56 protein-coding genes and 2 tRNA genes (1 of these 58 running past the window's edge) are annotated in these 57,671 nt (G+C 26.3%); 34 read left to right on the top strand and 24 right to left on the bottom strand.

The features are described 5' to 3' along the window. The 4 genes in view from PWP28_RS03780 to PWP28_RS03765 are tightly spaced (at most 10 nt apart) and all read left to right on the top strand, a layout consistent with a single transcriptional unit that may run on beyond the window. Positions 1–281, top strand: partial view of a rod shape-determining protein gene (locus PWP28_RS03780; protein ID WP_109606687.1) — the final stretch only. The gene continues 727 nt to the left of window position 1, outside the view; 281 of the gene's 1,008 nt are visible here — the last part of the coding sequence; its start codon lies beyond the left edge, outside the window; the stop codon is at positions 279–281. A 10-nt stretch (positions 282–291) separates the two neighbouring features. Continuing rightward, positions 292–942: a hypothetical protein gene (locus tag PWP28_RS03775; RefSeq protein WP_109606689.1), complete on the top strand. Its 651-nt coding sequence runs from the start codon at positions 292–294 to the stop codon at positions 940–942. A 2-nt stretch (positions 943–944) separates the two neighbouring features. After that, a complete protein-coding gene (locus PWP28_RS03770) occupies positions 945–1,349 on the top strand; it encodes a hypothetical protein (protein WP_109606691.1) in 405 nt (134 codons plus the stop codon). Continuing rightward, complete coding sequence (locus PWP28_RS03765; RefSeq protein WP_308644269.1) at positions 1,339–3,045, top strand: penicillin-binding transpeptidase domain-containing protein; 1,707 nt, start codon at positions 1,339–1,341, stop codon at positions 3,043–3,045. Before PWP28_RS03770 ends, PWP28_RS03765 begins: the two co-directional genes overlap by 11 nt. On the opposite strand, the gene sdaAA is transcribed toward PWP28_RS03765, so the two are convergent. Further along, positions 3,010–3,882: an L-serine ammonia-lyase, iron-sulfur-dependent, subunit alpha gene (gene sdaAA, locus PWP28_RS03760; protein ID WP_308644268.1), complete on the bottom strand. Its 873-nt coding sequence runs from the start codon at positions 3,880–3,882 to the stop codon at positions 3,010–3,012. The two genes, PWP28_RS03765 and sdaAA, sit on opposite strands and share 36 nt — an antisense overlap. A gap of 183 nt (positions 3,883–4,065) precedes the next feature. Between sdaAA and PWP28_RS03755 the strand changes: the two genes are divergently transcribed. Further along, positions 4,066–4,911 (top strand): GNAT family N-acetyltransferase, encoded by an 846-nt coding sequence (locus tag PWP28_RS03755; protein ID WP_308644267.1) that lies wholly within the window; start codon positions 4,066–4,068, stop codon positions 4,909–4,911. A gap of 25 nt (positions 4,912–4,936) precedes the next feature. On the opposite strand, the gene PWP28_RS03750 is transcribed toward PWP28_RS03755, so the two are convergent. Together PWP28_RS03750 and PWP28_RS03745 are read right to left on the bottom strand one after the other, a co-directional pair. After that, positions 4,937–6,565 (bottom strand): radical SAM protein, encoded by a 1,629-nt coding sequence (locus PWP28_RS03750; protein WP_308644266.1) that lies wholly within the window; start codon positions 6,563–6,565, stop codon positions 4,937–4,939. Between the two features lie 29 nt (positions 6,566–6,594). Next, positions 6,595–7,101 carry a hypothetical protein gene (locus PWP28_RS03745; RefSeq protein ID WP_109606702.1) on the bottom strand — a complete coding sequence of 169 codons (507 nt, stop codon included), beginning with the start codon at positions 7,099–7,101 and terminating at the stop codon, positions 6,595–6,597. A gap of 195 nt (positions 7,102–7,296) precedes the next feature. Between PWP28_RS03745 and PWP28_RS03740 the strand changes: the two genes are divergently transcribed. The 6 genes from PWP28_RS03740 (at position 7,297) to PWP28_RS03715 (ending at position 15,138) form a co-directional block, all read left to right on the top strand. Further along, a complete protein-coding gene (locus tag PWP28_RS03740; protein WP_109606483.1) occupies positions 7,297–7,689 on the top strand; it encodes a YbaB/EbfC family nucleoid-associated protein in 393 nt (130 codons plus the stop codon). A 104-nt stretch (positions 7,690–7,793) separates the two neighbouring features. Beyond that, positions 7,794–8,810 (top strand): type I glyceraldehyde-3-phosphate dehydrogenase, encoded by a 1,017-nt coding sequence (gene gap / locus PWP28_RS03735; RefSeq protein WP_109606482.1) that lies wholly within the window; start codon positions 7,794–7,796, stop codon positions 8,808–8,810. Positions 8,811–8,895: 85 nt separating this feature from the next. Beyond that, complete coding sequence (gene tpiA / locus PWP28_RS03730) at positions 8,896–10,863, top strand: triose-phosphate isomerase (protein WP_308644265.1); 1,968 nt, start codon at positions 8,896–8,898, stop codon at positions 10,861–10,863. A gap of 87 nt (positions 10,864–10,950) precedes the next feature. Beyond that, on the top strand, positions 10,951–12,612 hold the full coding sequence (locus PWP28_RS03725) for a hypothetical protein (RefSeq protein ID WP_109606478.1): 1,662 nt from the start codon (positions 10,951–10,953) through the stop codon (positions 12,610–12,612). A gap of 133 nt (positions 12,613–12,745) precedes the next feature. Next, positions 12,746–14,911 (top strand): cation-translocating P-type ATPase, encoded by a 2,166-nt coding sequence (locus tag PWP28_RS03720; protein WP_305081685.1) that lies wholly within the window; start codon positions 12,746–12,748, stop codon positions 14,909–14,911. Between the two features lie 23 nt (positions 14,912–14,934). Next, on the top strand, positions 14,935–15,138 hold the full coding sequence (locus PWP28_RS03715; protein ID WP_109606474.1) for a heavy-metal-associated domain-containing protein: 204 nt from the start codon (positions 14,935–14,937) through the stop codon (positions 15,136–15,138). Between the two features lie 42 nt (positions 15,139–15,180). On the opposite strand, the gene PWP28_RS03710 is transcribed toward PWP28_RS03715, so the two are convergent. From PWP28_RS03710 to PWP28_RS03670, 9 genes are all read right to left on the bottom strand, one after another. Further along, the gene (locus tag PWP28_RS03710; RefSeq protein WP_109606472.1) at positions 15,181–15,606 is read right to left on the bottom strand and encodes a hypothetical protein; all 426 of its coding nucleotides are present in this window, start codon (positions 15,604–15,606) and stop codon (positions 15,181–15,183) included. A gap of 64 nt (positions 15,607–15,670) precedes the next feature. Continuing rightward, positions 15,671–17,407 (bottom strand): NADH-dependent [FeFe] hydrogenase, group A6, encoded by a 1,737-nt coding sequence (locus PWP28_RS03705; RefSeq protein ID WP_109606470.1) that lies wholly within the window; start codon positions 17,405–17,407, stop codon positions 15,671–15,673. An 18-nt stretch (positions 17,408–17,425) separates the two neighbouring features. Then, positions 17,426–19,219: an NADH-ubiquinone oxidoreductase-F iron-sulfur binding region domain-containing protein gene (locus tag PWP28_RS03700; protein ID WP_264150325.1), complete on the bottom strand. Its 1,794-nt coding sequence runs from the start codon at positions 19,217–19,219 to the stop codon at positions 17,426–17,428. 16 nt (positions 19,220–19,235) lie between these two features. Continuing rightward, positions 19,236–19,631, bottom strand: a complete 396-nt coding sequence (locus tag PWP28_RS03695; protein ID WP_109606467.1) for a ferredoxin — start codon at positions 19,629–19,631, stop codon at positions 19,236–19,238. 13 nt (positions 19,632–19,644) lie between these two features. Beyond that, positions 19,645–20,094: an NAD(P)H-dependent oxidoreductase subunit E gene (locus PWP28_RS03690; protein ID WP_369426092.1), complete on the bottom strand. Its 450-nt coding sequence runs from the start codon at positions 20,092–20,094 to the stop codon at positions 19,645–19,647. 461 nt (positions 20,095–20,555) lie between these two features. Continuing rightward, entirely contained in the window at positions 20,556–20,807 is a 252-nt protein-coding gene (locus PWP28_RS03685; protein WP_109606463.1) for a hypothetical protein, read from the bottom strand. Then, positions 20,800–22,218, bottom strand: coding sequence for an exodeoxyribonuclease VII large subunit (gene xseA / locus PWP28_RS03680; RefSeq protein ID WP_305081686.1), 1,419 nt, complete (start codon positions 22,216–22,218; stop codon positions 20,800–20,802). Before xseA ends, PWP28_RS03685 begins: the two co-directional genes overlap by 8 nt. After that, positions 22,199–22,870 (bottom strand): 16S rRNA (cytidine(1402)-2'-O)-methyltransferase, encoded by a 672-nt coding sequence (rsmI, locus tag PWP28_RS03675; protein WP_109606460.1) that lies wholly within the window; start codon positions 22,868–22,870, stop codon positions 22,199–22,201. Before rsmI ends, xseA begins: the two co-directional genes overlap by 20 nt. A 2-nt stretch (positions 22,871–22,872) precedes the next feature. Beyond that, complete coding sequence (locus PWP28_RS03670; protein WP_109606458.1) at positions 22,873–23,412, bottom strand: hypothetical protein; 540 nt, start codon at positions 23,410–23,412, stop codon at positions 22,873–22,875. A 131-nt stretch (positions 23,413–23,543) separates the two neighbouring features. Here PWP28_RS03670 and PWP28_RS03665 point away from each other — a divergent pair, with 131 nt between their 5' ends. From PWP28_RS03665 to PWP28_RS03655, 3 genes are read left to right on the top strand one after another with little or no spacing between them, the layout of a single operon-like run. Then, positions 23,544–24,011 (top strand): chemotaxis protein CheW, encoded by a 468-nt coding sequence (locus tag PWP28_RS03665; RefSeq protein ID WP_109606456.1) that lies wholly within the window; start codon positions 23,544–23,546, stop codon positions 24,009–24,011. A gap of 60 nt (positions 24,012–24,071) precedes the next feature. After that, positions 24,072–25,076: a lysylphosphatidylglycerol synthase transmembrane domain-containing protein gene (locus tag PWP28_RS03660; protein ID WP_109606454.1), complete on the top strand. Its 1,005-nt coding sequence runs from the start codon at positions 24,072–24,074 to the stop codon at positions 25,074–25,076. A 1-nt stretch (position 25,077) separates the two neighbouring features. Then, on the top strand, positions 25,078–25,971 hold the full coding sequence (locus PWP28_RS03655) for a tocopherol cyclase family protein (protein ID WP_109606452.1): 894 nt from the start codon (positions 25,078–25,080) through the stop codon (positions 25,969–25,971). Positions 25,972–26,012: 41 nt separating this feature from the next. Here PWP28_RS03655 and PWP28_RS03650 read toward each other — a convergent pair. The 5 genes from PWP28_RS03650 to PWP28_RS03630 form a co-directional block, all read right to left on the bottom strand. Beyond that, positions 26,013–26,101, bottom strand: a tRNA-Leu gene (locus tag PWP28_RS03650). Positions 26,102–26,154: 53 nt separating this feature from the next. Then, positions 26,155–26,715: a nicotinate (nicotinamide) nucleotide adenylyltransferase gene (nadD, locus tag PWP28_RS03645; protein ID WP_109606450.1), complete on the bottom strand. Its 561-nt coding sequence runs from the start codon at positions 26,713–26,715 to the stop codon at positions 26,155–26,157. Between the two features lie 9 nt (positions 26,716–26,724). Continuing rightward, positions 26,725–28,050, bottom strand: coding sequence for a GTPase ObgE (gene obgE / locus PWP28_RS03640; RefSeq protein WP_109606448.1), 1,326 nt, complete (start codon positions 28,048–28,050; stop codon positions 26,725–26,727). 13 nt (positions 28,051–28,063) lie between these two features. Next, complete coding sequence (locus PWP28_RS03635) at positions 28,064–29,020, bottom strand: cation diffusion facilitator family transporter (RefSeq protein ID WP_109606447.1); 957 nt, start codon at positions 29,018–29,020, stop codon at positions 28,064–28,066. A gap of 23 nt (positions 29,021–29,043) precedes the next feature. After that, complete coding sequence (locus PWP28_RS03630) at positions 29,044–29,370, bottom strand: cytochrome C biogenesis protein (RefSeq protein ID WP_109606445.1); 327 nt, start codon at positions 29,368–29,370, stop codon at positions 29,044–29,046. A gap of 142 nt (positions 29,371–29,512) precedes the next feature. On the opposite strand from PWP28_RS03630, the gene PWP28_RS03625 reads away from it, so the two are divergent. The 16 genes from PWP28_RS03625 to PWP28_RS03550 all read left to right on the top strand — a co-directional run bounded on the left by PWP28_RS03625 (position 29,513) and on the right by PWP28_RS03550 (position 46,352). Beyond that, the gene (locus PWP28_RS03625; protein ID WP_109606443.1) at positions 29,513–29,803 is read left to right on the top strand and encodes an extracellular matrix/biofilm biosynthesis regulator RemA family protein; all 291 of its coding nucleotides are present in this window, start codon (positions 29,513–29,515) and stop codon (positions 29,801–29,803) included. A gap of 19 nt (positions 29,804–29,822) precedes the next feature. After that, complete coding sequence (clpP, locus tag PWP28_RS03620) at positions 29,823–30,422, top strand: ATP-dependent Clp endopeptidase proteolytic subunit ClpP (protein WP_109606442.1); 600 nt, start codon at positions 29,823–29,825, stop codon at positions 30,420–30,422. Positions 30,423–30,476: 54 nt separating this feature from the next. After that, positions 30,477–32,924 carry a DNA mismatch repair protein MutS gene (mutS, locus tag PWP28_RS03615; RefSeq protein WP_308644264.1) on the top strand — a complete coding sequence of 816 codons (2,448 nt, stop codon included), beginning with the start codon at positions 30,477–30,479 and terminating at the stop codon, positions 32,922–32,924. A 47-nt stretch (positions 32,925–32,971) separates the two neighbouring features. Then, entirely contained in the window at positions 32,972–33,361 is a 390-nt protein-coding gene (locus PWP28_RS03610) for an Asp23/Gls24 family envelope stress response protein (RefSeq protein ID WP_158274786.1), read from the top strand. 2 nt (positions 33,362–33,363) lie between these two features. Next, positions 33,364–33,801 (top strand): transcription antitermination factor NusB, encoded by a 438-nt coding sequence (gene nusB / locus PWP28_RS03605; protein ID WP_158274787.1) that lies wholly within the window; start codon positions 33,364–33,366, stop codon positions 33,799–33,801. Next, positions 33,794–35,632 (top strand): 1-deoxy-D-xylulose-5-phosphate synthase, encoded by a 1,839-nt coding sequence (gene dxs, locus PWP28_RS03600; RefSeq protein WP_240597513.1) that lies wholly within the window; start codon positions 33,794–33,796, stop codon positions 35,630–35,632. The genes nusB and dxs overlap by 8 nt, the downstream gene beginning before the upstream one ends. Beyond that, positions 35,632–36,189, top strand: coding sequence for a hypothetical protein (locus PWP28_RS03595; protein WP_109604451.1), 558 nt, complete (start codon positions 35,632–35,634; stop codon positions 36,187–36,189). Before dxs ends, PWP28_RS03595 begins: the two co-directional genes overlap by 1 nt. After that, the gene (locus PWP28_RS03590; protein ID WP_109604452.1) at positions 36,186–38,492 is read left to right on the top strand and encodes a Smr/MutS family protein; all 2,307 of its coding nucleotides are present in this window, start codon (positions 36,186–36,188) and stop codon (positions 38,490–38,492) included. The genes PWP28_RS03595 and PWP28_RS03590 overlap by 4 nt, the downstream gene beginning before the upstream one ends. A gap of 5 nt (positions 38,493–38,497) precedes the next feature. Then, the gene (locus PWP28_RS03585; RefSeq protein ID WP_308644263.1) at positions 38,498–40,561 is read left to right on the top strand and encodes a cell division FtsA domain-containing protein; all 2,064 of its coding nucleotides are present in this window, start codon (positions 38,498–38,500) and stop codon (positions 40,559–40,561) included. Next, entirely contained in the window at positions 40,558–40,905 is a 348-nt protein-coding gene (gene acpS, locus PWP28_RS03580) for a holo-ACP synthase (RefSeq protein ID WP_109604453.1), read from the top strand. Before PWP28_RS03585 ends, acpS begins: the two co-directional genes overlap by 4 nt. An 8-nt stretch (positions 40,906–40,913) precedes the next feature. Beyond that, positions 40,914–42,893 carry an NAD-dependent DNA ligase LigA gene (gene ligA, locus PWP28_RS03575; protein WP_305081689.1) on the top strand — a complete coding sequence of 660 codons (1,980 nt, stop codon included), beginning with the start codon at positions 40,914–40,916 and terminating at the stop codon, positions 42,891–42,893. Between the two features lie 67 nt (positions 42,894–42,960). Continuing rightward, the gene (locus tag PWP28_RS03570; RefSeq protein ID WP_109604455.1) at positions 42,961–43,404 is read left to right on the top strand and encodes a GatB/YqeY domain-containing protein; all 444 of its coding nucleotides are present in this window, start codon (positions 42,961–42,963) and stop codon (positions 43,402–43,404) included. Positions 43,405–43,408: 4 nt separating this feature from the next. Next, positions 43,409–44,629, top strand: coding sequence for a hypothetical protein (locus PWP28_RS03565; protein ID WP_109604456.1), 1,221 nt, complete (start codon positions 43,409–43,411; stop codon positions 44,627–44,629). A gap of 9 nt (positions 44,630–44,638) precedes the next feature. Continuing rightward, positions 44,639–44,727 (top strand) — tRNA-Leu (locus tag PWP28_RS03560). Between the two features lie 63 nt (positions 44,728–44,790). Then, a complete protein-coding gene (locus tag PWP28_RS03555) occupies positions 44,791–45,735 on the top strand; it encodes a GAF domain-containing protein (protein WP_264150313.1) in 945 nt (314 codons plus the stop codon). 8 nt (positions 45,736–45,743) lie between these two features. Then, positions 45,744–46,352 carry a CoA pyrophosphatase gene (locus tag PWP28_RS03550; protein WP_109604458.1) on the top strand — a complete coding sequence of 203 codons (609 nt, stop codon included), beginning with the start codon at positions 45,744–45,746 and terminating at the stop codon, positions 46,350–46,352. A gap of 21 nt (positions 46,353–46,373) precedes the next feature. On the opposite strand, the gene PWP28_RS03545 is transcribed toward PWP28_RS03550, so the two are convergent. Genes PWP28_RS03545 through PWP28_RS03520 form a run of 6 tightly spaced genes read right to left on the bottom strand, consistent with a single transcriptional unit; the run spans position 46,374 to position 51,654 of the window. Beyond that, positions 46,374–47,045, bottom strand: coding sequence for a thymidylate kinase (locus tag PWP28_RS03545; protein WP_109604459.1), 672 nt, complete (start codon positions 47,043–47,045; stop codon positions 46,374–46,376). A gap of 20 nt (positions 47,046–47,065) precedes the next feature. After that, the gene (locus PWP28_RS03540) at positions 47,066–47,728 is read right to left on the bottom strand and encodes a methyltransferase (RefSeq protein ID WP_109604460.1); all 663 of its coding nucleotides are present in this window, start codon (positions 47,726–47,728) and stop codon (positions 47,066–47,068) included. Beyond that, positions 47,718–49,484 (bottom strand): hypothetical protein, encoded by a 1,767-nt coding sequence (locus PWP28_RS03535; RefSeq protein ID WP_308644262.1) that lies wholly within the window; start codon positions 49,482–49,484, stop codon positions 47,718–47,720. Before PWP28_RS03535 ends, PWP28_RS03540 begins: the two co-directional genes overlap by 11 nt. After that, on the bottom strand, positions 49,484–50,344 hold the full coding sequence (gene hflC, locus PWP28_RS03530) for a protease modulator HflC (protein ID WP_264150310.1): 861 nt from the start codon (positions 50,342–50,344) through the stop codon (positions 49,484–49,486). Before hflC ends, PWP28_RS03535 begins: the two co-directional genes overlap by 1 nt. After that, a complete protein-coding gene (hflK, locus tag PWP28_RS03525) occupies positions 50,341–51,330 on the bottom strand; it encodes an FtsH protease activity modulator HflK (protein ID WP_109604463.1) in 990 nt (329 codons plus the stop codon). Before hflK ends, hflC begins: the two co-directional genes overlap by 4 nt. 57 nt (positions 51,331–51,387) lie before the next feature. Further along, on the bottom strand, positions 51,388–51,654 hold the full coding sequence (locus tag PWP28_RS03520) for a co-chaperone YbbN (protein WP_264150309.1): 267 nt from the start codon (positions 51,652–51,654) through the stop codon (positions 51,388–51,390). A gap of 139 nt (positions 51,655–51,793) precedes the next feature. Between PWP28_RS03520 and PWP28_RS03515 the strand changes: the two genes are divergently transcribed. Further along, complete coding sequence (locus PWP28_RS03515) at positions 51,794–53,038, top strand: replication-associated recombination protein A (protein ID WP_109604465.1); 1,245 nt, start codon at positions 51,794–51,796, stop codon at positions 53,036–53,038. A gap of 6 nt (positions 53,039–53,044) precedes the next feature. On the opposite strand, the gene PWP28_RS03510 is transcribed toward PWP28_RS03515, so the two are convergent. Next, positions 53,045–53,272 (bottom strand): S4 domain-containing protein, encoded by a 228-nt coding sequence (locus PWP28_RS03510; protein WP_109604466.1) that lies wholly within the window; start codon positions 53,270–53,272, stop codon positions 53,045–53,047. Positions 53,273–53,468: 196 nt separating this feature from the next. Here PWP28_RS03510 and PWP28_RS03505 point away from each other — a divergent pair, with 196 nt between their 5' ends. From PWP28_RS03505 to PWP28_RS03495, 3 genes are all read left to right on the top strand, one after another. After that, positions 53,469–54,533, top strand: a complete 1,065-nt coding sequence (locus PWP28_RS03505; protein WP_109604467.1) for an ABC transporter ATP-binding protein — start codon at positions 53,469–53,471, stop codon at positions 54,531–54,533. Then, a complete protein-coding gene (locus PWP28_RS03500; RefSeq protein WP_371682080.1) occupies positions 54,530–55,708 on the top strand; it encodes an ABC transporter ATP-binding protein in 1,179 nt (392 codons plus the stop codon). The genes PWP28_RS03505 and PWP28_RS03500 overlap by 4 nt, the downstream gene beginning before the upstream one ends. A gap of 80 nt (positions 55,709–55,788) precedes the next feature. Then, positions 55,789–57,525 (top strand): ABC transporter substrate-binding protein, encoded by a 1,737-nt coding sequence (locus tag PWP28_RS03495; RefSeq protein ID WP_308644261.1) that lies wholly within the window; start codon positions 55,789–55,791, stop codon positions 57,523–57,525. Positions 57,526–57,671 lie beyond the last annotated feature (146 nt).

The following is a 57,671-nucleotide window of genomic DNA, read 5'->3' as shown; positions in this document are numbered from 1 at the left end:
CAGAAATAAGAAAGGCTATAAAAAAACCTGTTTCAAGAATACTTGAAAATATAAAACTTGCTATAGAATCAACTCCTCCTGAACTCCTTTCCGATGTTGTCAGTAAAGGTATATTTTTAGGTGGAGGTGGAGCTATGCTCAAAGGAATGAAAGAATTAATAGAAAAAGAAACTCATATAAGAGTTGTAATTGCGGATGAACCTTTAACTTGTGTTGCAAGAGGTGCTGGGTTAGTTATAGATAAAATAGAAATAATTGAAAATTTAAGTAAAAATAGATAGTGTGATTTAGATGAATAAAAATAGATTATTTTATTTAAATTTCTTTATAATTATTGTAATATTAATAAATATTATAAAGCCCATTGGAGATTTGATGCAATGGGCTTTATTTCCATTTGATTATACTTTTTCAAAGATTCAGCAAGAATTATTAAAAAGAGAAGAAAACTCTAATAATATGGATGATATTATGAAATTAATGAAAGAGAATGAACTAAAAGTTTTAAAAACAGATTTGATAGATTTTGATATACCATATGGATTAATATTGAAAGATTTTCCAGATAAATACATAATTATGTCAACTTCAAAAGTAAAAAAGGATACTATTGTCATAAATACAAATAAAAAACTGTTGGGATATGTCAAAGAAAGTTTTGGAGATAGAATTATTGTCAAAAAAATAGGTTGGAATGAAAAAGATATTTTTGGTGAAGTACAAAATAAAGATGTTTTAATAAAAGAAAAAATGGGTATGATATATATAGAATTACCAGAAGATATAAAAATAGATACAAAAAAAATAAATATAAAATTACCTTATTATTTAGATGATTCTTATGTTGAATTAACAGGAGAAATAATATCAAAATATGCAGATTTTTACATATTTAAACCAAATATGATTGAAAGTTCTGTAGTTTATTTCTTGGAGGAATAAATATGATTTATATTATTTTTATAATATTAGCACTAATAACATCTTCTTGGGATAGATGGCTCGGAGATTATATTTTTTATTCTTTTCCAATAATGATGGTGTATATACAATTTTCTGATTTAAAAGATGAAATAAAATATATAGTTCCATTTGTTTATACATTGTTTTATTTCCAATTTAGATATGATGTAGGATTTGTTGCCATAATCTTTTATATATTGTATGTTTTTTTGAATTGGATATTCAAAAATAAAGAACTAAGTTTTATAACTGTAATTATATATAGTGGAATATTTACTGCATTTTTAGGATATTTAAGTTATTCAATAATTCCATCAATAATAACTATGATTTTAATTATCATGCTTTATTTCCTTAATTTGAGGTTGATAATAAATGGAAAATAAAAGAGTGATATTTTTATTTATTCTTACAATATTGGGATTTTTTTTATTATTTTATAGAGCTTTTCAGATACAAGTTTTAAATTGGAAAGATTATAGACTTGAAGTTCAAGATTTATCTACAAGAATTTATATAAATGAAGCTAAAAGAGGTAATATTTATGATAGAAATGGTGAACTAATTGCATGGAATGAGAAATTATATCAAATTTATAATAATTCAGATGAAATAGTTCAAGAAGATGAAGAAAAAATAAGAAAAATTCTTTCTAAAACTGATTTAGATGTTGATTATGTAATAGATAGACTAAATTTTCAAAAAAATGTGATATTAAAAATTTCTTCTACAACTTCTAAAAAATTATCAGAAATTAAAAATTTTATTATTACTGAAAAATATGTTAGAAAATATGCCGATAATAGTTTATATCATATACTTGGATATGTTGATAATGAAGGTTTAGCAAGGAGTGGACTTGAAAAAGTTTGGAATGATAAATTGATTGGGAAACAAGGTTATAAATTAGTTACAATAACTCCTTCAGGTAAAGTAAAAGCTGTTATAGAAGATACAAAATCTATTGCTGGAAATGATATATATACAACTTTAGATATAAGATTACAAAAAGAAGTATATAATTACTTTGAAAAGCATAATTATAAAGGTTCTGTTATTATATCAGATCCAGAAAATGGAGATATAGTTGCTATGGTTAGTTATCCATCACCAGATCCAAATGCTTTTTCTCAAGGATTAAGTACTTTAGAATTTAGAAAAATTTTAAATGACTCAAAAAAACCATTAATAAATAGAAGTATAGGGGCATCCTATTTTCCGGGATCTCTGATAAAACCATTTATAGCCTATAGTGCTTTAGAATATGGAATATCTCCAGATGCGACAATAAATTCTACTGGAAGATATGATGTTTATAATTCAAAAGGAACAAGAATAGCTTCATTTTATGATTGGAATTATGCAGGACATGGTATAACTGATATGAGAAAATCATTGAGAGTTTCTGCAAATAGTTATTATTATTGGCTTGGAGAAACTATAGAAATAGATTATATGAAAGGTATGGCTAATTATTTTAAATTAGATAAAAAAACAGGTATAGAGATTCCAGGTGAAAAAGAAGGACTTTTTCCAAATCAAGAATGGAAAAAAGAGACATATGATACTATTTGGTATCCAGGAGAGACAATCCTTGCTTATATTGGTCAAGGATATGTTCAGTTAACACCTATAGAATTATTAAGATTTTATAATATATTGGCTGAAAATGGCAAATATTTTAAATTTAATCTTTTAAAAGAAACAAAAAATATATATGGACAAATAGTAGAAAAAAATGAGCCCGTTTTAATAGATGATTATGATCTGAATAAAGAATTTTCGAATGTCATAAAAAAGGGGATGATAGATGTAACTTCTTATCCAGGTGATAGCAGAACAGAAGGTACTGCATACAAAGGATTTAAAGATTTTGATACTACAGTTGCGGGTAAAACTGGAACTGCAGAAGTTGGTGGGAATCAAAAATCTCATGGTTGGTTTGCAGGATACCTTCCAGCTGAAAATCCAAGATATTCTATGATCGTTTTAGTTGAAAATGGTGGGTATGGACCAGATATAGCTGTTCCTTTTGCAAGACATATATCAGATTTTATTACCCATGAACTTGTCCAAAAGTGATTTTGCCGTTTTAGTTGCAGCTATACCACCTTTACCAGTTTCCCTTAAATCTATTGGTAAAGATCTACCAACTTTTCCCATAGCTTGAGATACTTCATCAAAAGGAATAGCACTTTTAATTCCAGAAATGGCTAAATCAGCTGCGGTAAAAGCGATTACAGATCCAGCAGGATTTCTTTTAACACAAGGAACTTCAACAAAACCTCCAACTGGATCGCAAACTAAACCCATTAAAAACTTCATCGAAAGTGCTGCGGCATTGGCAACCTTATCTGGATCTCCGTCAAGTATATAGACTATGGCTCCAGAAGCCATAGCTGTTGCTGAACCAATTTCGGCTTGGCAACCTCCAACTGCGCCAGATAAGCTGCCTTTTCTATTTATGAATTCTCCAATAGCTCCTGAAATCAAAAGACCTTCAGCTAATTTTTCAATGGGAATATTTTTCTCTTCATACAAAGAAACAAGAGTTCCAGGTACAACTCCACTAGATCCAGCAGTAGGACAAGCAACAACTCTACCCATAGATGCATTATTTTCAGAAGTTGCAAGAGCAATTAAAATAGCTTTAGAAATTAAATTATTAAATAAACTATTTTCTTTATATTCATTATATATTTCAGTATTAAATCCAGTCCATCCTGTTAAACTTTTAGAAGGATTATTCAATTTTTCTCTATAAGATTCAATCATTTGATTTATTATTTTTATAGATTCTTCTTTTAATAAAATAGGATCTGTACCATTTTCTAACATTTCCCATTCAATAATTATTTCATGAAGATTTTTATTAGTTTTAATTGATAGATCTATTAAATCTTGAAATTTAGTAAACATTAATTCACCTCTTATATATTTATGATAAAATAATTCAATATATCATAACATATTAAAACTAAGATTCATTATAATTTTTATAAACTTTTAAAAACTTGTTATTAAAAAATCAATTTTGAAATAAAGATAATAAGTAATATAATAGTATTAATAATATACTCTTAATTTTGAGGAGGGATACTAATGTTTGAATATAAAAATGTAACGGATATTCCAACTGTGACACTTATAAATACAGTAAATGAAATATTTAAAGATTATATAGTTCCAGTAAGATGGGATATTAATAGTTTTGAAAAAGATTCTAAAGAGTTTTCTATTTCTTTAGAAGACTCTTTTATAGTATATGAAAATCAAAAACCTATAGGGGTTAGTATTATTTCTTGTAGAAAAGACCTTGGAAGAATTGATTCTTTTGGTGTAAAAGAAGAATACAGAGGAAAAGGTATAGCTTCGGAAATGTTATATAAAACTATTGAAATTCTTAAATGGAAAGGAGTTAAAAAGATAGTTTTAGAAGTAGCTTCTATGGAAGAAAGAGCTATAAAATTTTATGAAAAACATGGATTTAAAATAAAAAGAATATTAGAATCTTTTCATACAGATGTTCCAGATAATATACCGCCAAAAAATACTTACACAATTGAAGATCCAAATTGGCTTAAAGAATCGAGTTTTCTTGCAAAAACAAATTTAAAAAGAATTACTAATTGGCAAAGACATCCACAAACATTATATTTAAGTGATCAAAGGTACAAAATAGAAAAAATAAAATCTTGGGATTATGTTGACGGCTATGTTGTCTGGGGAATAAATGATGATAACACTTATATAGTTGATGCAGCTCCTATATTTGATGTTAGCAAATATGATGAACTCATTTTAGATATAAAAAATAAACTTTCATTCTATAAAAATAAAATAATTGTAGTATCTGTTCCAGAGGATGATCCTTTAAATAAAGCATTAAAAAACAATAATTTTCAAGTTTTTTTACAACAAAAAGAAATGCAAATGAAATTCCATTAATATAAATGCTCTATTAATAGAGCATTTATATTAATTTCAAGTTTTTTAAGGTTTTTATTCTATCATCATCTAAAAAATCAATATTCATATCAAATTTAATTTTATTAGCTGTTTTTTTGCTAAAACCTTTTATAGAAGAAATTTCTTGATTTGAAAGTTCAAATATTTTTTTGTTTTCTGGAATTACAGTTAAACTTCTTGAACCGTGATCAACTACAATTCCATTAAATTTAGAATAAAGATTTTTTTTATCATTGGATCCACAAAGAATAGGATATGTTCCTAAAGGTCTTCCAAAAGAGATATTTCCTTGTTGTTTTTCAACTATTATGTTATTAATTTTTGTTCCTATTGGGAAAACTTTTTCCAACATTGATTTATCGAATTCTTTCATATAATCTTTAAATTTTAAAAAAAGTTTTTTATTTATCTTTTTATTTCCTTTATTATAAAGCATTGTTCCTGGGAAAGCCATGACCTGCCTAACATTAACTCTTCTTAATAATAAATCTTTTTTTAAGATATGATCAAAAGTTTCCATGTTTATTTTATAAGTTTCATCATCTTCATTTAAGAGACCATAAAGGATATTTATTCCAGGCAAAAGCTTTGGTATATTATTTTTATCTCTTACACTTCCAATCTCATTTACAATTTCTATAGCTTTTAAAGCTTTTTTGGGATCATTTATTATATTATTAGCTTTTGAAACTTTAGAATCAAAAGTTTCTACACCAAAAGAAAGAATATCTCCGCTTGAATTATATTTTGTGATTATTTCAAGAATTTTTCTAACTTCTTTTTCATGATCAACTATAAAAAATGGGTTAGCATTATCTGTATGTATTATTTCAAAATCATCTTTTATTGAAGAATAAAGTTGTTCAAATATATTTGAATTGGGTTTAAAATTGTTAAAAGTCATACCATAAGCTAAAAAATTGGCACTTCTACCAAATCTTATATTTTTAACTCCGACATTTGAAATACAATTCAATTCGGTAATTATAGATTTTAAAGTTCTCTCTTTATACTTTCCGCTTATCATAGGCTCTGTACAAAAAGAGCAAAACCCTTCTTTTCTATCACAACCTTTCGAAATTTCTATTTCAGGTATTATGTCAGGATAAAAAGGATGTTTTTTTAGAATTTCTGCACCCAAATTTGAAACTAAGTCTATCAAATCATAATCACTAAAATCTTTTAGAGAGTAATTATCTGAAACGGGGTAATCAAATAAAAATTTTTCAATAGAACCTTCTACTAAAAAATCTACGGTGTTTTCTAATATCTTTTTCAATTCGATTGCAGCTTTCCCGCCAGTTATAGTATATCCTTTAGTTATAGGACCTCCTAATACTCTTAAAGGATTTTTATTTAAAGAAAATATATTTTTAATTTCTTTAATTGAAATAGGAGTGCCTCTAAAATAATGTCCTGGTACAGTTGTACCAGATATAATAATAATGTATTCATAATTATTAAAAGCTTTCCATAAATCAGAATTTCTTATCTGATCTATGGTATAATAATCTACTTCAATTCCATGAAACATTAAAGCACCTGCTGCATACCTAATATATGTAGAGACATAAGGTGGGACACCTAAAACAGCAGGTTCATCAACATAACCATCTATTATAACTGCTTTCAATATTAAAAACCTCCATAAACTAATTTAAATTAAAAATTATAGATAAAACCTAAAGAACCAGTTATAGAAGGGTATAACTCTGGGAAAAATTTTAAAGTTGGACTTAATTCTAAAAAAATGTCTAAAGGAGTATTTGGTATTTTATAATCTATTCCAAGAGGAATTCTTCCACCAAATGAAAGACTACTTACTTCTCCAAAATGAATATTTATAAAACCTCCAAATCCATAATGATAATTCAAAGGAATATTTTTTATGGGAAATATAAAATCAGAATCTGCCGAAAAATTTATAGAATTATTTATAAAAGACCAAGCTGTAGAAGCATCTAAAAATTGGGATTTTTTTGAATAATATCTAAAATAAAGTCCAGAAGGTTCTCCAAGTATTACACCTAATCCCATAGGATTATCTGAATTTAAAAAAATATCTGTTTTTCCATCGGCTTTACCTATAATTATTTTTTCATCAATTCCATTTGAAAACGTTAATAAAGAAATAAAAGTTATTAAAACATATAAAATGAATTTTTTCATATTTTCACCCTCCAAATATATTATTATAGTTTATTATAGCATATAACATATATACAAAATAAAAAAAATATAAAAAATAATTGTAAAAAGTATAAAAATTTGAATGATTGTTTATAAAAAAGATTATATAATTTAATTTTATAATTACTTTAAAAATGATATAATTTATTGAATAGGAAAAAAGGAGGCAACTTAATGGGTAAAAAAATAAAAGGATTTGGTGGAAGGTCTTTTAAAAATTCTTCCAGTAAAAAACCTAATGTAAATCAATTACTTGCAGAGGCTCAAAAAACACAACAGCTTATGGAAGATGAAATGTCTACTTTAGAAGGTGAACTTGCCAATAAAGAAGTAGAAGCTACATCGGGTGGTGGAGTAGTAAAAGTCATTGCAAATGGTAATCTGAGAGTAAAAGATATAATAATTTCTGAAGAACTCGAAGGTGAAGACATGGAAATAATAAAAGACATGATTATTGCAGCGACTAATGAAGCAATTGAAAAAGCAAATCAAATAAAAGAAGAAGAAAATGAAAAAATAAGTCAAAAATACCTTGGCGGATTACAAAATATGGGATTTGGATTATAATAAATTTAACTTTATTTTTTCTTATTGTTATTAATTAAGATATATAATTATATTAGAGAAAAAAATAACTAATGCTCATACACTTTGAGGAGGTGTACATTAATATGGTAAAAGTAGCTATTAATGGTTTTGGTAGAATTGGTAGATTGGCATTTAGATTAATGTTTAATAATCCTGAATTTGATATCGTTGCAATAAACGATTTATCAGATGCAAAGGCTTTAGCTCATTTATTAAAATATGATTCTGCACAAGGAAGATTTGATGCTGAAGTTGAAGTAAAAGAAGGAGCTATGGTAGTTAATGGAAAAGAAATAAAGATAATTGCTGAAAAAGATCCAGCAAAATTACCATGGAAAGAACTAAATGTTGATGTAGTATTAGAATGTACAGGTTTCTTTGTAAAAAAAGAAGCAGCTTCTCTACATTTAGAAGCAGGAGCAAAAAAAGTTGTTATCTCTGCTCCAGCAAAAGGAGATGTACCTACAATAGTTTATAATGTAAACCATGATACATTAACTGGAGAAGAAAATATAATTTCAGGTGCGTCATGTACAACAAACTGTTTAGCTCCAGTTGCAAAAGTATTAGATGATAATTTTGGTATAGTAAAAGGTTTAATGACAACAGTTCATGCATATACACAAGATCAAAATACAGTTGATGGAGTTCATAGAAAAGGTGATTTCAGAAGAGCAAGAGCAGCTGCACAAAACATAGTTCCAACAAGTACAGGAGCGGCTAAAGCTGTTGCAAAAGCATTACCTCAATTAAAAGGAAAATTAGATGGTATGGCTATGAGAGTTCCTACAGTTACAGGATCAGTAGTAGATCTCGTAGTTGAATTAAATAAAGAAGTAACAGTAGAAGAAATCAATGCTGCTATGAAAAAAGCAGCTGAAACAGAACTAAAAGATACATTGGGATATACTGAAGATCCTATAGTATCTTCTGATGTAATAGGATGTCAATACGGTTCATTATTTGATTCAGAATTAACTAAAGTAATAGAAGTAGATGGAAAACAAATGGTAAAAGTTATATCTTGGTATGACAATGAAATGTCATATACAGCTCAATTAGTTAGATTAGTTAAACATTTTGCTACATTAATTAAATAAGAAAAATTAATACATGGGGAGGCATAACAATGTCTCCCTTTTATAAATATTGCATAAATGGCACTATGAATTTGGAGGTGTAATTATGGAAAAAATGACAGTTAAAGATATAGATTTTGAAAATAAAAAAGTTATAATGAGAGTTGATTTTAATGTTCCAATAAAAGAAGGAAAAATAACAGATGAAACAAGAATAAAAGCAGCTTTACCTACAATAAAATATGTTTTAGAACAAAATGCAAAAGTAATACTTTTATCCCATCTTGGAAGACCAAAAGGGGAAAAGAAAATTGAATTTTCTTTAGCTCCAGTTGCAAAAAGATTAAATGAATTGTTAGATAATGAAGTTCTTTTTGTAGATGAAACAAGAGGAGAAAAAGTTGAAACAGCTGTAAATAAATTAAAATCTGGTCAAGTGTTAGTACTTGAAAATACAAGATTTGAAAAAGGCGAAAAGAAAAATGATGCTGAATTGGCAACATATTGGGCATCTCTTGCAGATATTCATGTTAATGATGCTTTTGGAACAGCACACAGAGCACATGCTTCTAATGTTGGAATCGCACAAAATATACCAAGTGTAGCTGGATTTTTAATGGAAAAAGAAATTAAATTTTTAGGTGGAGTAACCACAAATCCAGAAAAACCTTATGCTGTAATACTTGGTGGAGCAAAGGTATCAGATAAAATAGGAGTAATTACTAATCTTCTCGAAAAAGCGGATAAGATATTCATAGGCGGAGCTATGATGTTTACGTTCTTAAAAGCTCAAGGAAAAGAGATTGGATCTTCATTATATGAAGAAGATAAATTAGATCTTGCAAAAGATTTATTGAAAAAAGCTGAAGATAACAATGTTGAATTGATATTGCCTATTGATGCAATAGTAGCTCAAAAGCTTGAAGCAGGACTTGAAAATAGAGTTGTAAAAATGGATGATGGAATAGAAAAAGGTTGGATGGGTTTAGATATAGGTCCTGAAACATTAAAACTTTTTGAAGAAAAACTTTCTGGAGTTAAAACAGTTGTATGGAATGGACCAATGGGTGTTTTTGAAATAGAAGATTTTGAAAAAGGAACAAGAGGAGTAGCAGAATTAATAGTAGAGTTGACAGATGCTGGAAGTGTAAGTGTAATTGGTGGTGGAGACTCAGCAGCAGCAGCTGAAAAATTTGGATTAGCCAAAAAATTCTCTCATGTTTCAACTGGTGGAGGAGCTTCACTTGAACTCTTAGAAGGAAAAGAATTACCTGGAGTTGCATCTATAGCAACAAAAAAAAAATTAACTGAAAAAAAATTTATATTAGCTGGAAACTGGAAAATGAATAAAAATAATTCAGAAGCAGCTGCATTTGTAAATAAGTTAATAGGAAAAATTGGAAATGAAGAAAAAATAGATGTAATATTGGGTGTGCCTTTTACTTCTTTAGAAAAAATTGCAGATATAACTTCTGGAACAAATATAAAAGTAAGTTCACAAAATATGTATTTTGAAGAATCTGGTGCATATACAGGCGAAATATCTCCAGATATGCTAAAAGATATAAATGTTACTCATGTAATACTTGGTCATTCTGAAAGAAGAGATATATTTGGCGAGACAAATGAAATAATAAACAAAAAAATAAAGAAATCGTTAGAAAAAGAATTAACCCCTATTTTTTGTGTTGGAGAACATCTTGAAGAAAGAGAAAAAGGTTTAATATTCAATACAATAGAAAAACAAATAAAAGAAGGATTAAATGAAATAGAAAAAGATGAAATAAATAAAATAATAATAGCTTATGAACCTGTATGGGCCATAGGAACTGGAAAAGTAGCAACTCCAGCACAAGCACAAGAAGTTCATAAATATATTAGAGATCTATTATCTGAAATGTATGGAGAAGAAGTAGCACAAAAAGTTACATTGCTTTATGGTGGAAGTGTTAAACCAAGTAATTATTTTGGACTTTTCATACAAAAGGATATAGATGGAGGACTTGTTGGTGGGGCATCGTTAAAAGAAGATTTTATAGATCTTGCCAATATAATGAATGAATTAATAAAATAAAAAACATAAAAAAGGGGTGCAAAATGCACCCCTTTTTTTAAAGCTATTTTTAATAATTTATGATATAATCAGTAGGAGGTGATAAAGATGAATGAAGATAAAAAAAATAATAATGAATTTGAAGAATTAGTTGAATCAAGTAATTATGATAAAAAAAATAAAGAAAAAATTATTATCTTTTCATCATTAGGGGTTATTTTAATATTTACAGTTATTATTGTATTTTCTGTTTTATTTGTTAATAAAAAGTATAATGTAAACATACAATATACAATAAAAACATCCGAATTTAGAGAACCAATAGAAAAAATAAAAGTTGAACTTTTAGGAGAAAAAACAGTAGAAAAAGAATTTTCTCTTTCGGATAACATAAAAATGGAAAATATAGAAAAAGGTAATTATACTATAAATATTTCAGCTATTGGTCAAAATGATTTGAAATTTTACTATGGAAGTGTTGATTCTTTTATAGATGAAGATAAAAATATCAATCTTGAATTAGATAAATCAACCATAAAATATTCAATAGATACTGAATGGGAAGAAACAAAAGCAATTATAACCCTTCCTGATGGTTATGATGAATATGTTGTGGTAGAAAAAGATCAAGATCAATATAAAATAAAAGATATAATAAGTGAAAATAAATATGAATTAAATTCTGATAATAAAACTCATAATATATTCTTTGCTGCTGTAAAAGATAAAAAAGTTTTTGATTATTCACAAGAAATTATAATAACTAAAAATAATCCACCAAATTCACCAAATATTTTGTACCCAGAAGAAGGACAAAATCATTCACAAAAAGATATAATATTTACTTGGGAAGCTTCTGATCCTGATAAAGATTTATTAACCTATGATATTTATTTATCTGATGGGACAACACAAAAAAACATTGCAAATGGATTGAATAATAATTCTTTTGGATACAATTCTTTAGAACTAAATAAAAATTATACTTTAAAAGTCGTGGCTAAAGACTCTCAAAATGCTAAAAGTGAACAAAGTATTAAATTCACAACGACAAAGTATGAAAAAAGTTATTTATATTCACCAAGTGGAAAGTATGGCGTTACTATTTATGAAGTTTATGATCCTAAGAATCCAAAAGAAATTTCAAACATAAAAACATCTGGAAATGTTACAGATACAGTTCTGATAAATACTTCATTATTCATTTTAAGAATAAATGATGGCATAACAATAGCTGATGTTAAAAATCCTGAAACCCCTATAATAAAAAAGAATCTTGAATTAGATGAAGTAGATGGATTAAAAGCGACAGATAAATATGCTTATATAAGATTTAAAGATGGTAGAGTTAGTGTTTATTCTATAGAAAAAAATCCTTATGATCCTAAATTCTTAGGTTTTACAGATATAAAATATTATGGTTCAAAAAATCCAGAAATAAAATATATACAAAAAAACATTAGAATAGAAGTACCAATAATACAAAATGAGTATGCTCTTAATTATAAATTCAAAAATAAAATATATATTGGAAGTTATATTCTTGTTGTTGGCAGTGAAGAAGCCAGAACAAAAATAAATAATAACCTTACATATGTTTATGATAATTTAAGTTTAATATTTACAAATAGAGAAATAGAAGATTTTAAAGATTATGCGAAAATAGATTCTATAAAAAGTCAATTAAAAAATGCTTTAAATGAGTTTTTGAAGATGTCAGAAGATACAGGTGTGAAAGAAGTAAAATTGAGTATTAATAAAATAAATTAGAGATAATAAAGGTAGACTCTCAATATTTTGAGAGTCTTTTTTTATAATTATTTACATATTCTAAAAAAAAAAGAAATGATTTTATATTATGATATAGATATAAATTACCCACACCTGGGGGGGAGGTTAAAAAATGTCAGAAGATAAATTAAGTTTCAGTGTACAGGGTATGACTTGTGCATCATGCGTTAGGAATGTTGAAAGATCATTAAAAAAAATTGAAGGAGTTAAGTTTGTATCTGTTAATCTTGCTACAGAAAAAGCAGTTATAATAAAAGAAGGTAAAATAAATTTTGACGAAATAGAAAAAAGTGTAAAAAAAGTTGGGTATAAAGCTTCAAAAGAAATGCCTTCTGAAGATATGATAGAAAAAAATTATAAACATGATAAATTCAATCTAATATTTTCATTAATATTAACAATACCAATAAGTATTTTAATGCTTTTTCATATGAGTGGATTAAAGATACCTTATTACAATTATTTAGAGTTAATAATTGGAGCAATAAATATATTTTATTTAGGTCAAAAAACATTAAAAGGTGCATGGATTGCTATTTCTCATTTTCATACAAATATGGATACACTCGTTATAATTGGAGCATTATCATCATATATAACAACAATATTGAATATGACTGGAATGGATGTAATGTCCTTTGGGGCTTTAGCTTCAATGCTAATAACTCTTCATTTACTTGGAAGATTCATAGAAAGCAATTTAAAAAGTAAAGCTTCAAAAGAAATAAAATCTTTAATAAAATTGAAAGTTGAAAATGCAAATGTAATTAATGGAGAAAATGTAGAAAAAGTTCCTTTAGAAACAGTAAAAATAGGAAGTTTGATATTAGTAAAAAAAGGTGAAAAAATACCTTTAGATGGAAAAATTATAGAAGGTAAAGGCCTTGTAGATGAATCAATGATTACTGGAGAACCATTATCAATTAAAAAATCAGAAAATTCAAAAGTTGTTGGTGGAACTATACTTGAAGAAGGATTATTAAAAGTTGAAGTTGAAAATGTAGGTGAAGAAACTTTTTTAAATCAAATGATAAAACTCGTAGAAGAAGCTCAATCAACAAAAGTTCCAATTCAAGCATTTGCCGATAGAATAACTTTGTTTTTTATACCAATAGTATTAAGCCTTGCCATTATAAGTTCTCTTGTATGGTATTTTAACTATGAAAATATGCAAGAATATTTAGTAAATATGTCTAAATATATACCATGGCTTGTTGTAGATGCTGGTGCTGTTTCTACTTCTATTTTTGTTTTTGTTTCTACTTTAGTTATAGCTTGTCCATGTGCTTTGGGTCTTGCAACTCCAATGGCATTGGTAGCAGGAAGTGGAGCAGCTGCGAGAAAAGGTTTAATAATAAAAAATGGAGGAGCTATTCAAGCTGCAAAAGATATAGATACTATACTTTTAGATAAAACAGGAACAATAACTCAAGGAAAACCGACAGTTGTATTTCAAAATATAGATAAATTTTATCATGATATAATTTATACTATAGAAAGTAATTCTAATCATCCATTAGCAAAATCAATATATGAATATTATGAAAATAAGAAAGATAAAAAAATTGATTTAAATAATTTTGAAGAAATAACTGGTAAAGGTGTTCAAGCAAATTATGAAAATAATATATATTTTATAGGAAAACCAAAAAACTATAAAATATATGAAGAATATATGGAAAAAGGTCATACTGTTGTAGAGTTTAGAGAAAATGAAGAAATAAAAGGATTCATATCTATAGCAGATCCTATAAAAGAACAAGCTGAAGATGCGATAAAAGAACTTAAAACTATGGGAATAATGCCTATAATGATAACTGGAGATTCTGAAATTACCGCAAAAGCAGTTGCAAAACAAGTTGGGATAGAAACTATATATTCAGGGGTTAGTCCAAAAGATAAAGTAGATAAAGTCAGAGAATTACAAATTTCTGGGAAAAAAGTAGCTATGGTTGGAGATGGAATTAATGATGCTGCAGCTTTAAAATCTTCTGATATATCTATGGCTATTGGAACAGGTACAGATTTAGCTATAGAAAGTGCAGATATAATATCTGTAAAAGGTGAATTTTCAAAAATAATAGATTCTATAAAAATATCAAAAATAACTTTCTCTAAGATTAGACAAAATTTATTTTGGGCTTTTTTTTACAATGTAATAGCAATTCCACTTGCAATGTCTGGCCTTTTACATCCAGCAATATCAGAAATTGCTATGACTTTTAGTTCTATAAACGTTATATTAAATTCATTGAGAATAAAAAAATTGATAAAATAATCTATATTTTGGAGGTGAAATAAATGAAATATTCTTATGATGTACCAGATATGTCATGTAATCATTGTAAAATGAATATTGAAAATGCTTTGAAAGAAGAAAAAAAGATCAGCAAATTTGAAGTCGATTTACCATCTAAAAAAGTACATGTTGAAACGGAAGAACCTTCAGAACTCGTAGAAAAAATTCTTGAAGAAGCAGGATATCCTGCAAGAATAATAATATAAGAACCATCCCCAAACATTTTAGTATGTTTGGGGATTTTAATATTATGGAAGATCCACCATTGCAATATAAAGAGAATCTTTAAATACTCTACTTTTGAGTTCATTTAAATAACTATAATCATCTATATGATTAAAATCTTCTCCATCAAAAAAAACTATTTTCCATTCTTCTGGGTATTTGTAAGAATGTTTATTAAATCTTATCAGATTTTCTTTCATTTGATTTAGTAAAAAATCATCATCTTTTACTTTATTTTTAAATTTTTCAATTAAATCAAAATTTGATTTTTTCAATGAAATATACATATCTACCATTTGATTAATCATCTTATCTGATATAATTTTTTCATCATTATATTTAACAACAGAAGATATATTATGTTCTCCAAATCTTGAGGCTATTTTAGAAGCTTCCTTATAAATTTCATCTGGAGAATTAGAGTTAAAAAGTAATATATAAGTATTCATAGATATCCCTCCACAGTATTGATATCAAAAAAAATGGGAACCAAAAAGGTTCCCTATTATTTTTTTAAAGCCATTCTCTTTGTAAATAATGTGTATGCAACAAGTGATGTGCTTTTTCAGAACCTGGTTTTTCAAGATATTCTTCATATATTTTTTTAATAGAAGGATTATCATGAGACTTTCTTATTTTAGATGTTCTGTCAACATTATTTAAAGCTTCTATTCTATTTTTAATTATTTCAAAATTTCCATGATGATAAGGTTGACCACCGCCGCCAACACAGCCACCAGGACAAGCCATTACTTCAATTAAATGGACATTTATTTTACCATCTCTTATATCTTCAAGTAATTTTCTAACATTACCAAGCCCGTGAGCAACTGCAATTTTAACAATAGTTCCTTTTATATCAACCTCAGCAATTCTTATAGAATCATAACCATGTAAAGCTTCAAATTCTACTTCTTCAAGTGTATCTTTAGTAACCCACTCATAAGCCGTTCTCAAAGCAGCTTCTGCAACACCACCAGTTCTACCAAAGATTGCAGCAGCACCTGTTGATTCACCTAAAGGATTTTCATAAGACATTTCTGGAATAGAATCGAAATTGAATCCAGCTTCTTTTATCATCTTTGCTAATTCTCTTGTAGTAATAACATAATCTACATCTTTGAATTCGGGACTTGAATTCAATTCTTCTCTGCCAGCTTCATATTTTTTTGCAAGACAAGGCATGATAGAAACAACAGTCATCTTTTTTGGATCTATATTATTCTTTTCAGCATAATAAGATTTTGCGACTGCTCCAAACATCTGTTGAGGTGACTTTGCAGATGAAGGCATTTTTACAAGTCCAGGAAATTGATGTTCTAAGAACTTTACCCAGCCTGGACAACATGATGTTAACATAGGCATATATCCGTCGTTTTGAAGTCTATCTATAAACTCTGTAGCTTCTTCCATTATTGTTAAATCGGCAGCAAAGTTAGTATCAAAAACAGCATCAAAACCCATTAATTTTAAGACACCAGCTAATTTACCAGTAGAAATAGTTCCTGGTTTGTAACCAAATTCTTCAGCAAGAGCAACTCTTACTGCTGGGGCTGTTTGAACAACTACATGTTTATCTGAATTATCTAATTCACTCCAAACTTCATCTATATAAGATCTTTCTGTTAAAGCTGCAGTAGGACAAACTGCGACACATTGACCACAGAAAGTACAATTTGTTTCTTCAAGTGGCCAATCAAATGTAGGTTGTACAACAGCATCAAAACCTCTTTCAACTGCAGATAATACGCCAACAGTTTGAAAAGAATTACATGCAGTTTCACATTTTCTACACATTATACATTTATTTGGATCTCTTATTATTGCTGCAGAAACATCTTTTTTATACAGAGATTTTTTACCCATATAAGGATTGGTTGTTATATTTAATTCAGAAGCTAAATCCTGTAATTCACATTCTCCATTTTTAGGACATTTTAAACAATCTTGAGGATGATCAGATAATAACAGTTGTACAACTGTTCTTCTTGCATTTATAGCTCTTCTTGAATGAGTATTTATTTTCATACCTTCAAATACAGGAGTAGCACAAGCTGGAGCTAAATTTCTTCTTCCCTCAATTTCAACTACACATACTCTACAAGAAGCAGGTTTATTAACAATACCTATATCTTCAAGATTCATATAGCAAAGTGTAGGAACATATCCACCTGCTTTATTAACTGCTTCCAAAACGGTAGCATTATCTGGTACTTCAGTTTCTATATTATTAACAAATACTTTAGGCATTTATTATTTTCCCCCTTCCTATATTTTGCTTATTGCACCGAATCTACAAGTAGCATAACAAGCTCCACATTTTATACATTTTTCTTGATCTATTTCATGAGGTTTCTTTATTTGGCCATTTATAGCTTCAACAGGACAAACTCTCGCACAAGCTGTACATCCAACACATTTTTCTGGATCTATAGTATATTTAACTAAACTCTTACACGCTCCGGCAGGACAGCTTTTATCATAAACATGAGCTTCGTACTCATCTTTAAAATAATGATATGTAGATAGAATAGGATTAGGGGCTGTTTGACCAAGACCACAAAGTGAAGAATCTTTTATTATATTTCCAAGTTCTTGTAATAATTGTAAATCTTTTTCAGAACCTCTTCCACTTGTTAATCTGTCAAGAATTTCTAATAATCTAACATTACCTATTCTACATGGAGTACATTTTCCACAAGATTCTTCAACTGTGAATTCAAGATAAAACTTTGAAACATCAACCATACAAGTAGTTTCATCCATTACGATCATTCCACCTGAACCCATCATAGAACCTAAAGCAGAAAGATTATCAAAATCAATAGGAGTATCAAGATATTCAGCTGGAATACATCCACCAGATGGACCACCTGTTTGAACAGCTTTATATCTTTTGTTTTCTCTTATGCCTCCGCCAATTTCGAATACTATTTCTCTTAAAGTAGTTCCCATAGGAACTTCAACAAGTCCTACATTATTGATAGCACCAGCAAGTGCAAAGACTTTAGTTCCAGGAGATTTTTCTGTACCAAAACTTCTGAACCAGTCGGCACCTTTTAAAGTTATGATAGATATATTTGCAAGAGTTTCTACATTATTTATTAAAGTTGGTTTTTCCCATAATCCACTGTTTGCTGGGAAAGGTGGTTTTGTAGTTGGTTCTCCTCTATAACCTTCTATAGAATGGATCAAAGCAGTTTCTTCACCACAAACAAAAGCTCCAGCTCCTAATCTTATATCGATATCAAATGAAAAATCTGAGCCGAAAATATTTTCTCCTAAGAAACCCATTTCTCTCGCTTGATTTAGAGCTGTTTTTAATCTATTAACAGCAAGAGGATATTCTGCTCTTATATAAACTATTCCTTGATTCGCACCAATTGCATAGCCTGCAATAGCCATACCTTCAATTACTGTATGAGGATCTCCTTCAAGTACAGATCTATCCATGAATGCACCAGGGTCACCTTCATCAGCATTACATACTACATATTTTTGATCACTGTTAGCTTTTTTAGCAAATTGCCATTTTAATCCTGTAGGGAAACCACCGCCTCCTCTACCTCTCAAGCCTGATTCAAGAAGATTTTCAATTACTTCATCTCTTGTCATCTCAGTAATAGCTTTACCGAGAGCAAGATAACCATTATGAGCAATATATTCATTTATATTTTCTGGATCTATAGTACCAGCATTTCTCAATGCCACCCTATACTGCTTTTTATAAAAAGGCATTTTTTGAGATTCTTCTATTTTTTCTTTTGCTTTAGGTTCCTCATATAATAATTTTTGTACTTTTCTACCTTTTATTATATGTTCTTCTACTAATGTTTCAACATCTTTATCCTCAACTTTTACATAAAAAGTGTTGTCAGGTAAAAATTTAACTATAGGTCCTTGCTCACAGAAACCAAAACAACCAGTTCTTACAACTTGAACTTCATCCTGTAAGTTTTTTTCTTTAAGAACTCTATTGAAATGGTCTAAAATATCGTTACTACCTGAGGAAGTACAACCTGTTCCACCACAGATTAGAACGTATTGATTGTATTTTGCCATTTGTGTCCCCCTCCTATTATTCAGCACTCTGATGTGTTTCGCCTATTATCGAGTCTTGTAATAATTCTCCATTTATTATATGTTTTTCTATTAAAGTTTCAGCTTTTTCAGCATCAATATGACCATAAAGAATACTTTCTTTATTTGGTTCAACTACTTCAACTGTAGGTTCGGCATGGCAGTATCCCATACATCCTGTTTGAACTACAACCACATGTTCAAGATTCTTTTTATCTATAGCTTCAACAAGAGCATTAAAAGTTTCTTTAGCACCAGCAGATATACCGCAAGTACCCATAGCAACTTTTAAAATAATTTTTTCTTTTTCATCAGCGGCATTTCTTATTTTCATGTTTTTTGTTGCTGTTTCTTTTAAATTCATCAAATCTTGTAAACTCTTTATTTTTGACATAATTAGACCTCCTTTAGATTAATCCTTGCTCTTTAGCTATTGCTTTATAATCTTCTATGAGCTTTGGTAGGTCATCTTTTTTAAGTCTACCATGAACTTTTTCTCCTATCATTACGACAGGTGCTAAGCCACAAGCTCCTACACATCTTACAGCATGAAGTGAAAATAAACCATTTGGTGTAGTTTCTCCTTCTTCGATACCCAAGAGTTTTTTGAATTCTGCAAAAATATCACCAGAACCTCTAACATAGCATGCAGTTCCAAGACAAACATTTATCGGGAATTTTCCTTTAGGTTTCATACTGAAAAAATTATAAAAGGTTACAACTCCATAAACTTGAGAAGCGTGGACCTTTAATTTTTTAGAGATCAACATCTGTGCCTCAATAGGTAAGTAACCGATAATACTTTGTGCCTTATGAAGAGCACGAATTAAATAACTACGTCTTTCTACTTCAGACATTTTTTCTAAACCTAGAGAATCTAAGTACTGTTCAACTTCTTTCAATTGTGTGTTCAATGTCTCAGACATCTTCTTCCCTCCCAATATATGATAAATTTACTCGTAATTGTATTTTTTTTCACAAGTTCACATAAAGTTAAAAAAATCTTATCAAACAAAGAATGTGAAATAGTTTCAGTTATAATTATATCGTAATAAAACTTAAACAAAATTAAGAAATAATAAAATTATTATTAAGTTTAAAAAGTGTCTGTATTATTTATTAATAAATACAGACACTTTGATTTTATCAAAAAAATATAAATAGGAACAAATTTAATTAAAAGCATATAAAGACATTTTAAAGTAAAAAATATTAATTACATGAATATTTCAATTGTATAGCTAATGATAAAAATTTCATGTATAAAAAGTTATTTATAAAGAATTTCCTTATTTCATAAAAAAATCTGAAAAAAATTTCATGTATTTTTGTCATTAAATAAGTTATCATATATTTCATCTATTTTTCTTTTTTCTTCTTCAAGATTAGTAAGTTTTTCTTTTGCTATTACTATAAAATCTAAAGATTTTTTATATAGTTCTAAACCTTTTTCAATGTCTAGTTCCTGGGTTGATTGAAAATATTCATTTATAGATTCTAAATTTTCAACTAATTTATTAAAACTCATTTTTTTCATGTCGCTTTTTTTTATATTTAATATATCATCCATTTTTTTCCTCCCAATTATTTATTTTATATATATTTGCAGAAACATTACCATCTTTAAAAATTATTTCAATTGAATCATTTTCCTTTAATTTTTTTGCTGAATTTATTATTTGATTTTCTTTTTTTATAAGAGCACCATCGCTTAAAAAAACACTAAAAGGACTATTTTTAGTAATATTTAAATAAATAGTATTTAAAAAATCTTTTTTTTGGTTAATTGATAAAAAACTTCCATTTTTTATGTCAATTATTTTATTATTCAAAGTTTTATTTATTTCTATTAAAATAGAATTTAAATAATTTTTTATAAATATATTTTTATTTTTAATAAAATAAGATTTATTAATCATTATTTTATTATCTATTACATTATATTGATATTTATAAAATTTTTTTATATATTCATTTATTTGATCTAACTTTTGATTTATTCTTGTACTAAAAAAATTTATATTTTGTATATTTAAATTATTTTTTTGATCTTTAAAAGAAGAATTGAAATAAATTTTTGAATTTAAAGAAGCTGTTTTTAATCTTTTTATATTTTCATTTATTTGATTTACAATATCTCTTGAAACTTCTGTAGGAGTTGAATAACTTTTCCATGAAACATAATCTGGTATCGATTTATCTTGTTCATGACCTATTCCAGTTAAGACAGGTATTTTTAGATTAAATTTGGCTATATAATATGCAAGTTCTTCATCATCAAAATACATTAAATCACTTTTAGAACCTCCACCTCTTATTATAACTACAATATCATATTTAATTTTTGTTTCTAAAATTTTATAGAATGAACCTATTATTCCTGGAACTGTTCCAGCACCTTGCATTGCGGAAGGATATAAATGAGTTATTGGAATCAATTCAGCATGATTTATGTTTTTTATAAAATCTCCATATCCAGCAGCTGTTGGACTTGAAATTATTGCGATTTTTTTAATGGGATCTAATGTTTTTAAATCATTTGTATTTTTATTTATTAATGATTTCATTTCTAATTTTTTTAATATTTTTAATTTATTTTTTTCTATTTCTGATTCACCAGCTGATTCAATTGAACTACCATGTAAAACAAATTTTGAGCTCATTTTCCAAAAATTTAATTTTCCTTTTATAACCCATTTTTTTCCAGATAGCTCTGAATAATGTTTTAAGTTCAAATTTTTTAAAATATAAGGTACAAATTTTTCTGGAAAAAATACTGTTATAGAATAGTTTGAATAACCTACTTTTTGAGATAATTCTATGTAAAGATCACCTCTTTTACTTACTTTAGAAGTTGTTATATCAGAAATAACTTCTATATTTAAATCTAATATAGAAGTATTTTTTATTATATTATTTATATAGTTTATTAATTGTTGAATATTTTCGAATTGCATATCTTTATTTTCCTGAAATAACAACTGTAAATTCACCTCTTATATTATCAACTTTTTTTAGTTTTTCTATAATATCACAAGTATTTCCTTTTAAAAATTCCTGATGGATTTTTGTCATTTCCCTTGCTATAAATATTTCTCTATTACCAAGTATTTCATTTATATCTATTAAAGTTTTTAAAATTCTATTTGGAGATTCAAAAAATATTAATATTTTTTCTTCTTCAACAAGAGTTCTAAAAAGTCTTCTTCTATTTTTATCTCTTGGTAAAAAGCCTAAAAAGACAAATTTTGACCCTGGTAATCCACTTGCTGCCAGAGCTGATATTGGGGCAGAAGGGCCTGGAATTATATCAACTTTTACATTATTTTCATAACATCTTTTTACTAGTAAATTTCCAGGATCTGATACTATAGGCATTCCAGCATCTGTAACTATAATTGTTTTTTCATTGTTTAATATAAAATTGAAAGCTGATTCAAGTTTTCTTTCTGCACTTGCTTGATTATATGTAAAAAGATTTTTATTTCCTAAATCAAAATGATTTATTATTTTTAAAGTAACTCTTTTATCTTCACATATTATATTATCAACTTCTTTCAATATCCTTAAAGCTCTATAACTAATGTCTTCAAGATTTCCAATGGGTGTACCTACAATTATTAATTCAGGCATAGCTATTCCTCCTTAAATTTCTTTATTAAATTTATATAATCGATATCAAAATTAGAAGCAAAATTGATATTTGAAAATTCTTTTAAATTAGTAACATCTTTCAAATAATTATAATCGTCCATTAGATAATTTTTTAAATAATCATCTAAATCTTTTATATAAATATTTTTTTCCTCTATTTCAAGAATATATTTTAAATTTTTTTTATAATTTAAAATATTGTCTATATTTTTTATTTCATCTAAAACAATTTCTGGATCTTCATTTAATATATATCTATATTTTGCAACACATTTCGAATTTGAAAGTTTTAAGTCATTAATTTTATCATTATTAATAATATTTTCTTTTTCAAATCTTTTTTCATCAGAAATATATTTTTTTTGATTATATATCCATATATCTTCATTTAAATTGAGTCTGTAACGTTCATTTTTATCATTATAAAATTGAATTATCTTAATTTTTTTTATAGCCTTTCTTTTTAGATTAAGAAATAAAAAATAATTTGTAAATATATATTTACGTTCTCGTTCTATCATAAAAAATTCACCACTTTTATAGATTTTATAGTATAATATATAGTATAATATATTATAACATTTTTCTTTTTTATTTCCTGTAAATATGGTATTATTAAAATATGGAAAAAGTGCTCATAGGAGGTAATAATATGGGAACTGATTTAAAAATAGTAACATTTAATCTTGGAAAAGAAAAGTTTGGTCTTGATATTATGAAGATCGATGCAGTAGCAGAATATGAAGAAGTTACAGAAATTCCAGATGTGGCAGATTATTTGGAAGGTGTTATAGACTTTAGAAAGAAAGAAGTTTTACCTTTAGTAAATTTAAGAAAAAAGTTCAAAATTCAGGATTTTTCTGACAAAACAAAGTGCAAAGTTATAGTAATAAAAATGGAGAGTAGAAAAATTGGGATGATGGTTGATGATGTTAAAGAAGTTAAAAGTATTAATTCTGAGTTAATAGAAGAAAAACCAGAAGTTGGTGGAATGCATAGAGTAAATTTTATATCTGGTATAGCAAGATTAGAAGATGAAATGCTTATAATATTAGATGTAGATAAACTTTTAACTACCGAAGAAAAACTATCTTTAGAACAAGTTGTTAATAATGTCTAATAAAAACATTTATATTATGGCGCGTTTTTTGCGCCATTGTTTTTTGTAAGGGGTGATTATTTGAGAGTAAAGAAATATTTAAAAGGATTTTTATTTTCTTTAATAATAACATTGAGTATAGTTACAATTCTTATGGGGTTAACTGGCTTGGAAGAAAATATAGAAAAATTAAGGACATTTCAAATAAAATATGCTTTTATTTCTATGTTTTTAATTTTTTTAAAATGGATCATTGAAACTATTATAATGAAAGTATCTTTATTTGATAATAAAAAAGATATAAATTATATAAAAACTTTTAAAATTACTATTTTAGGAAATTTTTTCAATTATTTAACACCATTTTTTACCGGTGGTCAACCTTTGCAGGTATATTATTTATCAAAAGAAGGAATAAGTCCGAGTGTTTCTACTGCTAGCATACTCTATAAATCTATGATTTTTCAAATAATAATGGCCTTATTTGGAGTGTCTGGAGCTATATACGCTTTTAACTTTTTAGATCTCAAGTCATTTTCTTTAGTCTTCATAGGTACTATATTTAATGGCTTTGTAGTATTTTTAATTCTTTTATTTTCATTAAATGAAGAACTATCAAAAAAAGTTGCTCAAAAAGTAACATTTTTTTTAAAAAAAATAAAAATTATAAAAAATCCCGAAAAAATAATGGATAAAATATTTATGAATATTGAAGAATTTATAAAATTTTTTAAAGAAAATTCAAAAAAAATTATACAATTTTTGATAGTCCTTTTTTTAAGTTCTTTACAACTCATGGCTTATGTTTTAACGATTGTTTTTATTTTAAAGGGATTTGGAGTGAATATAGATTTAGATTTGATTTTTAAAGGAATTATATTAGATATTGGAGCAGCAATAGTTCCAACACCGGGAACTGCTGGAGGTGCTGAAGGTTTTTACTATCTTATATTTTCTAATGATACAGATATATATACTATAAATTCAGCTGTACTTATTTGGAGATTAACTACATACTACTTTGTATTATTCATAGGAGCATTAACTTTTGTATTTACACATTCTAAAAAAATAGGTGGGGATTAATATGGATGACTTTAGATATCATAAGATAGAAAAAAATTCTTTTGAGGGTTGGTATTATAAACTTTCTTTTAATGATGAAATTATTTCTATAATACCTGGTATATCAAAAAATGAAGAAGACCCTCATGCTTTTATTCAATACATAGATAAAGAAAAAAATGAATATATAAGATTTGATATTAAAGATTTTGAATATGATGAAAAAAGAGAAAGAATAGTTATAAAAGAAAATTCATTTTCAAAAGATAGATTAATATTAAATCTTGATGATATTAATATATTTTTGAATATATCAAAACAAATACCTTGGGGTAAAAATTTATTTACTAAATCTGCTATGGGACCATTTTCTTTTTTTAAAATGCAATGTAATCATGGAATAATAAACATGGGATCTAATTTTACAGGTACTAAAAATATGGAAATGATAAATGGTAAAATTTATATAGAAAAAGATTGGGGGGAATCATTTCCAAGTTCATGGATTTGGGTTCAATCTAATTTCAAATATGACAAAAATAGGTCGTTAACATTTTCTTATGCAAATGTTCCATTTTTAAAAAAAGCCTTTAAAGGACTTCTTGCCGCAGTATATTATGAAGATAAATTGATTAAATTTACTACTTATAACTTTTCTAAGATTAAATCTATAAAATATGATAAAAATAATTTAAAAATAGAAATATATAATAAAAAATATAAATTAATGTTAGATATAAAAATTGGAAGTTTTAAATTGTTAAAATCACCTAAAAATGGAAAAATGAGTCAAGAAATAAAAGAAAGCATAGATTCTGAACTGAATGCATATTTATACGATAAAGATAATAATTTGATTTTTGAAGATTCTGGAAAGACAGCATTAGAAATATATAATTATGAAGAATTAATATAAAATAATATAAAAGAGGATATCTAAAAAGATATCCTCTTTTTTGGTGCCGAGGGCGGGACTTGAACCCGCACGAGCTAAAGCGCTCATATGGCCCTCAACCATACGTGTCTACCAATTCCACCACCTCGGCTAAACTCATCCGAAGATTATTATACATTAGAAAATAAGAAATGTCAATACCATTTATTTAATTTTATATGTATTAATTGTAATATTATAAATATCATCAGAAATTAGGCCTTTAATAGATTTTTTTTCTTTTATTCTTTTTCTTATCATGCTTGAAGATATATCAATTATTGGAGAAGAAAGTTCGATATGTTCGAAATTCTTATGTTTAAAACCTCTTCTGTCAAAGAATCTTGGATAAACTATTAATTTTGAAAAAGATAATATTTTTTCATATTCAAACCATTTATCAAAATTCATATAAGAATCTTCTCCGATTAAAAGGTTTAAATTAGTATCGAAATCTTTTAAATAATCTAAAGTTCTTACAGTATAAGAAGGTTTTTTTAATTTATTTTCTAAATCTGAAACTTCAAAATATTTAGATTTAAAAGTCTTTTTGCACATATCAAATCTTTTTTGAAATGAAGCGATTGAATTAGATTCTTTATGTGGAGGTATACTTGCCGGAAGTATTAAAAATTTATCTGGTTTGAATTTATCATATGCAAATTCAGCGATTATTTTATGAGCAATATGAGGAGGATTAAAAGATCCTCCAAATATGATAATCATTTTATTACCTTAAGGTATATATTCAAATGCAAAATTTCCAACATAGACGGTATCCCCTTCTTTTAAACCTTCAATAGCTAAGAATTTACTTAAACCAGAACTTTCTAATGTATTTAAAATTTTAACTCTTGCATCTTTTTGCTCTATATCATATTTAGATAAAAGCTTTTCTACGCCAGTTCCTGTTATTTCATAAACATCTTCACTCCATCTTATAATTTCAAATTTAATATAATCTATATTATCAAGTCTTACTGGATCTATTTTTAATTTAATTCTATCAGAATTTTTTTTAAGCATTTTTTCAATTTTTCTTGTATATTCCATTCTTTGAGGTTCTATCATTGTCCACATTTCTCCAATTGCTTTATCAAGATTGGTTTTTGTATAAGCAGAAATTGGATGTATTTTTTTACCTGTAGTCTTTTCGAATTCAGATATGTTTTTATTTAAAGTTTCTTGATCTATTAAATCACATTTATTTCCAAAGATTATTTCTTTTTTATTTGCGAGAGTTTCCGAATATTTTTTTAATTCATTCCTTATTTTATAATAATCATCAACTGGATCTCTGCCTTCAAACTTTGCAATATCTATTATATGAATTATTGCATAACATCTCTCAATATGTCTCAAAAATCTATCTCCAAGACCAGTACCATTATGAGCACCTTCTATTAATCCAGGAATATCTGCAACAACAAATGATTTTCCAATATCAACTTTCACAACTCCAAGATTAGGTTTTAAAGTTGTAAAATGATAATTGGCAATTTTAGGTTTAGCTTTTGAAATTCTTGATATTAAAGTAGATTTTCCAACATTAGGAAATCCAACAATTCCTATATCGGCAATTAATTTTAATACGAGTTTTAATTCTATTTCTTCTCCTTTTATACCTTTTTCAGAGATTCTTGGGGCTTGAAGTGATGAATTCATGAATTTTACATTTCCTCTACCACCTTTACCGCCCCTTGCAACAACCACAATTTGATTAGGATATTTTAAATCAGCTATCATATCTTCAGAATTTTTATCATATATTATAGTTCCTACGGGAACTTCTATGATTAAATTATTTCCATTTTTTCCATATTGCTTTTTTGCCTTTCCATTTTCTCCATCTTCGGCAATAAATTTTCTTTTATGTTTAAAATCTACAAGAGTATTTTTAGTTAATGTTGATTTTATTATTACACTTGCACCATCACCACCATCACCACCATCAGGACCACCTTTTGGTACATACTTTTCTCTCCTGAAACTTACTATTCCATCTCCACCTTTACCTGCAATAACTTTTATGCTAACTTCATCTAAAAAATCGCCTGTCATTTATTTCACCTCATTATTTTTCATTAAATAGTTTATTTATAGAATCTTTATCAAGACCAAACTCTTCATTTTCAATATTTCCAAAGGGTTCTACATGTATTATTATATCTTTTATATAAGGATTATATTCTTTAATTTCTTTTTCGAGTTTAAAAGTAAGTTTATTAGCTTCTTTTATTATCATATTAGGATTTACTTCTATATGAAACTCTAAAAAATAAACAAAACCTGATTTTCTAACTCTTATTTTATGAGGATTTTGTATTTCAGAATATTCATCACATATATTTATTATCATTTTATAAATATCACCAAGTTCTTTAGAACCATCCATTAATTCATCAGAAGTTTCTATAAACATTTCAATTCCAACTTTAAAAATTATAATAGAAACAAAAATTGCAATTACAGAATCTATCCAAGGTATTCCAGTGAAGTAAAAAATCAATATTCCTATAAATACAGCTAATGATGTAAATATATCATTTCTCATGTTCAAGGCATCTGCAATAAATGAAGATGAATTTATTTTTTTCCCTATTTTTAATTTATAATTATATAACAAATACTTAATTATAACAGAAATAGCTGCAACTAACAAAACCCATAAAGGGTTTTCTATAGTTTTGTTTCCGCTTAATAGATTTTTTATAGCTGATACAAGAACTTGATATCCAGCAAATAATACTATTATAGATAAAATTTTTGTAGTAATTGTTTCTGCTCTTTCATGACCATAAGGATGAGAAAAGTCTGCTGGTTTATTTGATATTTTTGCAGCAATTAAAGTTAAAAAAGAAGTAATTATATCTGTTGATGTATCTATGCCATCAGCAATTATAGCTAAACTTCCACTTAATATACCTATAGAGAATTTGAGTAAAGCTAACATTAAATTTCCAATTATTCCGACATAAGAACCTTTTTTAGCTAATTCACCTCTTTCTTCAGAACTTATAAAGTCTTTCATCAAAATCTCTCCTTTAAAGTTTTTTAAATATTCATAATCAAAGGGATTATATTTATTACAGGTTCTTCATAAGGATGTACTTTTTTAATATTTTCAACAGTTTTTTCTAAAAATTCTTTTTTGCATATACATTCTATTTTTATTTCTTCTTGAATAGATAATTCATTTATTTTACCAATATAAGGATTTGTTCCTTCTAAAGGACGCCACATGCCTATGACTTTTGAATAAGATATACAACTGTCATAATTTCCTGCTTTTGCTGCCCCTGTTTCATTTAAACTTTTTAATATAATATCTAAAAAACCTTCTGGAATAAATATTTCGAGTTTAAAAAAATTAAAATTCATAAAAAATCTCCTTTAAAAAAGTTTTATACAATATATTTTAATAGAATATAATTATAATTTCATTAAATTTATAATAAAAAATAAAAGTAATTATTTTGTATTTTAAAATAATTGAGGTATAATTTAAGAAGGAGGTGTTGATATGTTTGTTCCTATCACAAAAGATTCATATGTTTCAGCTGAAAGAGTACATTCAGTCGTTCCTCAGGAATTTATACAATTCAGAAGAATTAAAAAAATTTTTCAAGGAAATGATGTTTTAACTGAAGAAGAACATAGAAATGATGATGACCATATAAAAGGTACAACAAGTTTAATAGATATAACTTATGGTAGAAGTGTTGAAACCGTTATATATATGGATAGTGGACAGATTATACTAACATCTGTCGATACACAAAAAGTTATAGATAAAATAAGACATAGTAGATGAAAAACAAGGAGGTCATTATATGAGTATACCAATGCCAGTAGTTATTGAAAGTGATGGGAGATATGAGAGATCTTATGATATATATTCAAGACTTTTAAAAGATAGAATATTATTTCTTGGTACTGAAGTTAATGATACAGTTGCGAATGTTATAATAGCTCAGTTGCTTTTTTTAGAGTCACAAGATCCTGAGAAAGATATATATCTTTATATAAATTCACCTGGTGGATCTGTAACAGCTGGATTAGCCATATATGATACAATGCAATACATAAAACCTGATGTATCAACGATATGTACAGGACAAGCAGCTTCTATGGGTGCTGTATTACTCACAGCTGGAGCTAAAGGCAAAAGATTTTCTCTTCCACATTCAAGAATAATGATTCATCAACCTTGGGGTGGAACTCAGGGAACAGCAATGGATATAGAAATACAAACTAAAGAGATTTTGAGATTGAAACATGAATTAAATACTATATTATCAAATCATTCGGGTCAACCATATGAAAAAATTGTTAAAGATACTGAAAGAGATTTCTTCATGTCCGGAGATGATGCGGTAGAATATGGTCTTATAGATAAAGTAATAAATACAAAATCAGAAACACAAAAATAATCAAATAAATCGGGCGCTAAATGCGCCCTTATTTTTTGTATAGGAGGAAATTTAATGACAGGTTTAACCCCTATGATAAAGCAATATTTAGATATAAAAGAAAATTATAAAGATTCTATACTATTGTTTAGATTAGGAGACTTTTATGAAACTTTTTTTGAAGATGCAAAAATTATAAGTGAAGTTCTTCAAATAGTATTAACCAACAGAAATGGTCATCCTATGGCTGGAATACCTTATCATGCATTAGATAATTATTTAAAAAAAATACTTGATAATGGATATAAAGTTGCTATATGTGAACAAATGGAAGATCCATCTCAAGCAAAAGGTATAGTTAGAAGAGAAGTAACGAGAATAATAACTCCTGGAACTATAATAGAAGATAATATGCTTGATGAATACAATAAATTTTCTTGTTTAATAGACAAAAAAGATGATAAATATATCATAGCTATATTTGATTTTTCAACAGGAGAAATATATCTTGACTCTTTAGATTTAAATGAAAATGAATTGATTGATTTTATAATAAATTATGGGTTTGTCCAAGTTTTAATATCTTTTAGAGTAGAAAATATAAACAAAAAAATAAAAGAAATAAGCAATAGGCTTTATACAGAAAAACTCGATGAATGGTATTTTTCTTCGGATTATAAAAATCATATAAAAGAAAGTTATGATATGCTTAGCATAGATCATTTAGAATACACAAAAGATGAATTAAAAGTTTTAGATGCTGTATTAAAATACCTTGAAATAACCCAATTTCAAAAAATAAAACATTTCAAAATACCAAAGAGATTAAAAAATTTAGAATATATGTTTTTAGATAGTACAACAATATATAATTTAGGTATAGTTCCAAGTCCTGATATAAAAGGGAAAACTCTTTATGATGTATTAAAATATACAAAAACTCCCATGGGAAATAGAAAACTCAGCGATATACTTATAAGGCCTTTAAAAGATAGAAAAAAAATAGAAAGAAGGCTAAATATAGTAGAATCTTTAAAAAATGATGAAATATTGATAAGAGAATTAGATGAATATTTATCATCTATAAGAGATATTGAAAGAATATCTTCAAGAATAGCCTTACAAAAAGCTACACCAAAGGATATTGCTGCTTTAAGAGATTCATTATCTATAATACCTTTTATAGATGACCTTTTAAAAACTAATGAAATATTAAAAGACTATTTTTTAAATGTAGATCTTTTACAGGATTTAAAAGACATGATCGAAAAGACAATATTTGATGAACCTTCATTAGAAATTGGAAAAGGTGAAGTTATAAAACAAGGAATATCTGAAGAACTTGATGAGTATAGAAATCTTACAAAAGATATAGATAAATATTTAAAAGAAATAGAAAATAAAGAAAAATCAAAAACTGGATTAACCTCTTTGAAAATAGGAAGAAATAAAGTTTATGGTTTTTATATAGAAATATCAAAAGCTCAGGCTAAAAATGCTCCAATAGAATATACAAGAAAACAAACTTTAACAAATTCAGAAAGATTTATAACAAAAGAATTGAATGAACTAGAAAAAAAGCTTATAATATCTGAAGAAAAAATAAAAAAAATAGAAAAAGAAATATTTGAAAAATTTATATCAAATATTTCAAGATATGTAAAAAAAATAAAACATCTATCTGAGAAAATAGCAGATGTAGATTATTTTAAATCTTTTGCTATAGCTTCTAAAAAATATAATTATGTTAGACCTATTTTTTCTGATGAAAAAACACATATAAAATCTGGTAGACATCCAATAGTAGAAAATTTTGTTTCAGAATTCACATCGAATGATTTCAGTTTAGACTCAGAAAAAACTTTTATAGTACTTACAGGTCCGAATATGAGTGGTAAATCTACTTATTTAAGACAGATGGGACTTATAAGTATTATGGCCCAATCGGGTTGCTTTGTTCCAGCTGATTATGCAGAATTAAAAATACATGATAGAGTATTTACAAGAATAGGTGCTAAAGATGATATAATAACTGGAAAATCTACATTCTTGATGGAAATGATGGAGATGTCTACAATTTTGAATCAAGCAACTGAAAAATCACTTGTTTTACTCGATGAAGTGGGAAGAGGAACTAGTACTTTAGATGGAATATCCGTTGCTTGGGCTATATCAGAATATATATTTCAAGTTTTAAAATCAACTACAATATTTGCCACACATTATACAGAATTGACTTTATTATGTGATATATATTCAGAAGTTATAACAAAAAGAGTAAAAGTTATGGAAACAAATAATGGAGTAGTATTTCTTCATAAAATAGAAGATGGAGTAAGTGATAATTCTTATGGTATAGAAGTTGCAAGATTAGCAGGATTTCCTTCAGAAATAGTAGAAAGATCAAAAGAGGTACTTGGAAAACTTACCGATAAAGTAGATATAGAAAATAAAATAAAAAGAATGAGAAACATAAGTAAAAAAAAGTATAAAAGGCCTGAAGGACAGTTAAAAATGTTTTAGTTTATGATATAATTAATAAATGAAATTACTAAATGAGGAGGGATAAAATGCCAATAAAAGAGGATAACAATTTTGGTGAAATTACAATATCAGAAAATGTTTTAAGGGATATAACATATAAAACAATAGAAAATTTTCTTATGGAAGAAAAAATATATACAAATAAAGTTCAAAAAGAACTCATGAAGAATATAAAAATAGCAAATAATGATGATGGAAGCTTAAGTGTTTTCTTAAGAATACCTGCAAAATATGGAGAAAATATAGTAGAATTTTCTAAAAAAGCACAAAAAATAATAAAAGAAGAGCTTGAAAAAATGTCTGAAATATTTATAACAAATGTTGATATAAGTATAGAAAATCTTGAATATCCTATGACAGAAGAAAATGAATCCGAGGAAGTTGTAGAAGAAAATAAAGAGAAATGGGATGAATAATATTGAACTTCGAAAAAACTAAAATAAGAGAAGCAATAATCGAAACAATTTTTCAAATAAACTTTTTAGATGTTAGCCTTGAAGAATTAGAAGATACATTTAAAAAAATATCTGATAAAAAAAATATTTCTGAAATACATAAAAAACTTGGCTTAGAATATATAGAAGATATGAATGAATCTATTGAAGAAATAGATAAGAGTATAAAAAGATATTTAAAAAATTGGAAATTTGAGAGAATAGGAAATATAGAAAAAAGTATATTGAGATTATCAATATACGAAATGTATTATAGAGATGACATACCATTTAAAGTTTCAATAGATGAGTCATTGAAGATACTTGAAAAGTATGGAGATGATAAATCCATAAAGTTTGTTAATGGAATACTCGATTCTTTTGCAAAAGAGAATATAGTCGGAGCTGATAATGATGAATGAAGAGCATCTATATCATGACCTATATAAAATGGATTATGAACAATTAGACCTTCTTGCTCAAAAAATGAGAAAATATATAATGGAAACAGTATACTCAAATAATGGGCATTTAGCTTCTAATTTCGGGGTTGTTGAGTTAACTTTGGCACTCTACAGAGTATTCAATCCAGAAGAAGATGTTGTGATATGGGATACCAGTCATCAATCGTATGTACATAAATTATTGACTGGCAGATGGGAAGAGTTTAAAACTCTAAGAAGAATGAATGGAATAAGTGGTTTTACAAATATACATGAATCAAAATATGATAAATTTGGCGCAGGGCATGCTGGAACATCAATTTCAGCTGCTCTGGGCTATTTTATTGGTGATAAGTGTAATGACAAAAAACGAAATATAATATCAATAATTGGTGATGGTGCTTTTACATGTGGCATGGCTTTGGAATCTTTAAATCAATTAAAATATATGAACAGTAATGTAAAAATAATATTAAATTCAAATGATATGTCTATATCTCCAAATGTTGGAAGTTTATCAACTATGCTATCAAAAATAAGAATGAAAAAAAATTATAAAGATATAAAAAAGAATATGAAAGATATGCTAAATGATTCTGAAATAGGTCAAGATCTTGAATTGGTTTTAAAAAGATTAAAAGATGCAGTGAAATATACTATATATAGTGAACCCATAGGTTTTTTTGAAGATCTTGGAATAAAATATTATGGACCAGTTGATGGACATAATATTAGAGATTTAGAGCTTTTTTTGAGACTTTTAAAAGATCATGAAGATGGTCCAGCTGTTCTACATGTACTTACAACAAAAGGCAAAGGTTTTGAAAATGCTGAAAAAAATCCAGATAAATTTCATGGAGTTTCAAAAAAGACTAATAATCAAAATCTTAGTTATTCTAAAATAGTTGGGCATACATTAAGTTATATTCAAAAAGAAAATTTTATTACTTTTACTGCGGCGATGAAAGATGGAACGGGATTAGACATATTAGAAAAGACGAATCCAAATAAAATAATTGATATGGGAATAACAGAACCATCAATAGTTACAACAGCAGCAGCAACTTCGCTTGCGGGGGTTTATCCAGTTGTTGATATTTATTCAACATTTATGCAAAGAGCCTTTGATTCAATAATACATGATGTTGCATTACAAGGAATTCCAGGGTTATATCTTCTGGATAGAGCTGGTTTAGTTGGAGAAGACGGTCCAACTCATCATGGAGTTTTTGATATTTCATATCTAAGATTAATTCCACAAATAGAAATATTGACTCCATTAAATGGTCAAGATCTTGCCAATATGATTTATACATCTGTAAAAGAAAAGCCTTCTAAACCAAGATTTATAAGATTTCCAAAAGAATCAACTACAAAAACTGTAGATGAAATATTGCTAAATTTAAAAAATATAAACTTAAATTGGAAATACATAAAAACTTCAAATAATAATACTTATGTACTTGCAGTTGGAACTATATCAAATACTGTAAAAAAAGCTTTAAAAGATTATGATTTAAATATAATAGGTGTTAGAAGTATAAAACCTTTAGATCAATATGTAATAAATGATTTAAAAGAAAATGCTGATAAAATAATAATTTATGAAGAAAATGCTGAAAAGGGTGGTTTTAATGAAGAAATATACAAACTTTTAAAAGGCAAAGATATTTATAACTATGGAATAAAAGATGAATTTATAACTCATGGTTCAAGAAAAGAGTTATTATCATTATGTGGACTTGATGAACAAAGTATAAAAAATCAAATTGAAAGTATTATGAATATAAATAATAAGAAGGTGAAATGATGAAAAAAATAATAGTTTTCACAATACTTAGTTTATTAGCTTTAGTAACATTCTCAAATGAAATATTTTTCAATGCTGATTATTCTTTAACACATCAGGCAACATCTAGCTCTAATCAAGAATTATACCAAGGAAAATATAATTTCGACTATATGGGTGGAAGAGTATCATATCTTTTTAGCACAGATGATACAAATGAAATAAAATATGGCCCATATTTAGGACTTTTTTATAATTATAAAATTGCTGATGGATCTCCATTAAGTATTGTTAATGAAAATATAGAAATGATAGGATTAGAATTAGGTTTAAATGTAAAATATTCGGCAACATTATTTAAAGATATAAATTTTTCTATAATAGCCTATGGAGGTGTAAATTCGATAGATTATTTAAAGACCTTTTCAACTGAAATACTTGTTGGCGCAGGGTTAAATTATAAGAATTTTTATATAAGTTCTGGATATGAGACGAGATACTATAAAAACGGGAAAGATAATTCTTATACAGTAGTTAATTATTTTCCCATACAAATAGGGGTGACTTATACATTTTGAAAAAAGAATTTCTTGATTTAGAATTAAATAAAACATTAGAAAAAATATCTGAATATACTCATACAAAATATGGTAAAGATTATTTAAAAAATGAAATCAAATTTTATGATGATTATAAAATATTAAAGCGGGAAATAGAAATTTCCCGAAGTTTTTTTATATTATATCAACAAGGTTTTTTAGATTTAAGAGGTACTGATTATATAAAAGAGATAATAGAAAATATAAAAAATAATTTAAATATAGAAATAAGAGATTATAGAATAATTGCTAATTTTCATTCTAAAATAAAAATATTTATAAAAGAAAATAAAAATTATTTAGATCCAATTACAGAAGAAATATTATCGAAATTAAATCCAATGGATGAGTTTGTTAATTATATATATGGAATAATAAATGAAGATGATCAAATTGATGATAATGCTACTTCAACATTATCATCAATAAGAAAAAATCTTAATAAAACAAAATCAAGAATAATACAAAATTACAATAAATTAAAAAATCAATATTCTAAATATTTAAGTTTAGATCAACCAATATATAAAAATGGAAGACTTTGTTTATGTGTAAGTTCTACATACAGAAGAAATGTAAATGGTATAGTTGTTGGTAGGTCAGATTCTGGGAATAGTTTATATATAGAACCATCTATAATAGCGCAATTAAATGAAGAAATAATAATACTTGAGAATGAAGAAAAAGCAGAAATATCAAGAATTTTAAGTGAATTAAGGTTTAAAATTAATAAAAAAATGAAAACGATAGAAAATAATATATTTTGGATTTCTTATATAGATTATCAAATAACTAAAACAAGATATGCTTTAGATAATTATGGTGATTTTTTCTTACCATCTGAAAAAACAAGAAATATAAAATTTAGTGAACTGAAACATCCATTAATTTCAAAAAATGATATGATACCTATAAATATAGATTTAAAAAAGAATGGAATTATAATAACTGGACCAAATACAGGTGGAAAAACAGTAACATTGAAGTCAATAGGCTTAGCATTTATAATGGCTCATATGTCTTTACCTGTTTTAAGTGTAAAAGCAGAAATGCCCTTTATAAAAAATATATTTACTGATATAGGTGATGAACAAAGTATATCTCAAAATTTATCAACTTTTTCTTCACATTTAAAAAATTTAAAAATAATACTTGAAGAAGCAGATGAAAAATCTATTGTAATAATTGATGAACTTGGAACTGGAACAGATCCTATAGAAGGTGCTGCATTAGGAATATCCATAATAAAAAACTTAATAGAAAAAAACTCACTTATATTTATAACTTCTCATTTATCTGAAATAAAAACATATTCATTAAATCAAGAAAATTTAATATCTGCCTCGATGTCTTTTGATATAAACTCATTAAAACCAACCTATGTATTACAAGTAGGTGTTCCAGGAGCTTCACATGCAATTGAAATAGCTCAAAGGATGGGTTTTCCAGATGAAGTAATAGAACAGGCTAAAAATAATCTTGGAAATGAGTACAAACAGACAGAAAATGTTTACAAAGAACTTGGAGATATATATTCTGAAATAGAACAAGCAAGAAAATTAAAAAATGAAGAATTAAAAGAATTGAGTAAATTAAAAGAAGAATATGAAGAAAAATATGAAAAAGTAAAAAATAAAGAAATAGAAAAAATTGATAAGGAAATAAAAAATTCAAAACAAATTTTAAAAGAAACAAAAAATGAAATAGAAAAAATTCTTTCTAATATAAAAAAATATAAAGAAAAAGATTATCAAGAAGTGAAAAATAAATTAAAAGAAATAGAAAAAATGAATGAAAATTTAAACAAAATAGGTAAAAAAGAAAAAATAGAAAATAAAAAATATTCTTTTAAAGAAAATATGATAGTACTTGCTCCAGGAAATAATAAGGCAAAAATAGTAAAAATAGAAAAAAACAAAGCTAGGTTAAAATTTTTTAATCTTCCTGTTGAAATGACTTATGATTTAAATGAACTAAAACCTATCAAAAAAGAAGAAAAAAGTAAAGAATATACATCATCCATAAGTACAAATGTAAAAACTTTTAAACCTGAAATAGACATAAGAGGATATACAGTATTAGATGCCATTCCAGAAATAGAAAATTTAATATCTGATTTATTAACATATAGAATGGAACATGGATATATAATACATGGAAAAGGAACTGGAAAACTTGCAGAAGGAATATGGGAATATTTAAGAAAATGCAAAGATATAAAGAGTTTTAGAATAGGTAAAGCAGGAGAAGGCGGAACAGGTGTAACTGTTGTGGAGGTGTAATAAAAATGATATTCAGTTTAGATGTCGGAACAAGAACCCTCATAGGAGTAATTGCTGAATTAGATAAAGATGAAAAACTAATAATAAAAGATAGTATAATTCAAGAACATGAAAATAGAGCTATGATGGATGGGCAGATTCATGATGTTCATAAAGTGGCTAAAGGTGTACAAAAAATAATAGAAAAATTCAAAGAAAATGGATTTACAGATCTTAAAAATGTAGCTGTAGCTCTTGCTGGAAGATTTTTAATTACATCTACTGGAGAATATACGCAAGATATTTCTACAGAAGGATATATAGAAAAAGAATTAGTTAAAAAAATGGAATTAGAAGCCGTAAAAAGAGCAACAGAAAATCTTGATTATTCAAAAGGAATGTATTGTGTTGGTTATTCTGTTTTATATTATGAATTAGATGAAGAATGGATAAAACATTTAGAAGGCCAAAAAGGAAACAAAGCTAATGTAAAAGTGATATCAGCTTTTTTACCAAAAAATGTAGTTGAAGCTATGATGTCTGTATTAGAAAAAAACAGTTTAAATCCAGTTCATATAACCCTTGAACCTATAGCAGCTATAAATCTTGTAGTTCCAGAAGATCTCAGAAATCTTAATATAGCGATGATAGATGTAGGTGCTGGTACTTCAGATATAGCAATATCTAATGAAGGAACCATAAAAGCATATGGGATGGTGCCTATAGCTGGTGATGAAATAACAGAAGCAATATCAAAAGAACTATTAATAGATTTTTCAACGGCAGAAAAAATAAAAAAAGAACTTTCAATTAATGAAGAGTTTACATATAAAGATATATTAGATTTTGAACAAAAAACAGATAAAAAAAATATAGAAAAAATAATAAATCCAATTATAGAAAATGCTGCAGTAGAAATATCTGAAAAAATAATAGAACTTAATGGTAAACCACCAGTAGCTGTAATGATAGTTGGTGGTGGTGGAAAAGTACTTGGTTTCAAAGAAAAAATAGCAGAAAAACTAGGATTGCCAGAAAATAGAGTTGCTTTAAAAGATATAGAAACAATAAAAGATATAATATATTTAAAAGAACCACTTATTGGAAGTGAATATATAACGCCAGTGGGAATTGCAAATTCTGCTTTAAAAAGAGAAGGAAATGTATTCAATCATGTAAAAATAAATGGAACTACGATAAATATGATGATGATAGGAACAGATTTAAATGTGATGCAAGTTCTTTTACAATATGGATATTCAATATCTCAATTAATAGGAGTTCCTTCAAATGCAATAACGTACGAATTAAATGGTGAATTTAAAATAAAAAAAGGTAATATGGGAAAAGAAGCATTGATAAAAATAAACAATCAAATAGCAAATTTAAAATCAAAAATTAAACCTGGAGATGAAATAGAAGTAGGAGTTCCTGAAAAGGGAGAACCTTTAGAACTCAAAATTAAAGATATAATAAACCCAATAAACATTACAATAAATGGAATAAAAAAAGAACTATATCCAAAAGTAAAAATAAATGGAAAAGATTTAAATATGAACGAAAAAATAAAAGATGGAGATAAATTAGAAACTAAAAATCCCAAAGTGTATGAAGTTTTAGATGAAAAAAGTTCAACCATTATATTCACAATAAATGGAAAAACTTATGAAACATCATCTAATATTGTTATTATAAAGAATGATGAAATTATAGATGAAAACAATGAAATAAAAAACAATGATAGTATAATATTAAAAGCTGTGGACATGCCACAGATAAAAAAATTCTTAGATATAAAACTTAAAAGTCGAAAAATTATATTCAATGAAGAATTAATAGAATTGAATGAACAAAAAATATTAATAAAAAAATCTGGAAAACAAATTTCAGAAAATTCTAAAATAGAAAATAATGCAAACTATACGGTTGATGTACAAGAAATACAACCAAATATAATAAGCTTATTTTCACATCTTTCAATGGATGTAAAAAATGTAAAAAATTATCGACTCATGATAAATGGAAAAGAAGCTAAATCATTTATGACAATTCTGGAAGATGGAGATAAAGTTAGGTTTGATTATAAATGATAATTTCTATAGGAACAGACATAATAAAAATAGATAGAATGAATACAAAATTATCTGAAAAAATTCTTAGTGAAAATGAAAAAAAAATATATATTAAAATAAATTCTGAGAAAAGAAAAAAAGAATTTTTAAGTGGAAGATTCTCTTTAAAAGAGTCTATAATAAAAGCTATAGGTCATTCTTTAATTATGAAAGATATTAGTATTTTAAATGATGAAAAAGGCAAACCCTATCTTGAAAAACAATCTCAAGAAATAATAAAATTACAGGATTTTAATGTTCATTTAAGTATAAGTCATGAAAAAGAATATGCAGTAACTTTTGTAATAATAGAAAAGCAATGAGGTGAAATATGAATAAAAAAGAAAAATATGAAGAATTAAAAAATAAAATAAATTATCATAATAATAAATATTATATAGAGAATGACCCTGAAATAACAGATGAAGAATATGATAAAATATTTTCTGAACTTTTAAAAATTGAAAAAGAAAATCCTGAATATAAGACATTAGATTCACCTTCTCAAAGAGTGGGAGGCTTAAAGAATGAAAATTTTGAAAAAATACAACATACAATTCCAATGTTATCCCTTGACAATACTTATAATAGTGAAGAAATAATTGATTTTGATAGAAGAATTCAAAAAAATTTAAATGAACAATATGAGTATATATGTGAATTAAAAATAGATGGTGTATCAATATCATTAAAATATGAAAATGGTATATTAATAAGGGCATTAACAAGAGGAAATGGAAGTATAGGAGAAGATATAACTCAAAATGTAAAAACTATAATGAGTATACCATTAAAATTAAAAGAAAATATAAATATTGAAGTACGTGGCGAAATATTTATGAAAAATTTAGAATTTGAGAAAATAAATAAATTTAGAGAATCAAGAGGATTAAATATATTTGCTAATCCAAGAAATGCAACAGCTGGAACTTTAAAACTATTAGATACTTCTGAAGTTGCAAAAAGGAAAATGGATTCTTATATATATTATATAGTAAACAAAGAAGAGCTTGATATAAAAAATCAAGAATCAGCATTAAAAAAGCTCGAAGAACTTGGATTTAAAGTAAATGAAAATAATAAAAAGGCTTTAAATATACAACAAGTTATAGAATATTGGGAATTATGGAATAAAAACAGAAAAAAACTTGAATACGAAGCTGATGGTATAGTTGTAAAAATAAATAATTTTGATCAGCAAAGGAATTTAGGAGAAACAGTTAGATCACCGAGATGGGCAATAGCTTTTAAATTTCAGGCAGAAACAAAGACAACAAAAATAAATGAAATAAAATTACAAGTAGGTAGTACAGGAATAATAACTCCTGTAGCAGAATTAGAACCTATTAAACTTGAAGGTACAATAGTAAAAAGATGTTCTTTACACAACTTTGAATATATAAAATTAAAAGATATAAAAGAAAAAGATACGGTAGTAATTCAAAAAGCGGGAGGAATAATTCCTCAAATAGTTAATGTTGTAAAAGAAAAAAGAACTGGAAAAGAAATAAAAGTAGAAGAACCTTTAAGATGTCCTGTATGTAATTCCGAAACAGGAAAATTAAATCCTAGTGAAGTAGCCATAAGATGTTTAAACCCATTGTGTCCTGAAAAACTTGCAAGAAGTCTGGAAAAATTTGTATCGAGAGAAGCCATGAATATTGAAGGATTAGGTCCAAAATTAATAAAAAGAATGGTAGAAGCTAAAATAATAAAAGATATATCAGATATATATTATATAAAAGATACAGACCTCTTTTCATTGGGTGAAGGGATTGGAGAAAAAACTGTAGAAAATCTTTTAAAGGAAATAGAAAAATCAAAAAATCAATCTCTTGAATATGTTTTAAATGGTCTTGGTATACCATTAGTAGGCAAAAAAACAGCTAAAGATTTATCAAAATATTTCAAAAATATAGATAATATAAAAAATTCTAATACAGATAAATTAAAAGAAGTTGATGGTATTGGAGAAGATATTGCTAAATCTTTAAAAATATTTTTTGAAGAAGAAATAACACAAAAAATATTAAATAAATTAAAAAATGCAGGAATAAACTTTGAATACAAAAATGGACAAGAAGATGGAATACTAATAAATACAATAATTTCTCAAACTGGAACTCTAAAAAATATGTCAAGAAAAGAATTTTCAGATTATATAGAAAAAAAAGGTGGAATATTTTCATCAAGCGTAACTAAAAAAGTAGATATACTTGTGATCGGAGAAAATCCAGGTTCGAAACTTGAAAAAGCCAGAAAATATCAAATACCTGTAATGGAAGAAGATGAATTTTTTAATAAATATTAAACTCAAACTACAAAAAATGAGATTATAATATAAATAGAAAATATCAAATAAAGATGGAGGTAATAATATGATAAAAAAACAAATAATGGAAGATCTAAAAAAATACATGAAGGAAAAAAATAAAATAGCTTTAAATGCTGTAAAACTTTTAAATAATGAAATTAAAAATTTAGAAAAAGAAAGACAAGAAGAATTAAAAGAAGATGAAATAATAAAAATAGTACAAAAACAAATAAAAATGAGAAATGATTCAATAGAACAATATAATAAAGCCGGAAGATCAGAACTTGCTGAAAATGAAGAAGAAGAAATTAAATATATTTCAAAATATATGCCGGAACAATTAGATGATGAAGAACTTGAAAAAATAATAAAAAATTGTATAGAAGAACTTGGTGGAGAAATTACACCTAAAGAATTTGGAAAATTAATGGGAAAAGTAATGCCAAAAGTTAAAGGAAAGGCAGATGGAACTAGGGTAAATAAAATAGTAAAAAAGTTGGTGGGTTAATTAGATGAAAAAAACTTTAATTTTTATATTATTTATTTTATTCTATTCTATGGTTTATTCTTCAGGGGTAATAAAAGCTAATTTAGGGATTAAAACATTAACAAATACTTTTATAGAACGATCAATAATAGAAAAAATATCAAATCTAGCTCAAAAATCATATAATATAAAATTAATAAATAAAAAACAAAAAGCAAATCCAACTAAAGATGCAACAAATACCTATGAAGAAATTAAAAATGATTATTATGGAGGATATGATGCATTTATAACTCTTAGTACAGATTCTTCGATGACTTTTATAAATTATTCCATAGAAATAAAGAATAAAAATTTTCAATATATAAAATCTATAGAGGATAATAAAGAGTGGGTTGAAAAATTTAGTGTTGATATATTAGAAGAACTTGCAGTAAAAAGATTTTATTTAGATAAATCATGGAATATACTTCAACTGACATATTATGAAGGGGTGGATGAATACTCATATTTTGATGATGATAAATTATATTTTATAAGTGACAGATATATAAAAAATAGAGAAGTTTATATATGGGATTTCATGAAATCAAAAAAAGATAAAATAAAATTAGAACTTTCATCAGAATATTTTCCTCAAGCTTCTATAAATCATAAAAAAATAGTATTTCAATCGACAATGTTTGGAAAATGGGATATAGTAATATATGATTTAGAAAATGAAGAATTTAAAAGAATAACATCTGAAAATGAGAATGGATATTCTCCATATTTTTGGGATCAAAACACGATATTATACACAGCAAATGATAAAAAATCAAAATATACACAAATTTGGAAATATGATATAAATACAGGAGAAAAAACTCAAATAACAGATCAACAAAAACTTGTTATTTTTAGACCAACAAAATATGAAGAAAATAAAATACTTTTTTATGCGACAAATTTAGAAACTGCTAACTCAAGTATATATTATATAGAAAATGGTGAAATAATAAATCTATTTAAAAATGATAATAATCAATCCGATAATTGGTCAAACAAAAATGGAGAAATAGTATATTCCCAATTTACTGATGGGAATTATAAAATATTTTATCATTATGAAAACATGGAAAAAAATCTAACATATACAATAAAAGATGATTGTTATTATCCTATGATAACAGAAAATGGTGAATATGTTTTTTTTAGTTTATATTATGGCGATAGTGAACCGGACATATATATAATAAGACTATAACAAATAAAAGCCGGAATGGCGGAATTGGTAGACGCGTAAGATTCAGAATCTTATAGATAATAAAGTCTGTGCGGGTTCAAGTCCCACTTCCGGCACCAAACAATGGCAGACATCGATAAAAGTCTGCTATTTTTTATAAATTTTATATAAGAGGTGAAAATATGAGAAGTGTATTCAAAGATAAAACAAATACTTTTTTTGAAATACTCACATATAATCTTTTTGATTGGGATAAAGCATGGCAAAAATATAAAGAAAATAATTATGAAATAATAAATTATTATCAAAATAAAAATAAAATAAATGATATAGAAGCTTCAGAAAAACTAAAAAAGATGGGAAGAAGATATTTAGATAAAGCTTTTTGGTTTAGAGAACCAATAATAAATGAAATAAAATCAAATATAATAAATATGATAACTCAAAATACAGAAAAATTTGAATTAAATAGAGCTGATTATACAATAGAAATTTTGGGATTATTTGGTGAAAAACCTCATCAATTTATAGAAACCTATAAGGGAAATATAATAGTAATAGACTTTATGTATTTCTATAATCATAAAGATGAAATAACTCTCGAAGAAATAATAAAAAATGCAATAAATGATTATTTAAAAAATATAAAATATGATGAAAAAAGGAAAATATTTTGGGTTTTAATAGATAATATAAAAAAAATAATAAACGATAATCCAAAAAATATGAAAAATGCAATGGAAAAGATTTGTAAAATAATAGATAAAAAATTAGACTATTACAATTGGATAGGTTTTTACATGGTTGGAAAGCAAAAAGACATATTAGAACTGGGACCATATATTGGTGAACCAACAGAGCATTTAAATATAAAATTTGGTGAAGGGATATGTGGACAAGCTGCTTCAACAGAAAAAACATTCATAATATCTGATGTAAGCAAAGAAAAAAATTATTTATCATGTTCAGAAAAAACAAAATCAGAAATAGTTGTTCCCATATTTAATAAAAAAGGAAAAGTTGTTGGTGAAATAGATATAGATTCACACAAAATATCACCATTCGATGAAAAAGACAAACAATTTTTGGAAGAAGTTTCTGACATGATAAAAAAACAGTATTTTTAGGTGAAAATATGAAAAAAAATGAGTTCATTAATAAAATAAATAATTTTCAATCAAAACATTTGGGAATAAAAAATAAATATGCTGTTTTAATTCCTTTGATAGAAATAAATGAACAACTTCATATAATATATGAAATAAGATCAAAAAAATTAAAAACTCAACCAGGAGAAGTATCATTTCCTGGAGGAAAAATTGAAAAAGGAGAATCTCCTTTAGAAGCAACTATTAGAGAAACTCAAGAAGAGTTGTTAATAAAAAAAGAAGATATAAGAATAATATCAGAAGGGGATATTTTAATATCGCCATATAATTTTTTATTATACTCTTATATAGGTATAATAGAAAAAGATTTAAGAGATATAAATCCATCAAAAGATGAAGTAGATCATATATTTACAGTACCAATTGATTATTTTATAAATGAAAAACCTCAAAAATATATTATAAATATAGATACAAATACTGAAAAAAATTTTCCATATCATTTAATACCAGAAGGTGAAAAATATAATTGGAGAAAAGGCATATATCCTGTATATTTTTATAAATATAAAAATTATATAATATGGGGAATGACTGCAAGATTTACAAAAGAGATGATAAAAAGAATAAAATAAACAGGAATATATTATTCCTGTTTATTTTATATATTTAATAACATAATTAAATATTTCATTTGATATATCTTCTTGAGATCTTAAATTATTGTTTTCAACACAATTTATTATATGCCAATTATATTTTTTTGCTATATATTTAGAATTATCATAAGTAATTTTCAAATAATCTAAATTTTTTTCATGGATATCTTCAACTTTAGATTTAGCTTTTCTTTCTTCTAATAATTTAAATGAAAATTCTATAGGAACATCTAAAAATATAACTAAATCTGGTATAGGAAGTTTCATTTTATTGAACTCTAAATCCCATAACCAATTTAAAAACAAATTTTTTTCATCAAGATTATCATATTTAGAACCTTGATGAACCATATTAGACGTAGTATATCTATCAGCAAGAACAAGACCTCTATTGACATAAAAAGACTCCCATTCTTTTTTAAAAGAAGCATATCTATCAACAGCAAAAAAGGTTGAAGAAGTATAAGGATCTACATCATTTGGATTTTCTCCAAATTCACCATTTAAATACATTTTTACCAAAGCTGAAGAATTACTATCATAATTTGGATATTCAACTTTCATACAATTAAAATCAAAATCCTTGAGTTTATCAAAAAGTAACTTTGTTTGAGTAGCCTTTCCACTAGAATCTGAGCCAGATTCAATAACAATTAATTTGCCTTTCAAAGAAAATTCCTCCTCCAAGATCATTTTAAAAAATAAGGTGGTTTTATATAAAAATGAGTCCCACCATTTTTTCTACATAAAATACTTATAAATTGGGCATTATTATTTTTATTACCATAAGCGGTCATCATTGAATGAGGCTCAAGTTTATTATTTTTCATCATTGAAATTACAGGAGAAAATATTGAAGGATGAATGACAAAATTTGCCATTTTTTTATTTTTTAAAGCATATTTAGTTGCATAAAAAAAACCATTTAAAGATTCTAAATCATCAAAAGTTCTTGCAGTAAATCTGCTTTTATCATCGCTTGATCTTCCACCAAAATAATGTGGAGGATTGGAAATTATTAAATCAAAAGAATCACTTTCAAAATAATTTTTAATATTCTTAACATCATCATTTATAGCTTGAATATTGTTGCAATTATTCAAATTTAAATTTATTTTTAAAGAATCAAAAATAGATTTTTGAATTTCAATACATGAAATAATAGAATTTTCAAACATTTTAGAAATAGCGATTGAAACATGTCCAGAACCGGCTCCTAATTCAAGAATTTTTAAATTATTTTTTAAAGGACTTGATTCGATTAAAAATAAAGAAGCAGAATTTGGCATATGAGTTTTCTCTACATTACTCAATTTCATATTTATATAGGTATCTTTAATTCTATTCATCATTATTCGTTACAACTCCTGAATTATTTGAAATATTCTCAGAAAAAGATTCTTCTATTCCAGTAATTAAAGAAAAATTATTTATCTGAGCATTTAAAATTTTATCATTAAAAGATTTAAAAAAACTGAAGTTATTTAAATTTAAGTTTTCAATATTTGAATTTTCAGAAGCAATTTTGCTCTTAAAATCTATATTAAAATTTTTAACAGTTAAATCTTTAATTAATCCATAAAAAAGATTTTTAATATTTAAAACTTCAAATTTAGAATCAATAGAATAAAAATCAAATAAATTTTCTAAATTAACAGTAGTATTAGAAAAATTATTATTATAAGAAATAAATCTTGAAATATTTGAAATATCTAATAAAGAATTTTCAAAATTAACATCTTCTAAAAAAATTAATTTTCCCACTTTACCAGTTATATTAATATTGTTAAAATCAGCTTTAGATATTATTAAATTTCCACCATCCATGATGATACTTCCAGAACCAAAAAAAAGAGTTTTTGCCGCTCCAGGCATAACAAAAAGATTACCTCTTATAATAAGTCTTGAATCAGCAAAAAATCTAATACTTGTACCAGATTCAACAAAAAGTGAACGATTTTTTTCCAATAAAAGATCAGAAGAAATAATAAAAGGAGAATTTATTTGTGTTAAAAGAGTATTTTCACTTATGTCTTCAAGAATACCAGAAGCATAAGGTAAAAAAGATGATGAAAATTTAAAGACTGGAACAGAAGGAAACCCTCTTGTACCATTTTCCGAAACCTTTCTAACAAAAGTAATTTCACTATTACCAATTTCAACAAAAGAAGAACCAGTAATAATAGAACTTTGCCATCCAAAGTTCTTAGTGAAATATTCTATTTCATATTCATTAAAAAAAGGATCAAATTCCCAAGAAATAAATCCAGAATCTTTTGAAATCAATCTTGAAGAAATATCAACCATTTCAGGAATTTTGTTATCCATATTTATATCAACATTTTTTGTAGAAAAATTATTATTAGAATCATATACTAAGATTTCTGTATTAAAATTAGATGAAGGATTAATTTCATATGGAAAGAAATAATCTCCATCTTTTTTTATAAATAACTTTAATTCAGAATCCCAATCATCTGTAAAATCAAAATTAGCATCTCCAAAAATATTTATTCTAATTTTATCAGAATTTACAACTGGAGCTGAATCTTCATCTGTATTTATACTAATTTTTTTTTGAGTATAATTCATAAAATCATCATAAAATTTAAATGAAAGATTAATTATACCAGAATCTTTATATAAAGGAAATTCAATATTTTTAGAATTTGAAGTGGCTATAATGGTATCATTATTATATAATTCTATAAAGTTGACATCATTTTCATCAAAATCAAAAGAAACTTTTAAAATTCCTTTATCTAGATAATTTTTAATTATAGAAACTTCAGGAGCATCTCCATCATAAAAAAAGTCTGTTGCATAAGAAGTAATTTCATCACCTGAATTTTTAAATAAAAGTTTCACATCATGCTTGCCAGATTTTAAATTTTTAATATAAAAATCCCCCGGTGAAATAAAATCATTCACCGGAGAATTATCAATATAAATATTTACTTCATCATAATCAAAATTTGTAATAAATTCAAAAGGAATATTAGGAGAAAAAACATTTTCTGTCAGTTTTACTTCATAATCTATAGATTTATTACAAGACACAAAAAGAAAAGATATTATGAATAAAAATAAAGCGTAAATATATTTCATTAATCCACCTCATGGAAATATTTCAAAAGAGGAGAATCCTCTGGAATTGTTATTATACTATCCTTAAAAGAATTTTTATAAATATCAGTTAATTTATCGAGTTCAAAGAAAGATTCATCTAATGAATAGGCATCTGAATAAATTTTTATAGAGCTTGCATCCGCAGTTCCTCTTATTATTTCAGATTCTTTTCTTGCATCAGATAAAATTATTTTTACTTGTTTATCAGCTTCAGCTTTAATTTTTTCAGATTCTCTTTTACCTTCAGCCCTTATTTGAGCAGCTATAGAAAATCTCTCAGCATTCATTCTATTGTATACTGCTTTAGTATTTTCTTGAGGTAAATCTGTTCTTTTAACTCTAACATCTACGATATTGATACCAAATTCTTTCAATGAATTTTCACTTCTATTTTTTATTTCATCTAATAAATTAAATCTTTGTTTAGATAAAATTTCTTCAAAATTATATTTTGCAATAACATCTCTAACATGAGAGTATATGATATCATCAATTCTTGTTAAAGCAGTGGACACCGTTCTCATACTTTCAATAAAAACTTTAGGATTAGATATTTTCCATAATGCATAAGTATCAACAACTATAGTTTTTTTATCAGCTGTTATCAATCTTTCAGGATTTATATCATATATCATTATTCTCTTTTCAAATTTATCAACATTATCGATAAAAGGAGTTTTAAAATGGAGTCCTGGTTCAGTTTCAATTTTTTTAATTTCTCCAAATCTTAAGACAGCAGCTTGTTGAGTTTGATCTAAAATATAAAAAGAAGAAAATAAAATAAATATTACAGTAAATACAATAATTAAAGATAAAACCAACATTATTTTATTTTTCATTTTACATCACCACCAAGAACCTCATCGAGATTCAACAATTTTAGAGTTCCGCCATTATCAGAAATTATTTTTATTTTAGATGATTCGAGCATTTCTTTTATTGAATCAAGAATTAATCTTTTTTTAGTGATATTTTCAGCAGCTTGATACTCTTTTAAAATTGATTTGAATTTTTCTGACTCACCTGTTGCGATGGCAACTTTCTCATAAGCATAAGATTCAGCTTCTCTGAGTATTTTCTGTGCTTCACCTTCGGCATTAGGAATAACATCATTAGAATATCTTTGAGCTTCATTTATAGATTTTTCTTTATCTTGTTTTGCATTGTTAACATCATTAAAAGCTGCAACAACAGGATCAGGAGGATTAACATCTTGTAAATAAACATTTTCTATTAAAATTCCAGCATCATATTCATTAAGTGTTTCTTGAACAATTTTTGCTGTTTCCATAGCAATTTCATCTCTTTCAGCAGTTAAAACATCGTCTATTTCTGATAAAGCTACTCTTTCCCTTAAAATACTTTCTGTAGTAAATTTTACAAGATCATAATCACTTGTGAGATTAAAAACAAATTTAACTGGATCATTAATTCTATATTGAACAACAGCTTCAACACTTAAAATATTTTCATCACCAGTTATCATATTTGATTCATCAACATTTGAAGAATATGATGCTTGTTTTGTAAAACCATCAGTATCAAATCCAATTTCAATCTTTTTAACAGATCTTATATCCAATATAGTTCTTGATTGTATTGGTAAAGGGAGATTATAATGAATACCAGGACCTGAAGTATAAGTATATTTTCCAAAAGTTTTTACTAAAGAAACTTCAGATGGACCAACCTGATAAATTCCTGTTAAAAAATAAATACCAATTCCAATAATAATAAGAATTATAATGAGCTTTTTAGGGTTAAAATTTTTCTTTTTCTTTTCTTCTTGTGAATATTCAGGATTATAAACTTCATAATCAGCCATATTACACCTCCTCTTTTGCAATTATAACATATATAACTCGTATAACCATAAAAAAATTCAAATAAAATATGATTTATAATCAATAAGATATTTTTTTAATTCTATCATAGAAAAATTTCTTACCCATCTTTTAATTTCTAAGTTATCATTAAAAAGAATCAAAACCGGAACAGTAAAAATCAATAATTGACCAGATATTTCTTTGTTCTTAGAAATTTCAAAAACTTCAAAATTGATTTCAAGTTCTTCAGCTATTTTTTTGATTTTAGGTTCCATAGCATGACAAACACCACAATTTTCAGAAATAAAATATTTTAAATTCATAATACCCCTCCTATGTATAATTAAAGAAATTTTACATTTAAAATATTTCTATAATATTAAAAAATATACTAAATTATTGAAAATAATTGTCCATGTGTTATTATATATAATATAAGATATAAATCAGGAGAATATATATATGAAAGATCAAACGCCATTATATGAAAAAATAAGGCCAAAAAATTTAGATGAAGTTTTGTCTAATAAAATTTTAATAAATATAATAAAAAAATGGGTGGAAAATTCTACTCTAAAATCTTTTGTAATATCAGGAAAACCTGGAAGTGGAAAAACGACAATAATAAGAGCTTTATTAAATCAAATTGAAAATGATTATGAAATATATTCAATATCTGGAGCGATAGAAGGATCAAAAACTTTAAAAAAAATAATAAATATAGAAGAAAATTTATTTTCAAAACAAAAAATACTTTTTGTAGATGAAATACACAGATTAAATAGATCTGAACAAGATACCTTATTATTAGCCCTTGAAAAAGGAGATATAATATTGATGGGAGCTACAACTGAAAATCCAGCTATAAGTCTAAATCCAGCTCTTCTATCAAGATTATTACTTTTTAAAGTGCAAAATCTTTCAGATGATGATTATGAAAAAATATTCCAAAAAATAAAAGAATGTTATCCAAATTCAATAATAAGTAATGAAGTAAAGAATTTATTAAAAGATTATTTCGGAGATGATATAAGAAGATTAATAAACCTTCTCGAGGCTATTTTTGAAAGTGGTGAAAAAGAAATAAATAAAGAAATAATATCAAATTTTATATCTACTAATTTGACATATAATATTGAAGATAAATATAACTATATATCAGCATATATAAAAAGTATAAGAGGTTCAGATCCTGATGCTGCATTATTATATTTATCATATATGCTTGAAAATGGAGAAGATCCTATGTATATTGCAAGAAGAATTGTAGTACATGCCAGTGAAGATATAGGACTTGCAGATCCAAATGCTTTAAATATAGCTGTTTCAGCTATGATTGCTACAGAACATATAGGGTATCCAGAATGTTATTTAGCTCTTTCTGAAGCAACGATATATTTATGTTCAACTTCTAAGTCAAACTCAGTACTCAATGCATATAATAAAGCAAAAGAATTTATGATAAATAATAAATTTGAAATTCCAAAAAAACTATTAAATCCATTAAATAAAACTATGAAAAGCCAAGGTTTTGGCAAAGGATATAAATATCCACATGACTATGGAGGATTTTATAAATACAATTATATGCCCGATAAATATAAGGATAAAATTTTTTATGAACCTTTAAACAAAGGATTAGAAAAGAAAATAAAAATAAAATTACAAAATTTTTGGAAAGATATAAAAAAATATAACGAAGAATGATCTTCGTTATATTTTATTTAATTCTTTGATGATTTCAAATGATTTTTCATCTATGACCTTGATTAAAATTTCTTTTTTACCAAGATCGATATTGATTTCATCATTGGGTTTTACTTCATAACCTGGTTTTAAAGAATATGAATTTTTTGTTACTTTTCCATTTGAACATAAATCATGAGCTATAATTCGTCTCTTAGCTATTTTAATGTTCTTTAGATACTTATCCAATCTCATAGAACCACTCCTTATGTGAAAAATATTTCTTACAATATTAAACTTTGTAAGATATTTGAAATATATTTCAATATAACTGATTAAATCCATTTTACTAAAATTAATTTACAATACTTCAATTTTTAACACTTGACATTTAAAGTTCATATTTATTATAATATAGATTAGATGAATTTAATACATTGGGGTGAGAATATTGAACGAACCAGTTCTGATCGTAAAAGATTTAAGAACATACTTTGATATTGCCGAAGGAACAGTAAAGGCAGTAAATGGGGTTTCATTTGAATTAAACATGAATGAAGCTCTTGGAGTAGTTGGTGAAACAGGTTCTGGTAAGAGTGTTACCATGAAGTCGGTCATGGGAATGATCAGAAAACCAGGTTATATTCCTGAAGGTAGTCAAATACTCTTTAAGACAAATGAATTTAGCAAAGATGGTTCAAAAGAATACATCAACTTGGCTAAATTAAGCACCAAAGCATTTACGAGAATTAGAGGAAAACATATAGGTATGGTTTTCCAAGATCCAATGGCATCTTTAAATCCTATGTATACAGTTGCAGATCAGATGATAGAGACTATAGTATATCATCAAAATGTTTCTCTTGAAGAAGCGAGAGAAAGGGCAATAGAACTTTTAACAAAAGTAGGATTACCAAATGCAAAGGAAAGAATAGATGATTATCCTTTCCAATTTTCTGGAGGACAAAGACAAAGAATTATAATTGCTATAAGTCTTTCATGTAATCCTGAAGTATTAATAGCTGATGAACCTACAACGGCTTTAGATGTTACAATACAAGCTCAAATACTTGAATTAATGAAAGATTTGCAAAGGGATTTTGAAACAGCAATGGTTTATATAACACATGATTTATCTGTTGTTGCAGAAATAGCTGATAAAGTTATGGTTATGTATGGTGGAACTCAAATGGAAATGGCTGATGTATACACCATATTTGATAATCCAATGCATCCATATACACATGCTTTATTATCATGTATTCCAAGACATGATTTAAAGAAAGATGAATTAGAACCTATAAAAGGACAACCACCTATAATGTTAAATCCTCCGCCATTATGTCCATTTTTACCAAGATGTCCAAGAGCAACTGAAAGGTGTAAAAAAGAATGGCCAGAATTACAAGAAGTTGAAAAAGGACACCTTTTAAGATGTTTCAATCCAGTATTAAACAAGAAAGGAAAAAAAGTTAATGATGGTGTTGAAATGGGTAAATTGGAGGATGATAAATAATGTTGCTCAGAGTTAAAAACCTAAAAAAATACTTTCCCGTAAAACAAGGATTTGTTGTAGAAAAAACTGTTGGTTATGTAAAAGCTGTTGATAATGTTTCATTTGAGCTAGAAAGAGGAGAGACTTATGGACTTGTTGGAGAATCTGGATGTGGAAAGACTACCATAGGTAAAACCATATTGAGATTACATGATCCAACTTCTGGAAGTATTTTCATAGATGATAAAGAGACATCCCATTTATTTATGAAAAGAGGAGAAGCGAAAAGATTTTTAAAATCAGAATATATAGATAAAGCTGAAAAATATATCTCTGAAATGAAAAAAGCTGACAAAGTTCTCGAATCTTTAGAACCATATGAAAGAAATTATTTTGAATATTATTATAAAAATGGAGAAAATAAGTTTTATGAATGGATGATGTCAGATCTCAATAAAAAAAGACTAAATTTCAGAAGAAATGTTCAAATTGTTTTCCAAGATCCAACATCATCTCTAAACCCAAGAATGACAGTTGGACAAACACTTATAGAACCTTTGATGTTCCATAATGTGGTTAAAACTAAGCTAGAAGCGAAAGAAATTGCACTTGAATTACTCAAAAAAGTTGGATTAAAAGCTTATCATGCTGATAGATATCCTCATCAATTTTCTGGAGGACAAAGACAAAGAGTTGCAGTTGCAAGAGCTATAGTTTTAAAACCAAAATTAATAATATTGGATGAACCAACTTCAGCTTTAGATGTTTCTGTACAGGCTCAAATAATAAAACTTTTAAAAGATTTACAGCAAGAATTAAATGCAGGATTTCTTTTTATATCGCATGATCTTGGTGTTGTAAGATATATATCTAATTATGTTGGAGTTATGTATCTTGGAAGAATGGTAGAATATGGTGATGGAGATTCAGTATTTGATAATCCTTCTCACCCATATGCAAAAGCTCTTTTAAATGCGGCACCTGTACCAGATCCTAAAATAAGAAGAGATAGAAAACAGTTTATAATAAAAGGTCAAGTACCATCTCCAATAAACAGACCTAATGGATGTTTTTTTAATCCAAGATGTAAATTTGTGATGGATGAATGTAAGAAAAATTATCCAGAATCATTCAATTTAAACAAAAATCACAGAGTTGCATGTTATTTATATAAAGATAAAGAGGGTAATAAATAAATTAAGAGTTTAAAGGTAATATTCCAAATATAAAGAGAAGAGAAGTCCGAAATTTAAAACACAGAGGGGAGGGCATATGCATGAAAAAATTTTTTGTTATCATGCTAGTTATGGCTGCAGCATTATTTATGTTTGCAGAAGAAACAGAATGGTTGATAAGAGATGTTGAAGGTGGAGTCAAGGGAGGTACGCTTTATCTTGGAACTACATCTGGACCTAAAACACTCAATGCTTACTGGTCGCAAGAATCATCTTCAAGAGATATATATAAATATATGTATGAATCATTGATGGGAAGCGACAATAAAGCACAAGTTAATCAACCAGCTTTGGCGAAGAGATTTTGGAGAGAAGAAACAGCTGATGGTGGAACAGCCTATTATTTTGAATTAAGAAAAGGCTTAAAATGGTCAGATGGTCAACCTTTAACAGTTGAAGATATTGTATTTACATATGAAAATATCATAAAAGGTGATGGTATGACTGCTGATGGTGTTGAAACATATCAAGACACTGAAGGTAATTTGCCTGAATTAACTGTTGATGGAAATATTTTGAAGTTTAAATATCCAACAAAATATAGATTTGGATATGATTCTCTTGGTGGAATCACAATAATGCCAAAACATATTTTCAAAGATAAAGTAGATTCACCAGAATCATTTGCTCAAATGTGGACTATAGAACAAATAGGAGATATAATTTCTTCAGGTCCATATATTGTTACAGAATATAGAGAAGGTGTAAGGGTAGTATTAGAAAGAAATCCTTATTACTTTATAAAATCAAAAGATGGTGTACAATTGCCATATCTTGATAAATTAGTATTTTTAATAGTTCAAGATACAAATACTATGAGATTAAAATTTGAAGCAGGAGATATAGATCTTCTTCAAATAAGTGCAGCGGATTATCCAGCAATAAAAGCACAACAAGCTGAAAAGAATTGGAATATAATAGTTGGTGGACCAAATGCAAGTTCACAATTTATAGCTTTCAACTTCAATGCAAAGGATCCAATACATAGAGAATGGTTTAGAAATGATAATTTTAGACTTGCAATGTCATTTGCTTTTGATAGAGAAACTATAATAGATACATTGTATAACGGTCTTGGTGAACCTATGTATGGACCAAGAAATAGAACATCTGCATTCTACAATCCTGAAATAGAAAGTTTTGGATTTAGATATTCAATAGCAAAAGCAAAGAGATATTTACAACAAGCTGGTTTTACATGGAATTCACAAGGTCAACTTCTTGATTGGGATGGAAATGTTGTTGAATTTGAAATTACAACAAACTCTGGTAGTAATGCAAGAGAAGAAATAGCAAATATTTTTGTTGATTCTGTTCAAAAACTTGGAATAAATGTAAATTATAGACCTGTACAATTCAATACATTAGTTCAGAACTTATATTCAGCTAATTGGGATTCTTTAATACTTGGATTACAAGGTGGAGACGATCCAGCTTGGGGTACAAATGTTTGGTCATTAAACGGTGGACTCCATTTCTGGAACTGGTCACCAGAAGTACAAGATTGGGTAGATCCTAATGAATATTATATATCAGATGCTGAAAAGAGAATAGATGAAATAATGAAGATAAACAGATCTGTCATGGATCCTGCAAAAGTTCAAGACCTTTGGGATGAATGGCAAATGTTAGCAGCAGGTAAACAAATACTTGTTTATACAGTTTCACAGAATTATTTAGTTGCAATGAAAGATGATATAGTAATATTCAATCCAGAACCAAGTCCATTATATGGTGCGGGAGTTCTCTGGAATATAGAAGCAATATACAAGAAATAATTCAATATAGAAGGCGGGAAGGGAAGCCTTCCCGCTTTTTAAATTTTTAAGGAGCATTCCTGAAATAAAAAAAGAAAGAGGTTGAAAAAAAAGGAACCTCCCCGTAAAATAAAAGTGTAACAAGAATCCATCAAATATTTTACAAA

Origin of the sequence: Oceanotoga sp., assembly GCF_030445905.1 — a bacterium.
Classification (GTDB): domain Bacteria; phylum Thermotogota; class Thermotogae; order Petrotogales; family Petrotogaceae; genus Oceanotoga; species Oceanotoga teriensis.
The sequence above is the reverse complement of the archived record's forward strand: the minus strand, read 5'-3'. Positions and strand labels throughout refer to the sequence as shown.

Bases quoted from the DNA above. Each gene is read 5' to 3' on its own strand.
- PWP28_RS03775 (WP_109606689.1), top strand. From the start codon at position 292: ATGAATAAAAATAGATTATTTTATTTAAATTTCTTTATAATTATTGTA.
- PWP28_RS03770 (WP_109606691.1), top strand. From the start codon at position 945: ATGATTTATATTATTTTTATAATATTAGCACTAATAACATCTTCTTGG.
- PWP28_RS03765 (WP_308644269.1), top strand. From the start codon at position 1,339: ATGGAAAATAAAAGAGTGATATTTTTATTTATTCTTACAATATTGGGA.
- sdaAA (WP_308644268.1), bottom strand. From the start codon at position 3,882: ATGTTTACTAAATTTCAAGATTTAATAGATCTATCAATTAAAACTAAT.
- PWP28_RS03755 (WP_308644267.1), top strand. From the start codon at position 4,066: ATGTTTGAATATAAAAATGTAACGGATATTCCAACTGTGACACTTATA.
- PWP28_RS03745 (WP_109606702.1), bottom strand. From the start codon at position 7,101: ATGAAAAAATTCATTTTATATGTTTTAATAACTTTTATTTCTTTATTA.
- PWP28_RS03740 (WP_109606483.1), top strand. From the start codon at position 7,297: ATGGGTAAAAAAATAAAAGGATTTGGTGGAAGGTCTTTTAAAAATTCT.
- gap (WP_109606482.1), top strand. From the start codon at position 7,794: ATGGTAAAAGTAGCTATTAATGGTTTTGGTAGAATTGGTAGATTGGCA.
- tpiA (WP_308644265.1), top strand. From the start codon at position 8,896: ATGGAAAAAATGACAGTTAAAGATATAGATTTTGAAAATAAAAAAGTT.
- PWP28_RS03725 (WP_109606478.1), top strand. From the start codon at position 10,951: ATGAATGAAGATAAAAAAAATAATAATGAATTTGAAGAATTAGTTGAA.
- PWP28_RS03720 (WP_305081685.1), top strand. From the start codon at position 12,746: ATGTCAGAAGATAAATTAAGTTTCAGTGTACAGGGTATGACTTGTGCA.
- PWP28_RS03715 (WP_109606474.1), top strand. From the start codon at position 14,935: ATGAAATATTCTTATGATGTACCAGATATGTCATGTAATCATTGTAAA.
- PWP28_RS03710 (WP_109606472.1), bottom strand. From the start codon at position 15,606: ATGAATACTTATATATTACTTTTTAACTCTAATTCTCCAGATGAAATT.
- PWP28_RS03705 (WP_109606470.1), bottom strand. From the start codon at position 17,407: ATGCCTAAAGTATTTGTTAATAATATAGAAACTGAAGTACCAGATAAT.
- PWP28_RS03700 (WP_264150325.1), bottom strand. From the start codon at position 19,219: ATGGCAAAATACAATCAATACGTTCTAATCTGTGGTGGAACAGGTTGT.
- PWP28_RS03695 (WP_109606467.1), bottom strand. From the start codon at position 19,631: ATGTCAAAAATAAAGAGTTTACAAGATTTGATGAATTTAAAAGAAACA.
- PWP28_RS03690 (WP_369426092.1), bottom strand. From the start codon at position 20,094: ATGTCTGAAGTAGAAAGACGTAGTTATTTAATTCGTGCTCTTCATAAG.
- PWP28_RS03685 (WP_109606463.1), bottom strand. From the start codon at position 20,807: ATGGATGATATATTAAATATAAAAAAAAGCGACATGAAAAAAATGAGT.
- rsmI (WP_109606460.1), bottom strand. From the start codon at position 22,870: ATGCCTGAATTAATAATTGTAGGTACACCCATTGGAAATCTTGAAGAC.
- PWP28_RS03670 (WP_109606458.1), bottom strand. From the start codon at position 23,412: ATGATAGAACGAGAACGTAAATATATATTTACAAATTATTTTTTATTT.
- PWP28_RS03665 (WP_109606456.1), top strand. From the start codon at position 23,544: ATGGGAACTGATTTAAAAATAGTAACATTTAATCTTGGAAAAGAAAAG.
- PWP28_RS03655 (WP_109606452.1), top strand. From the start codon at position 25,078: ATGGATGACTTTAGATATCATAAGATAGAAAAAAATTCTTTTGAGGGT.
- nadD (WP_109606450.1), bottom strand. From the start codon at position 26,715: ATGATTATCATATTTGGAGGATCTTTTAATCCTCCTCATATTGCTCAT.
- obgE (WP_109606448.1), bottom strand. From the start codon at position 28,050: ATGACAGGCGATTTTTTAGATGAAGTTAGCATAAAAGTTATTGCAGGT.
- PWP28_RS03635 (WP_109606447.1), bottom strand. From the start codon at position 29,020: ATGAAAGACTTTATAAGTTCTGAAGAAAGAGGTGAATTAGCTAAAAAA.
- PWP28_RS03630 (WP_109606445.1), bottom strand. From the start codon at position 29,370: ATGAATTTTAATTTTTTTAAACTCGAAATATTTATTCCAGAAGGTTTT.
- PWP28_RS03625 (WP_109606443.1), top strand. From the start codon at position 29,513: ATGTTTGTTCCTATCACAAAAGATTCATATGTTTCAGCTGAAAGAGTA.
- clpP (WP_109606442.1), top strand. From the start codon at position 29,823: ATGAGTATACCAATGCCAGTAGTTATTGAAAGTGATGGGAGATATGAG.
- mutS (WP_308644264.1), top strand. From the start codon at position 30,477: ATGACAGGTTTAACCCCTATGATAAAGCAATATTTAGATATAAAAGAA.
- PWP28_RS03610 (WP_158274786.1), top strand. From the start codon at position 32,972: ATGCCAATAAAAGAGGATAACAATTTTGGTGAAATTACAATATCAGAA.
- dxs (WP_240597513.1), top strand. From the start codon at position 33,794: ATGAATGAAGAGCATCTATATCATGACCTATATAAAATGGATTATGAA.
- PWP28_RS03595 (WP_109604451.1), top strand. From the start codon at position 35,632: ATGAAAAAAATAATAGTTTTCACAATACTTAGTTTATTAGCTTTAGTA.
- PWP28_RS03585 (WP_308644263.1), top strand. From the start codon at position 38,498: ATGATATTCAGTTTAGATGTCGGAACAAGAACCCTCATAGGAGTAATT.
- acpS (WP_109604453.1), top strand. From the start codon at position 40,558: ATGATAATTTCTATAGGAACAGACATAATAAAAATAGATAGAATGAAT.
- ligA (WP_305081689.1), top strand. From the start codon at position 40,914: ATGAATAAAAAAGAAAAATATGAAGAATTAAAAAATAAAATAAATTAT.
- PWP28_RS03570 (WP_109604455.1), top strand. From the start codon at position 42,961: ATGATAAAAAAACAAATAATGGAAGATCTAAAAAAATACATGAAGGAA.
- PWP28_RS03565 (WP_109604456.1), top strand. From the start codon at position 43,409: ATGAAAAAAACTTTAATTTTTATATTATTTATTTTATTCTATTCTATG.
- PWP28_RS03555 (WP_264150313.1), top strand. From the start codon at position 44,791: ATGAGAAGTGTATTCAAAGATAAAACAAATACTTTTTTTGAAATACTC.
- PWP28_RS03550 (WP_109604458.1), top strand. From the start codon at position 45,744: ATGAAAAAAAATGAGTTCATTAATAAAATAAATAATTTTCAATCAAAA.
- PWP28_RS03540 (WP_109604460.1), bottom strand. From the start codon at position 47,728: ATGATGAATAGAATTAAAGATACCTATATAAATATGAAATTGAGTAAT.
- PWP28_RS03535 (WP_308644262.1), bottom strand. From the start codon at position 49,484: ATGAAATATATTTACGCTTTATTTTTATTCATAATATCTTTTCTTTTT.
- hflC (WP_264150310.1), bottom strand. From the start codon at position 50,344: ATGAAAAATAAAATAATGTTGGTTTTATCTTTAATTATTGTATTTACT.
- hflK (WP_109604463.1), bottom strand. From the start codon at position 51,330: ATGGCTGATTATGAAGTTTATAATCCTGAATATTCACAAGAAGAAAAG.
- PWP28_RS03520 (WP_264150309.1), bottom strand. From the start codon at position 51,654: ATGAATTTAAAATATTTTATTTCTGAAAATTGTGGTGTTTGTCATGCT.
- PWP28_RS03515 (WP_109604465.1), top strand. From the start codon at position 51,794: ATGAAAGATCAAACGCCATTATATGAAAAAATAAGGCCAAAAAATTTA.
- PWP28_RS03510 (WP_109604466.1), bottom strand. From the start codon at position 53,272: ATGAGATTGGATAAGTATCTAAAGAACATTAAAATAGCTAAGAGACGA.
- PWP28_RS03495 (WP_308644261.1), top strand. From the start codon at position 55,789: ATGAAAAAATTTTTTGTTATCATGCTAGTTATGGCTGCAGCATTATTT.